Raw genomic sequence first — 56,143 nt, 5'->3', positions numbered from 1 at the left:
GCGCTGGCCTTTGGCGTTCCGCCCATGCTGCTGGGGATCCCCGGGGATGCGACCTATGCAAACTATGCCGAGGCGCACCGGGCCTTCTATCGGCTGACCGTTCTGCCGCTGGCGACGCGGGTGTCCGCGTCAGTGGCCTGGTGGCTCTCTGAGCATATGGGCACCGAGGTCGATCTGCGTCCCGATCCCGACCGAATTCCGGCCCTGGCAGAAGAGCGGGATCAGCAATGGGCCCGGATCGGCGGGGCGAGTTTTCTCAGCGATGCCGAAAAGCGGGCGCTGCTGGGGCTGCCTCCGCTGACCGATGGGTGAGCCGATGGAAGGATCGCGTTTCATCGAGGCGGGCTTGTGGCGCGACCAGCGATTTGAGGCGCAGGAGCGGATCATGGCGCTGCAATTCGGCACCGTCGAGAAGCGGCTGGAGCGCATCGAGGCGCTGATGGAGGGCCTGGAGCGGCGGCTGTGGATGACGGTTTACGGCGTCGTCGCCGTCATCCTGACCCAGGCCATTCAGGGAATAATCGACTACGTGCCCAAAGGAGGCTGAGGGATGGTTCCGGGACTTGAGGTGAAATTCGCGGGCGGGGCTCCGGTCCTGAGCGAAGGCCATGTAATCGAAGGCTATGCCAGCCTGTTCGGGATGACGGATCAGGGCGGCGACGCGGTTCTTCCGGGCGCCTTCGCAGCCTCGCTGAAGAAGCTGGCGGGCAAGGGCGACAAGGTTCGGATGCTGTGGCAGCACGATCCGACACGGCCCATCGGTGTCTGGGACGAGATCCGCGAGGATCAGACAGGGCTGTGGGTCAAGGGTCGCCTGCTGCGCGAGGTCGCGCAGGCCCGCGAAGCGGCGGCGCTGATTCAGGCCGGTGCGATCGATGGCCTGTCCATCGGCTATCGCACGATCCGCGCCGAGCGCGATCAGAAAGGGCGCCGCGCCCTGGCCGAGGTCGAATTGTGGGAAGTGTCGCTGGTGACCTTTCCGATGCTGCCCGAGGCCAAGGTCGGCCGCAAGGAAACGGACGATCTGCGCGAGATCGCGGCGCTGTTTTCGGCGGCCGTCGAGGCGCTGCGGGCAGACTGAAATCCGGGGTCGCGCCGCATCGGCGCGGCCGCGGCAAGATGCGCCGGGACGCATCATTCGGGTTCGGGTCGTTCCTGACCCGGCAGCAGGGGCGGATCGGCCCCGATCATCGCGATGAGGAGAAGATTATGACCGAGGTGAAGGCCGCGGGCGGCGGTGACGCGTCCGCCGATCTGAAAGGGGCCATGACAGGGTTCGTGAGCGAACTCAGAGGGTTCCGAGACGACATTCAGAAGAAGCTCAATGCACAGGAAGAGCGTATGAACATGCTTGATCGCAAGACCGCCATTCGGGGCCGCGCGCCTCTTTCGACCGTGGCCGAGACCGAGGTTCCGCATCAGAAGGCATTCAACGCCTATCTGCGCAGCGGCGATGACGACGGTCTGCGCGGCCTTGCGGTCGAGGAAAAGGGGCTGAGCGTGGCCAGCGACGGTGGTTTCCTGGCGGCCCCCCAGGTCGCCGACAGCGTGCAATCGGTGCTCTCCACCGGTGCGTCGCTGCGCAAGCTGGCCAATGTCGTGACCGTCGAATCCTCGGCCTACGAGGTTCTGGTGGACAAGGGTGACATGGGTGCGGGCTGGGCCGACGAGGCCGAGCCGGTCGAGTCCGGCGCCGGCGGTGTCGAACGGATCTCGATCCCGGTTCACGAATTGTCGGCGATGCCGAAGGCCAGTCAGCGCCTGCTGGACGATGCCGCCTTCGACGTCGAGGCATGGCTGGCCGAGCGGATCGCCGACAAGTTCGCGCGTTCGGAAGCAGCAGCCTTCATTTCGGGCGATGGTGTATCGAAGCCGAAGGGCATTCTGGCCTATCCGACGGCGCCGAACGACAGCGCCGGCGCGGGCGAGATCGGCGTTATCGGCACGGGCGCGATCGGCGAGTTCAACTCGGCCGCGCCGGCCGATCCGCTGATCGACCTGATCTATGCCCTGCCTGCGGAATATCGCGCCAATGCCAGCTTCGTGATGAATTCGAAGACGGCAGCGCAGGTTCGCAAGATGAAGGATGCCGATGGGCGCTTTCTGTGGAGCGACGCCCTGGCTGCCGGTCAGGTGCCGCAGCTTCTGGGCTATCCGGTTCTGATCAGCGAGGACATGCCGGATATCGGTTTTGACGCCCTGGCCATCGCCTTCGGCGATTTCCATGCCGCCTACACCATTGTCGAGCGTCCCGACCTGCGCGTGTTGCGCGATCCGTTCAGCGCCAAGCCGCATGTTCTGTTCTATGCGACCAAGCGCGTCGGCGGCGGCGTCACCGACTTCCGCGCGGTCAAGTTCCTGCAGTTCGCCTGATCCTTCGGGGTCGGGCGAGGGAAGGGGCCGCGCGCGGGTCGCGCGCCGGTCATGCTGGCTTTGCAACTGTCCGCGCGTGCTGATGGCTGGCGCGCGGGCGCGGTCCTTTCCCGCCTGAAGCAATGGCGGGGCCCATGGTCGGGCCCCGCCTCGGTGGAACGAATGGCGGACGGCAGGACGGGAGGTTCGCAAGATGATGCTGATTGAGGAAACGGCGCCCGCGGCGGAGGCGCTGCCTGTCGCCTCCTTGCGCGAGCATTTGCGCCTCGGCTCGGGTTTCGAGATTGCCGAGGATAATGCGGAAACGGCGGCGCTGACGGGCTATCTGCGCGCCGCGATCGCCGCGATCGAGGCGCGCACGGGCAAGGTCCTGCTGACGCGGCGTTTTCGGATGCAACTGGACGATTGGCGCGACCGGCTGGGACAGACGCTGCCGCTGGCGCCCGTGGTCACGGTCGACAGGATCGAGATCGATGACGGGGCCGGCACGGTAACGACGCTGCAACCCGACGGCTGGCGGCTGCTGCCCGACATGCAGCGCCCGACCATTCTGCCGGCGGGTGTCATTCTGCCCAACGTGCCGCGCCGGGGCTTTCTGACGATTACCTTCACGGCAGGGTTCGGCGATACCTGGGCTTCGGTGCCGGCCGATCTGTCGCAGGCGGTTCTGATGCTGGCCACGCGATATTACGAGGATCGCAGCTTCGAGGGATCGGCGAATGCGATGCCCTTCGGGGTCAGCGCACTGATCGAACGCTGGCGCCAGATCCGCACCCTGGCGGGGCGCGGTCAGCGCGAGGTGCGTTGATGGGCGCGCCGAGGCTGAACGTGCGCCTGGCGCTGGAAGCGCCAGAGCGTCAGAGCGACGGGCTGGGCGGTTATCGCGTGGTCTGGCGGCAACTGGGATTTCTGTGGGCCGAACTGGATTCGGGTTCGGGGCGGCGGCGGTCGGCAGAGGTGGGCGCGGAAAGCGTCGTATCCTGGAAGATCACGGTGCGGTCTGCGGCGACGGGCGATCCAAGGCGGCCGGCACCCGGACAGAGGTTGCGGCTGGATCGCCGGTTCTTCCGGATCGATGCGGTCGCCGAGCGGGACCGTGACGGCCTGTGGCTGACATGTTTTGCGCGCGAGGAGGATCAGGCATGAGTTATGCGGCTTCCGTCGCCCTTCAGGGCGCGGTCTATCAGCGACTGCGGGCCGACGCAGTGTTGTCCGAACTGGTCGGAGACGCGATTTATGACGCGATGCCGGTCGATGCGCCCAGCGGGGTCTTCGTCTCGCTGGGTCCCGAAGAGGTGCGCGATGCCGGCGATTTCGATCGCGCCGGATCCCAGCACGATTTCATCGTCTCGGTTCTGTCGGGCACGGATGAAAGCGCGGGATTCGCCGCCGTGAAAACGGCTGCCGTTGCTGTCGCGGAGGCTTTGGAACGTGCCGAACTGACGCTGGATCGCGGCGATCTGGCCGGAATGTGGTTCCTGCGCGCCAAGGCGCGGCGGGTGGAAAATGGTGCGGCGCGGCGGGTCGATCTGACCTTCCGTGCCCGCATCGATCTGGACTGAGGAGAAAACCCATGGCGGTACAGAACGGACGCGACCTGCTGATCAAGATGGACATGACGGGCGATGGCTCTTTCGAGACGGTGGCCGGACTGCGGGCCTCGCGCCTGTCGTTCAACGCCGAGACGGTGGATGTGACCACGATCGAAAGCGAAGGCGGCTGGCGCGAATTGCTGGGTGGGGCGGGAATGCGCAGCGCCTCGATCTCGGGGTCGGGAGTGTTTCGCGATGCCGATACGGACGGTCGTGCGCGGCAGATCTTTTTCGACGGCGAGGTTCCGCGCTTTCAGGTCGTCATCCCGGATTTCGGCACGGTCGAGGGGCCTTTCCAGATCTCCGCGTTGGAATACGCGGGTAGCTACAACGGGGAGGCGACCTACGAGATGACGATGGCGTCGGCGGGCGCGCTGAGCTTCGTGGCCCTGTGATGGTGAACCCGATGCGGGGCGAGGTCGAGGTGGTTCTGGACGGCCGCGCGCATGTCGCACGGCTGACCCTGGGAGCCTTGGCAGAGCTGGAACATCAGTTGGGCGCGGCCTCGTTGATGGATCTTGCCGGGCGGTTCGAGGCCGGGCGCTTCAGCAGCCGCGATGTGTTGGCCGTGCTTGTCGCCGGCCTGCGCGGCGGAGGTTGGCAGGGTCGCGCCGAAGACCTGCTGTCGGTCGAGATCGATGGCGGCCCGGTGGGGGCCGGCCGCGCGGCGGCAGAATTGCTGGCGCGGGCTTTTCGGATCGCGGCATGAGCGAGGCCGACAAGGGACTGGATTGGCCGGGACTGATGCGCGCCGGCCTGCATGGGCTGGGCCTGAGGCCGGACCAGTTCTGGACGCTGACCCCGGCGGAGCTGGCGCTGATGCTGGGCATCGAAGCAGGCCGCCCTGCAATGACGCGGGGCAGACTGGCCGAACTGGCGGCGCGATATCCCGACCGGGACGCGGCGCCTGATGACGGGAATGCATGATCGGGGATCAGAGGATGGCGAACAAGGATGGTTTCGGGTCCGGTCTGGACCAGCTTGACGAGAATATGGGACAGACGAGCCGGATGACGGCCGAGTTCGAGGCGGAATTGGCGCGGCTGCGTCAGTCGATGTCGTTCACGTCGCGCGAGGTCGGAACGCTGAGTTCCGGGATCGAAAGCGGATTGCGCCGCGCCTTCGACGGGTTGATCTTTGACGGCGACAAGTTGTCCGAGGCACTGAAGGGGATCGGGCGGACGATCGCAGATACCGTCTTCTCGATCGCGATGAAGCCGGTCGAGAGCGCATTGGCCGGATCGGTGGCGAACGGCATGGCCGGAATGGTATCGGGCGCAATGCCATTCGCCCAGGGCGGTGCATTCGTGCAGGGCAGGGTGATGCCCTTCGCCAAGGGCGGGGTCGTCTCGGAACCGACCCGGTTCCCGATGCGTGGCGCGACGGGACTGATGGGCGAAGCCGGCCCCGAGGCGATCATGCCGCTGCGACGCGGTGCCGATGGCAGACTGGGTGTCGCCGCAGGCGGAAGCGGCGGCAGGGCAGTGAACGTCACGGTCAATGTCACGACGCCGGATGTCGCCGGCTTCAAGCGCAGCCAATCGCAGATCGCGGCACAGCTTGGCCGCGCCCTGGCGCGCGGCGAACGAAATTCCTGAGCAGGAGGCGAGGATGGCATTTCACGAGGTGAGGTTTCCTGCAAGCCTGTCCTTCGGCTCGATCGGTGGACCAGAGCGCAGGACGGAAATCGTCGCGTTGTCCAGCGGATTTGAGGAACGCAATACACCTTGGGCCGACGCGCGCAGGCGCTATGATGCCGGAATGGGTTTGCGTTCGCTGGACGATCTGTCGGCGCTGGTCGCGTTCTTCGAGGCGAGGGCGGGGCAATTGCACGGCTTCCGCTGGAAGGATTGGTCGGACTACAAAAGCTGTCTGCCGTCACGCGATCCGGCCTTCGACGATCAGGAAATCGCCGTGGGTGACGGCGTCAGCGTGACCTTTCAACTGACCAAGGCCTATGCATCAGGGCCGGCCCGCTATCAGCGTCCCATCAACAAGCCGGTGAAAGACAGCGTCCGCGCCGGTGTGGGGGGAAGTGAACTGTTTCCGGACACGCATTTCACAGTAGATCATCAGACGGGCCAGATCACCTTCAGCGCCGCACCCGAACCCGGCGCGACGATCTCGGCGGGATATGAATTCGACGTCCCTGTCCGGTTTGATACCGATCGGATCGCGGTATCGGTTTCTTCCTTTCAGGCGGGCGAGATGCCGCAGATTCCGGTCGTGGAGGTTCGCGTATGACCAGCACCACCATCGCGCGTGCGTGGTTGATCCGACGCCGAGACGGCCTGCGAGTGGGCTTTACCGATCACGACCGCGATTTGTCATTCGATGGCCTGCGCTTTCGTCCCGACCATGGAATGACTGCACGCGCTTTGGTTCAGGCTTCGGGACTGTCGGTGGACAATTCCGAAGCAGAAGGAGCCCTGTCGGATGAGGCGATCACCGAAGGGGACATTCTGGCCGGACGCTGGGATGAAGCCGGTCTCAGCATGTGGGAGGTCGATTGGCGCGATGTCTCGAAGCGACGGCTGGTCTTTGCCGGCAGTCTGGGCGAGGTGTCGCGTTCGGGCGGGGCCTTCCGCGCCGAGTTGCGCGGCTTGGCAGAGCCGCTGAACCAGGCGCGGGGCCGTGTGTTTCATCCGCGCTGCTCCGCCCGGCTGGGAGACAAGTTCTGCAAGATCGACCTGACTGACGATACCTTGTGGACCGAGCGCGCGATCGAGGCGCTAGACGACGACCACATCCTTCGTTTCGCGGCGTTTCCGGCATTTGACGCGGGATGGTTCGAGCGCGGCAGGATCGAGGTTCTCACGGGGCGGGCGGAAGGGCTTTCGGCTGCGATCAAGAACGATCTGGCACTGCCCGGAGCGCGTCGCGAGATCGGGTTGTGGAAGGCATTCGGAATGACCCCTGCCGTCGGGGATCGCGTTCGGCTGGTCGCCGGGTGTGACAAACGCGCCCAGACCTGCCGACTGAAGTTCCGCAATTTTGTCAATTTCCGTGGTTTTCCGCATCTGCCGACCGAGGACTGGCTGATTGCGCCCGGGACGGCAGGGCGGTCATGACCGATAGAGCCGTTTCCGTCGCACGCGACTGGCTGGGAACACCCTATATCCATCAGGCCAGCCAGAAGGGCGTCGCGTCGGACTGCCTTGGCCTGATCCGCGGCATCTGGCGTGAACTCTACGGCGAAGAGCCAGAGGCCGCACCCGATTATACGCCCGACTGGGGCGAGTTCGGCAGCCATGAACTGCTGATGGATGGTGCCATGAGGCACATGCTGGCGGTTGAACGGGCAGCGGCGCTGGCGCCAGGTCAGGTGCTGCTGTTCCGCATGCGGGCGGGCGCTGTCGCCAAACATCTAGGCATCGTCTCGGCTGCCGGCGACGCGCCGCGATTTATTCATGCCTATACCCATCATGGGGTGATCGACAGTCCGTTGACCGCCCCTTGGCGAAACCGGATCGCAGCCCGGTTCCGCTTTCCCTGATCTTTGACTTAAGGAGGCCGCGATGGCCACGATTGTGCTGTCCGCAGTGGGTGCATCCATCGGCGGCGGGTTCGGCGGCGCGTTTCTGGGCATGTCGGGCGCCGTGGTCGGCCGGGCGATCGGAGCGACGGTTGGCCGCGCCCTGGACCAGCGCCTGCTGGGCGGTGGCTCGAAAGCAGTTGAAACGGGTCGGATCGACCGGCTGCGATTGCAGACTGCGGGCGAGGGCGCACCGATCCCGCGGATCTGGGGCCAGATGCGGGTGCCTGGTCATGTCATATGGGCGTCGCCGCTGGATGAGATCAGCACGACGGAAAGCGCAGGCGGGGGCAAAGGCGCGCCGCAGGCAAAGGTCACGCAGATCAGCTATCGGCTTTCTGTCGCTCTGGCCCTGTGCGAGGGGCGGATCCTGGGCGTCGGCCGGGTCTGGGCCGATGGAGAAGAAATTGCGGCTTCGGATCTGAACATGCGGGTCTATCGCGGCAGCGAAACGCAGATGCCCGATCCGGCGATCGAGGCACATGAAGGCGCGGACACGCCGGCCTATCGCGGCGTGGCCTATGTGGTTCTGGAAGATCTGGTCCTGGAACGCTGGGGCAACAGAATGCCGCAGCTGAGCTTCGAGGTGACCTGCGCGGCGCAGGACGGCTCGGGTCTTTGCCGCGACGTCCGGGCTGTCGCCCTGATACCGGGAACCGGCGAATATTCTTTGGCGACAAGTCACGTTACGCAGGATCTGGGGCTGGGCGAGGTTCGTTCGGTCAATACGAACACGCCCATGGGGGGCACTGATTTCAGTGTCTCGATGGATATTCTGGGCCGGGAATTGCCGAAGGTCGGTTCGGTCTCGCTTGTTGTTTCATGGTTCGGAAACGACCTGCGGATCGACCGCTGCAAGATTCAGCCTAAGGTCGAGCAGCGCGAGATTGACGGGTCCGAGATGCCTTGGCGTGCCGGCGGAATCGACAGGACATCGGCAGCCGAGGTCGCGCAAGTCGACGGTCGGCCGATCTATGGCGGCACTCCGTCGGATCAATCTGTGACCGAGGCGCTGGTGGCCATAGAGAATTCCGGAAGAAAGGCGGTCTTCTATCCGTTCATCCTGATGGAGCAGCTTGGCGGAAACGAACTGCCCGACCCCCATGGCGCGGTTGAGCAACCGGTCATGCCGTGGCGCGGGCGGATCACCACATCGATCGCACCGGGACGGGCCGACACGACGGATTCGACCGAAGCGGCAGTCGATGAAGTCGCGACCTTCTTTGGTCAAGCCGACGGGGCCGATTTTACCGCAGACGGGCAGAAGATTACCTACCACGGTCCGGCCGAATGGTCCTACCGCCGGTTCATACTGCATTACGCGCATCTCTGTGCGGCTGCCGGCGGGATCGACGCCTTTCTGATCGGTTCCGAAATGATCGGAATGACTCAGATCCGGGGACCGCAGAACATCTATCCCGCGGTCGCGCAATTGCGACGTCTCGCGGCTGATGTGCGTCAAATCTTGGGGCCCGATGTGAAGATCGGTTATGCTGCGGATTGGTCGGAATATTTTGGCCATCATCCCGGCAACGGCGAGCTGTTCTTCCATCTCGATCCGCTGTGGGCCGATGACAATATCGACTTTATCGGTATCGACAACTACATGCCCCTCAGTGATTGGCGCGACGGCGAGGATCATCTGGACGCGCATTGGGGCCGCATCGGCAACCCTGAGTATCTGGAAGCAAATGTTTGCGGCGGCGAGGGATATGACTGGTATTACGCCAGTGAGGCCGATCGCGATGCACAAATCCGCACGCCGATTACCGACGGACAATATGACGAAGCCTGGGTCTGGCGCTACAAGGATCTGCGTAGCTGGTGGCAGAATTTGCATTTCGATCGGCCGGACGGTGTGCGTTCAAGGCAGGCGACGAACTGGGTTCCGGGATCGAAGCCGATCTGGTTCACCGAATACGGCTGCGCTGCATTGGACAAAGCGACGAACCAGCCGAACAAGTTTCTTGATGCGATGAGTTCTGAGAGCACGTTGCCTTATTATTCCGACGGGCGGCGCGATGATGCGATCCAGGCGGCTTATCTGGCGGCGGTAAGGTCTTATTGGTCAAAGCCTGGCAACAATCCTGAACGGCAGGATGGGGGCATAATGCTGGATCTGGATCGGGCGCATGTCTGGTGCTGGGACGCCCGGCCCTATCCAGCCTTTCCGGGCCGGGACGATCTTTGGTCGGACGGGCCGGCCTGGGAACGTGGACACTGGCTGAACGGCCGCGCGGGAGCGGTGGCGCTGGAAGCCGTTGTGGGCGACATTTGCCGCGAGGCTGGCGTGGAAGCCTTCGATACAAGCGGGCTGTTTGGTGTGGTGCGCGGCTTTTCGGTCTTGGGCGGCGAAACCGGCCGGGCCGCATTGCAGCCGCTGATGCTTGCGCACGGCTTTGACGCGCTGGAGCGTGACGGTATGCTGGGCTTTCGACGTCGAGACGGGCTGGCCCGGGCCGCGCTCGGGCCAGAGGACCTGGCAGTGGCGGAGGATGTCGCGGATTTCGAGACGACGCGGGCAGCGGCACCTCAGGTTGCCGGGCGGCTTCGCCTGACGCATGTCGAGGCCGGAACCGACTACGCCACGGCGACTGCCGAGACGAGTCTGCCCGACGGCGACGCCGAAACCGTGACCGACAGCGAATTCACCATGGCGATGACCCGCGGCGAGGGTCGCGCCATTGCCGAGCGATGGCTGGCCGAGGCGGAAATCGGGCGAGATACGGCGCGCTTCGCGCTGGCGCCGTCGAAGGCGGATCTGGGGCCCGGTGATGTGATCCTGATGAGATCGAATGTGGCAGAGATGCGGCGTTGGCGGATTGACCGGGTCGAGAGGGCAGGGGCGATTACCTTTGATGCCGTGAGGGTCGAGCCCAGCGTATATCGGCCTGCCCTTTCCAGCGAAGATGACCATGCCATACGGCGCTATGTGCCGCCGATTCCGGTCTTTCCGGTTTTCTTGGATCTGCCGCTCTTGCGTGGTGACGAGACGCCCCATGCACCGTATCTGGCCGCGTCCGCGCGACCTTGGCCAGGCACGGTTGCGGCCTACATGTCGGTCGAAGAGGAGGGCGGGTTCGACCTGAACCTGACCTTGCCGCGCAAGGCGGTCATCGGGCGGACGCTTGGTACATTGCAACGAGCCCGGCCCGGTGTGATCGACCGGGGCGCGCCGCTACGCTTGCGATTGAAGGCGGACACGCTGCGTTCCGTGACCGAGAAAGCCCTTCTGTCGGGAGCCAACGTTCTTGCGATCGGCGATGGCTCGACCGACAGGTGGGAGGTCTTGCAATTTCGCAAGGCCGCGCCCGTTGGCGATGGGATCTGGGAAATCAGCGAACGGTTGCGCGGCCAAGCCGGAACAGATGCGATCATGCCGGCAAGCTGGCCCGAGGGCAGTCTTGTCGTGATCATGGATGGGGCGCCGCGTCAGGTCGCGCTTCCGCCCTCGGCGCGCGGACAAGAGAGGTTTTGGCGTATCGGTCCAGCATTGCGGGCACCCGATGATGCCAGCTACCGGCTTCTGACCACGGAGGTCAAGGGTGTCGGACTGCGGCCCTATGCACCTTGCCACATGCGAGCCGAGGGTCGCCAACTGTCATGGGTGCGGCGCACGCGGGTCGATGGCGATAGCTGGGACGGAACGGATGTCCCGTTGGGCGAAAGCCTCGAATCGTATCGTCTGCGCATCACGAAGGACGATATCGTGATCCACCAGATCGATCTCGACCGGCCCGAATACCTGATCCCCGAAGCGGTCTTTTCCGAAGCCGCGCAGAACGGCGGTTTCACGGTCGCCGTAGCGCAATTGTCGGACCTTTTTGGTGCCGGCCCCTATCTCAGGAGAACTTTCGATGGTGACCAGTGAAACGATGCGACTGGCGATGCCCTTGCTGCAACCCTCCCAGGCGCAGAAGCATGTGACCGTCAACGAGGCACTGATGCGACTCGACGGTCTGGTGAACCTGGTTTTGCAAAGTGTCAGCACCTTGTTGCCTCCGGCTACCGTGATCGACGGGCAGTGCTGGGGTGTGCCTCTCGCGGCGCAGGGCGCCTGGGCCGGCAAGGATGGATTGATCGCGCTTGGCTCGAACGGCGGGTGGATGTTCGTCGCGCCGTCGGCAGGGATGCGGGCTTTCGTCGCGGATCGGGGCTGCGAGGCGATCCATGATGGTCGGGGTTGGGCCCTTGGAGCCCTGTCGCTGGGAGTTTTCGGGTCCGGGCTGGTCGCCGGCTTCGCCGAGGCCGAGGTGATGGTCGGTACGGGCGCGGATTTCGACACCGGCCTTGCGATCCCCGCGAATGTATCGGTCATCGGAGCGGTCGCGCGGGTCACGGAGACCCTGACAGGTGGCCTGACTTCCTGGCGTCTGGGCCATGGCGGCGCGACGAATCGCTTTGGGCAGGGGCTTGGCACATCGGCCGGGTCATGGGCACGCGGTCTGCTGGGCACGCCCACGGCATATTACAGCCCCGAGACGATGGTGATGACGGCCGAGGGCGGTAATTTCAGCGGGGGTGCGGTCAGGCTGTCGGTTCACTGGCTGGAACTGCGGCTGCCGTTTTGACGTGATGGAGGTCCCGCGCGCTTTTCCCGCGTTTCCATCTGGGCTAAGAAGGTGAGGAACAGCAAGCGCGGACCGAGCCGATGAATGTGCAAAACAAATCCAGCAACACGCTGGTCATGGATCGCGACGCCGTCTGGGCGCAGCTTCGCGACGAAGCCTCGGCGGCCATTCGCAACGAGCCGCTCTTGGGTGCCCTGATCCATGCCGGATTGTTGCACCATTCCAGTCTGGAGGCAGCGCTGGCCTACCGGCTATCGCTCAAGCTGGCCTCGGGTGAAATGAGCGAACAGATCCTGCGCGAACTGGCGGACGAGGCCTATCACGCGGGAGCCGAACTGGGCGACGCCGCGCGCGCCGATCTGCTGGCTGTCTACGATCGGGATCCTGCGACGCACCGCCTTTTGCAGCCGGTGCTGTTCTTCAAGGGTTTTCAGGCCTTGCAGGCCTATCGTCTGGCGCATTGGCTGTGGCGGCGCGATCGGCGCGACATGGCCTATTTCGTGCAGATGCGTTGCTCGGAATATTTTGGTGTCGATATTCACCCAGCAGCCAGGATCGGCACCGGGGTGATGATCGACCATGCCCATTCCATAGTCATCGGCGAGACGGCGACCGTCGGAAACGACGTTTCCATGCTGCATTCAGTCACCTTGGGTGGGACCGGCAAGGAGGACGGTGACCGGCATCCCAAGATCGGCGATGGCGTGATGATCGGAGCGGGTGCGAAGGTGCTGGGCAACATCAAGGTCGGGCATCATTCGCGGATCGCGGCGGGATCGGTCGTGCTGCACGATGTCCCATCGTGCAAAACCGTGGCGGGCGTTCCCGCACGCGTGGTGGGCGATGCGGGTTGTTCTGAACCGTCGCACAGCATGAACCAGCTTTTGGGAATTGACGATTATTTCTAGATGCCGCTGCCGGTCAGTTCCGGCAGTGTCATCTTCTCGCGCCGCAGGCGCAGGTCAAGCTCTTCTGCCATCCGTCCTGCCAGAGAAAATCCCTGAAAGATCAAAGCGGAATAGAGTTGCACCGCCGTTGCACCTGCGCGCAGCTTGGCCCATGCGTCGTCGGCGGAAAATATGCCGCCGACGCCGATCAGCGGCAACTCTCGGTGAGTTTCCCGATAGAGCTGTGCCAGGACTTCGGTCGATCGCGCGAGAAGGGGCTTTCCCGACAAACCGCCGGCCTCCCCGGCCTGGCGGCTGCGCAAACCTTCGCGAGACAGAGTCGTGTTGGTGGCGATGATCGCATCGACCCGCAGGTTCCGTGCCACGTGGGCGATGTCCGAAAGCGCCGTTCGATCCAGATCCGGCGCGATCTTGACGAAGACGGGCCGTCGCACGGTCAGGGCATCGCGGGCCCGCATCACTCCGTCCAGCAACGCCTCCAGCGCCCTGGGGCCTTGCAATTCGCGAAGACGTTCCGTGTTTGGCGATGAGACATTGACGGTCAGGAAGTCGGCGGTCCCGCCCGCGATGCGGACCACTTCTGCGAAATCCGCAGCGCGATCGGTGCTGTCCTTGTTCGCTCCGATATTCAATCCCGCTGGAATGCCCCGTGGTCTGGCTTCCAGTCGCGCGGCGATGGCCGCTGCGCCGTCGTTGTTGAACCCGAACCGGTTGATGATCGCGCGATCTTCGGCAAGGCGAAACAGCCGCGGCCTGCGATTCCCGGGTTGCGCGCGCGGCGTGGCGGCGCCAAGTTCAATGAAGCCGAAACCAGCTTTCATCAGCGCTGACACTGCGCGGGCATTCTTGTCGAAACCTGCCGCCAGACCGATCGGATTGGCAAGATCCAGACCCGCCATTTCAAGCCTCAACCTGTCCGACGTGACAGGCCGGCCGGGCAGGGGCGCCAATCCGGTCGCCAGCGCCCGGATCGAAAGGTCATGTGCGCGTTCCGGATCCAGCCGGTGCAGGAAGGCAAGACCCAGCTTCTCGACCATGCTCATTCCAGAATTCCGACGTCATGACCATCCGTGCCCGGCAGGATCAGACGTGTCCAGATCACGTCCGACAACAACAGGTCCCGGTAGAGATGCGGGAACATGTCGCCGCCGCGTGCAGGCTCCCACCGCAGGCAATCGCCCATCGCATCCGATTCACATGCCAGAAGCATCAGCTCGCTATCTTTGCGGAAATGTTTATTCAGCGTCGCCTTGACCTGGTCCGAAGCGGAAAAATGCACGAAGCCATCCAACACATCAACGGAAGCGCCGGCGCTGCGTCCGGACGTTCTAAGCGTGGCCCATTCTTCCAGCCTCAGTATCTTGTAGATCCGCATGGCGGCATTTGCGGCACCTCTCCGCACAAGGTCAAGCCCGGCCGCGTTCTGCAACCTGCTTGACAACTTTTCCTGCGATGGCAGCGTCGGGAAGATTTGACCCCGCGCGGACGCTGCGCCACTCTGGCGCAGTCAGACCAACAGGGCCGGAAGGGGAATCACATGGCGCTTCGTTTGTTTACCGCCGCATCGATCGCCGCGCTGATGGCGGGATCGGCGCAGGCTGAAATGGTGCTGCATGTGCTGCATACCAACGATCTGCACAATCGGATCGAACCGATCAACAAATATGACAGCACCTGTGACCAAGAGACGCAAGATGCGGGCGAGTGTTTCGGCGGGGTCGCGCGCGTGGCGGCAAAAGTCAGGGAACTGCGTGACAAGATCACCTCGGAGGGTGGCAATGTGGTCGTGCTGGATGCGGGCGATCAGTATCAGGGCAGCCTGTTTTACACGACCTACAAGGGCACGGACGTGGCAGAGTTCATGACCGATATCGGCTATGACGCGATGTCCGTCGGCAATCATGAATTCGATGACGGTCCCGAAGGGCTGGCAGTCCTGGCCGATGGCGTGGAATTTCCGATTTCCTCCGGCAACCTGGACCTTTCGCAGTCAAATGTGTTGAAAAGCAGGATCGACGACACGGTGACGCTGGATGTGGGTGGCCAGAAGATCGGTATTGTCTCGGCGCTGGCGACCGATACGCCAGAAATTTCGTCGCCCGGTCCCGATGTTATCGTCACTGACGATATCGAGGCGTTGAAAGCCGATGTGAAGACGCTGACCGACCAGGGTGTGAACAAGATCATCGCGCTGACCCATGTCGGTTATCTGCGCGATCAGGAAATTGCCAGAGAGGTGCCGGGCATCGATGCCATCATCGGCGGTCATTCCCACACCCTACTGGGCGAGGGGGAGGACGCAGCCGGACCCTATCCGACCATGGTCTCGGGCCCCGATGGCGTCGAGGTTCCTGTTGCGACTGCCGCCTCGTATTCCAGATATCTTGGCCATCTTATTCTGACGTTCGATGACGAAGGCAAGTTGATCAAGGCCGAGGGCAAGCCGATCCTTCTGGATAGTTCCGTTCCCGAGGACGAGACGATCGTCGCTCGCGTCAAGGAAATGGCCGCGCCGATCGAGGAACTGCGCCAGAAGGTCGTCGCCGAGACCGCGGCGCCCATCGACGGAGACCGCATCAATTGTCGGGCGCGGGAATGCGAAATGGGCGATCTGGTGGCTGATGCGATGCTGGATCGGGTCAAGAATCAGGGCATGAGCATCGCGATCGCCAATGGCGGCGGCCTGCGTGCCTCGATCGCCCAAGGGCAGGTGACGATGGGCGACGTCTATTCCGTACTGCCTTTCCAGAATACGCTGGCAACATTTCGTCTGAAGGGTGCCGACGTGGTCTCTGCCTTGGAAAACGGCGCCAGCAAATATGAGGAAGGCGCCGGTCGCTTTGCACAGGTCGCCGGTCTCAAATATACTGTTGATCCATCGGCCGAGGCGGGTAGTCGGATCAGCGAAGTGATGGTCCGCAAAGATGGCGGATGGAGCCCAATCGATCCCGCCGCGACCTATGGCGTGGTATCGAACAACTACATGCGCGCAGGCGGGGATGGGTATTCGGTCTTCGCGGCGAACGCGACCGATGCCTATGATTTCGGTCCTGATCTGGCACAGGTCCTGGCTGACTATCTTGCGGCCCAAGGTGCGGAATACAAGCCCGCCATGGACGGCCGCATCACCGTCAAGGGGGAATGAGCGGTGCGAAACGCAAACGACCTCAAACGAGGGCCATTCTCGGCACGAGGACGAGATGGTTGGAAAATTCCGTGACTCCAACAACCGGAGCACACTTCGTCCCGATAATCGGTATTATGGAACAATTTGGTATTGATACCGGACACTGCGGATGGTCGCTGGCAGTTTGAACCGGCTTGCTTGCCGGTCGCCGATCCGCGACATTCGCCATAAAAAAGCAAGGAGACTTCAATGGCGGTTTCCCCTCCGGTTTGCGATTTCGGTGCGCCGTGGCATGATTTCACGCTACCCGATCCCGATGGCAAGGCTGTTTCCCTGGCTGATATCGAGGGCTCGAAGGGCACGCTGGTCATGTTCATCTGCAACCATTGCCCCTATGTGCAGGCGGTTCTCGATCGCATCGTGCGCGACGCGAAAGAGATGCAGGCGGCCGGTATTGGCGTTGTCGCGATCTCGGCCAATGATGTGGTCGAGTATCCCGGCGACGGTCCCAAGCAGATGAAGGCAGAGGCCGAAAAACACGGTTTCAGCTTTCCCTATCTTTACGACAAGAGCCAGGATACGGCCCGCGCCTATGGTGCGGAATGCACTCCGGATTTCTTCGGCTACAACGCGGATGGCAGGTTGCAGTATCGGGGCCGGCTGGATTCCTCGACACGGCAGGCTGGTCCCGCGGATGCGAAACGCGAATTGCGGGACGCGATGATGATGATTGCCAAGACAGGAAAAGGACCGGTAAATCAGGTGCCTTCGATGGGATGTTCGATCAAGTGGAAATCCGCATGAACGTCTGCATGGCGCCATGCCCGATCGTTTTCGACCTTGACGGCACGCTGATCGACAGCGCTCCGGACATCCATGCATGCGTCAATGCGGTCCTGCGTCAAAATCGGTTGGCGCCGCTGGGCCAGGATCGGGTGCGCAGTTTCATCGGCGGTGGTGTGGACCTTCTTTGGACCAGGATCATCGCCGCGCTGAGGATCGATCCGGCGTACAGATCAGATCTGATCGCATCCTTCATGACCCGCTATCACGACGCGACCGCGCTGACGCGGCTGTTTCCCGGGGTGGTTGAGGCGCTTGGCACGCTGGCCGACCGCGGGCATCCTCTGGGGATCTGCACCAACAAGCCGATGGGGCCGACGCGCGCGATTCTTGATCATTTTGGAATTGCGGGGTCCTTCGCCCATGTCACCAGCGGCGATTGCCTGCCCCAGAAGAAGCCCGATCCCGCGCCGCTGCGGGCCGCGCTTGCCGCGCTTGGGGCCGATCCGGCTCAGCCGCGCGCAATCTATGTCGGTGACAGCGAATTCGACGCCAGATGCGCCGCGGCGATACAGGTGCCGTTCCTGATCTACACCAAAGGTTATCGCCTGAAGCCGGTCGCAGATTTGCCCCACGATGCTGCCTTCGACGATTTCGCTGCCCTCCCCGCCCTGATCGAGACGCGCGTGATGGTCTGAGCCGGCACGAGCCGGGCGCTTGACAAAAGCCGTTCCGTCGCGCCATGTCTCGGCATTCCCAGCAAGAGGCAGTTCATGGACCTGCGCCAACTCAGCCACAGCATCGCGGTCTCGCCGCAGATCACGCCCGAGGATGTGCCGCAACTGGCCGAGGCCGGATTTCGCGTGCTGATCAACAATCGGCCCGACGCCGAGGTGGACTCGTCCCTTGACCACGAGGTCATGGCAGCGGCAGCAGAGAAGGAGGGAATGGAATACCACTACCTTCCCTTCTCACCCGGCCAGATCACACCGGAACTGATCACCGATTTCGCGCAGGCAACCGCAGGCCGCGGCCCGATCATCGCCTATTGCCGGTCCGGCCACAGATGCACCGTGCTATGGGCGCTGAGCCAGGCCGGAAAGCGCCCTCGGGCTGAAATCATCGATGTGGCCCGCGACGCGGGCTATGACCTGACGCCGGTTCTTCCGCTGATCGATTCGCTGGCAAGCAGGCGCGGCTGATCCGCGATCCTGGCTCAGGCGGGCACGTCCAGCGCGCGCTTGACGTTCGCCGTCCAGCCCAGTAGCCGCTTGTCGCCCGCAAGGATGGCCGGACGCTTCATCACGGCGGGTCTGGCTTCCATCATCGCAACCGGATCGGCGGCGCGTTCTTCCTCGGACATGCCGCGCCATGTCAGGCTGGCGCGATTCACGATCCGATCGCCGAAATCCTTGACCAGACCGGCCCTTTCAGCTTCGGATAAAGGTTCTTTCTGCACGTCGCGGAAGTTTACTCGCCAGCCATGATCTTCCAGTGCGGCAATTGCTTTCTGGCAGGTCGAACAATGGCCCAGCCCATACATTTGCAGTGTTTTCGACATGGCGGAAACCTCGGCTCAGGGAACGAACGGATAGTCGCAGGCCGAAAGCATCGTGATCACGGCGGCAAGACGCATGAAAACCTTCGGAAAACGACGGTCCGATTATCGTCACGCCCTGCCCTGTCGGCAAGTCACAAATCCTCTTCCGGCGGGTGCTGGTGCAAGCTGCGGCGGACCCGCCGCATCGCCCACCAGACGAACAGCACCGCAAGCGGCGTCAGTCCGGCGATCAGATAGGCCTTGTCGATGCCTGTCGCGTTGGCCAGTGGATACAATGCATAGGACAGAAGTCCGACCGCGTAATAGCTGATGGCGACGACGGACAGGCCCTCGACGGTATGTTGCAGGCGCAATTGCAGATCGGCGCGGCGATCCATCCGTTTCATCAGCGCCTGGTTCTGGGCCGAACGTTCCACATCGACCCGCGTCCGCAGCAGATCCCCGGCCCGTCTGGCGCGTTCCACCATGGTCTTCAACCGTTCTTCATTCGACACCACGGTGCGCATCGCGGGCTGATAGCGGCGGCGCATGAATTCGGTCAGCATCTGCCGGCTCATGAAGCGCGTCTCGCGCAGGGCGCTGACGCGGTCCATCACGATCGCCTCATAGGCCTTTGTTGCGCCGAAGCGAAAGGAATGCTGCACCGCCTGAGCCTCGAGCTCGGCCGAGACGGCCAGAAGATCGTGCAGCACCGCGTCGGCTGCGCGGTCGTCATCGGTCATCCCCTCGACAATGGCCGACAGGCGCGGTTCCAACTCGTTCAGGCGGCGCGACAGGCCGCGGGCGCGCCCCAGGCCCAGCATGGACATGGCGCGATAGGTTTCCAGCTCGACCAGGCGGTGCACGATGCGCCCGATCCTGCCCTCGCCCACGTCAGGACGCACGAAAATGGCAAAGCGCATCCAGCCATCCGCGTCGATACGGAAATCGCCCGCGATCATCGCGGCTTCCTCGAGCACCCAGACGGCGGTCAGGCTGTCACGCGCGAACCAGTCCGAAATCCTGTCCAGCGCCTCTTGCGGATGCGCGGGCAGCGTGTCGATCTGAACCATCACCGCCGCGACCCGCCTGCCCGGCGCGCCCTTCTGCCATTCCTCGGAAAAGATGGCGGCGGCCGACGGATCGAAGGGACGGATCGGCAGGCCCGGCGTCGTGGCCATGTAGGTCACGAATTCGGTGTGGCTTTCCCATTTCAGGTCATGCCGGCCCAACCGGCCCTGATAGTGACTCTCGTCGGGATCGGGTCGCGGACCGCCATGGCGATCCACCAGTTCCGACAGATGCGCCATGTCGCGCGCGAGATCGCGATTGGCGGCGTCGCGCGGCTCCTTGAAGGCCACGAAGACACAGGTGGACGGCGCCTTCAGACGAGGCGAGGGACGGGCATGAAGTTCGTTCACCAGCGCATAGCGCAACGGATGTTCGGTTGCCGGGCCCACGCCGTTCTCCTTTAGCTGCGGCTGCCGCAGAACAGGATATACAACACCCCGCCGACGCCGGCGCCGATCAGCCAGCCAAACCCCGACAGCGATTGCAAGGCAGGCAGCCACACTGTCCCGATCGAGAACAGCGCCGCCAGGCCGACCGCCATGATCGCGCGCATGTTCCAACCGCGATCATAATAGTAGCGGCCGGTGGGATCCTCGGTGAACAGATCCTGCACGACCAGATGCCGCTTCTGCACGACATAATAATCCGCGATCAGGATTCCGTAGAGCGGAGCCAGGATCGCGCCCAGCGTATCGACAAAGCCCGCGATGCCGATGGTCGAGATCAGCGACAGCCACAGCGCGCCGATAACAAAGGCGATCAGCGCCGCGATGACGCCGCCGGTCTTTGCGCTGATGCTGGCAGGGGCCATGTTGGCGATGTCATAGGCGGCCGGGATGAAGTTCGCTACAAGGTTGATGCCGACAGTCGCCGCGAAGAAGGTGACCGCCGCGATCAGCGTCAGCGCCAGGCTGTCCACCCGCTCGACGATGGCGGTCGGATCGGTCAGCCTTTCACCAAACAGCACGACCGATCCCGCGGTGATGAAAAGCGCGATGAAACTGAAGAAGGCCATCGAGACAGGCAGGCCCCAGAAATTGCCGCGGCGCATCTGTCCCTCTGTCTTCACGAAGCGCGAGAAATCGCCGAAATTGATCACCACGGCGGCGAAATAGGCAACCATCGTGCCGACCACCGCGATGAAACCCACGACCGGACTGCGCGTGCTTTCGGCATCGGCCTGGAAAATGACGCCGATTTCCGAAAAGATTCCGTTGCCGGCCTTCCACCAGATCATCAGCGCCAGCGCGATCATGACAAGATAGACGAACGGCCCGGCCCAGTTCAGAAACTTGCCAACCCATTCGATTCCCATCAGGAACAATCCGATCTGGAATCCGGCGACGATGACATAGGCGATCCAGTCGATGCCGCTCAGGCCCAGAAACCCGCCACCTACGCCGTCGACCGCGAACACTGCGCTGATCGCCAGAGCCACCGCCGTCGAGGCGAAATAGGTCTGCACCCCATACCAGAAGATCGCGACGATTCCGCGCACCAGCGCCGGAAACCGTGCGCCCCTGACCCCCATCGCGGCACGCGCCATCACCGCATAGGGAATGCCGTAGCGCACGGAGGGCCGGCCCGACAGGTTCACCAGCCACATCACCAGAAGCCCGGCCACGACGATGGCCGCGAAGGTCAGCCAGCCGTTCAGCCCGTATGACAGGAACAGCGACGCCGCCAGCGTGTAGCCGAACAGGCTCTGGATGTCGTTGTTCCAGACGTTGAAGATCTCGAACGCGCCCCAGTTGCGCCGCTGATGCGGAACCGGTGCGAGGTCCTCGTTATAAAGCGACGGATCGCCGCCGCCGACATGGATATAGTCCGGGTGATCCGTCATCACTGTCCCTCATCTTCTCTGGGCGCCATCACAGCCCGGTGAGGCTCCGCCGCGCAAGTGGCTGTGTCGCACGGAAAGGGTTTCAGGGCGCCTTGTCACGGATTTCGGGATCGGATCCCGGCGCAGGCTGCCCGAAAAACAGGCATCCAGCGCGGCCGGGAGGCTCTGGGGCGACGCCGTCCTTCGGGTCGCCCCCTACGGCCCTGACCGATCACTCCAGCAGCGGCAGCAGCTTGTTCACCGAATCCTTGGCATCGCCATAGAACATGCGCGTGTTTTCCTTGTAGAACAGCGGATTCTCGATGCCGGAATAGCCGGTGCCCTGCCCGCGCTTGCTGACGAAGACCTGTTTCGCCTTCCAGACCTCCAGAACCGGCATCCCGGCGATGGGGCTGTTGGGATCCTCTTCGGCGGCCGGGTTCACGATGTCGTTCGAGCCGATGACGATCGCCACGTCCGTGGACGGGAAATCCTCGTTGATCTCGTCCATCTCCATCACGATGTCATAGGGCACCCTGGCCTCGGCCAGCAGCACGTTCATGTGGCCCGGCAGACGGCCCGCAACGGGGTGGATGGCAAAGCGCACCTCCTTGCCGGCCGCGCGCAGCTTGCGGGTCAGTTCGCTGACCGCGCCCTGCGCCTGTGCCACCGCCATGCCATAGCCGGGCACGATGATGACGCTGTCGGCATCGTTCAGCGCCGCCGCCACACCATCGGCGTCGATCGGGATCTGCTCGCCCTCGATCTCGGCCGCGGGGCCGGTCTGACCGCCAAAGCCGCCCAGGATCACGCTGACGAAGTTCCGGTTCATCGCCTTGCACATGATATAGCTGAGGATCGCGCCCGACGATCCGACCAGAGCGCCGGTCACGATCAGCAGATCGTTGGACAGCGTGAAGCCGATCATCGCCGCGGCCCAGCCCGAATAGCTGTTCAGCATCGACACGACGACCGGCATGTCCGCGCCGCCGATGCCCATGATCAGGTGGTAGCCGATGAAGAAGGCCAGAGCCGCGACCAGGATCAGCCAGAACATCCCCGGTCCGACCCCGGTGAAATACAGCAGACCCAGGATCAGCGCCAGAATCAGGGCGCCGGCGTTCAGCATATGGCCGCCCGGCAGCTTCTTGGGCTTGCCGTCGACCTTACCGGCCAGCTTGCCGAAGGCGACGACCGATCCGGTAAAGGTCACCGCGCCGATGAAGACGCCAAGGAAAACCTCGATCTTCAGCATCGCGATCTCGGCCGGGCTCTTGTCCGCCAGAACGGCGGCAAAACCCTGGAATTCGTAGGCAAGGCCCTCGGCCTTGAGGCGCAGAACGCGCGCCATCTCGATCTGGGCGTTGAAGCCGACGAAGACGGCCGCCAGACCGACCAGTGAATGCATCGCCGCGACAAGCTGGGGCATTTCGGTCATCTGCACGCGCTTGGCGACGACCCAGCCGACGCCGCCGCCGATGGCGATCATGATCAGCGACAGGAACCAGTTGCCGGCGCCGGGACCGAACAGGGTCGCCAGGACCGCAAGGGCCATGCCGACGATGCCATACCAGATCGCGCGCTTGGCGCTTTCCTGTCCCGAAAGCCCCCCCAGCGACAGGATGAAGAGGATGGCGGCGACGACGTAGGCCGCGGTGGTGAATCCGTAATCCATGCCTGCGCCCCCTTACGATTTCTGGAACATGGCCAGCATCCGGCGCGTGACCAGAAAGCCGCCGACGATATTGACCGAGGCCATCAGCACGGCCAGGGTCGCGAGGATCAGCACCCAGGCCGAGCCCGATCCGATCTGCAGCAGCGCGCCCAGGATGATGATCGAGGAAATCGCGTTGGTGATCGCCATCAGCGGCGTATGCAGCGAATGGGCCACGTTCCAGATGACCCGGAAACCGACGAAACAGGCCAGCACGAAGACGATGAAGTGCGACATGAAGCTGGCAGGCGCGACAAGGCCGATCAGCAGCAGCAGGATCGCGCCGCCCGCAAGCAGCGTGACCTGGGACCGGGTTTCGGCCTTGAAGGCGGCGACCTCTGTTGCGCGACGCTCTTCCGGGGTCAGTTCCTTTTTCTTTTCCTTGGGCTTCTGGACCGCGATCGCGGCCACCTTGGGCTTGGGCGGCGGATAGGTGATGTCGTGGTCATGGACCACCGTCGCGCCGCGGATCACATCATCTTCCATGTTGTGGACGACAACGCCGTCTTTTCCGGGGGTCAGATCGGTCATGAAGTGACGGATGTTGTTTCCGTAAAGTTCCGAGGACTGGGTCGCCATTCGGCTGGCGAAATCGGTATAGCCGATGATCACCACGCCATTCTCGGTCACGATGCGTTCGTCCGCGACGGTCAGTTCGCAATTGCCGCCCTTTTCGGCCGCGAGATCCACGATGACGCTGCCGGGCTTCATCGCCTCGACCATGTCGCGGGTCCACAGGACCGGCGCATCCCGGCCCGGAATCAGCGCCGTGGTGATGACCACGTCCATGTCGGGGGCCAGTTCGCGGAATTTCTTCAGCTGCGCCTCGCGGAATTCGGGGCTGGAGGGCGCGGCATAGCCGCCGGTCTCGGCGCCGTCCCTGGTCTGCTCCTCGAAATCCAGATAGACGAATTCCGCGCCCATCGATTCGATCTGCTCGGCCACTTCGGGACGCACGTCGAAGGCATAGACGCGCGCGCCAAGGCTGGTCGCGGTCCCGATGGCGGCCAGTCCGGCGACGCCCGCGCCCACGATCAGGACCTTCGCCGGCGGCACCTTGCCCGCGGCCGTCACCTGGCCCGTGAAGAAGCGGCCGAAATTGTTCGCCGCCTCGATGACCGAACGATAGCCGGCGATATTGGCCATCGAGGACAGCGCATCCATCTTCTGCGCGCGGCTGATGCGCGGCACCATGTCCATGGCGATGGCGGTGATGCCCTGTTGCCTGGCCTTGTCCAGCAGATCGGCGTTCTGCGCGGGATAGAGGAACGAGATCAGCGTCTGCCCCTCGCGCATCTGCCCGATCTCGGATTCCGAGGGGGGGCGCACCTTGGCCACGATATCGACCGCGCCGATCAGCGCCGCGGCGTCCGGTTCCACGCCGACGCCGGCAGCGCGGTAATCGTCATCGGAAAACCCGGCTGCCGCACCTGCACCGCTTTCGACAAATGCCTCGTGCCCCAGCTTGCGAAGATGCGTCGCCGAAGACGGCGTGATCGCAACTCGCGCCTCCCCGGCGAAGCCTTCCTTCAAAGCGCCAATCTTCATGGCCTCGATGCCCCCTCGCTGAATTCCAAATTCTGTCGCTGAACCCATAGCATTGCGCAACAATCTTTCACAAGACCGTGGTTGCGGCCCAGCCATTCCGCGGCACCTCTCGCCTGACGCGGACAAACTGCGGGTCGGTCGCCACGAAAAATGCCGCGCGGCACCCGTCCGCGCGGCATTCCATCGCTTTTCCTTGAACTGCCCGCGAGGGTCAGTTCGCCGGCGCGGTCTGGGTCGTGCTGTCCGCTCCGGCGCTGCCCTGCGTGCCCGAGGTGCCGGCCGACCCGTCCGTGGCGGTGCCGGTCTCGGGGGCGGGAGTGGTCGTGGTCGAAGGCTGGGTCGTGGCCGGTTGATCGGTGACCGCCTCATCGACTGCATTGGCCGCATCCGACGCCGCCTCGGCCGCCGAATCGGCTGCGTTCTGGGCCGCATCGGCGGCGGACTGGACCGCCTGCCCCACGCTGTCGCCGGTCGCCTGGGCCGCGTTCTCGGCCGCAGTGGCCGCATCGCTTGCTGCATTTTCAGCCGCGGTCGCAGCGTCGCTGGCAGCGTTCTCGGCGGCAGTGGCGGCCTCGTTCGCAGCCGCCTCGGCATCGGCGGCGGCGTTGTCGGCTGCCGATTGCGTCTCGGTGCCCGCCGTCTGGTCTGCCGGCGCCGCGACCGGATCGGTCGCCGTGGTGGTATCGGCCGCGGGAACATCGGTTGTCGTGGTCACGGTCGTGGTGTCGCCTTCGACCGCCACGGTGTCATCGGTCATGAACCGTTGCAGCACGAAATAGGCCAAGGCCAGCGCCAGAAGAACACCGATGATCAGCGGCAGTGCCGAGGACCGGCGCTCGACCGGCTCGACATAGGTTTCCTTGGGCGCGGCAGGGTCGCGATCGACGGGATCGGTGCGCTTCGGGTCATTCGGGTCATAGGTCATGTGCTGCCCTCCAATTTGTGCTGACAAGACGCGCGCTTAGCGCCCCTTTCTCTGTCTTCTGCCCGCGACGCTGTCAATCGGGCCCCAGCGGGATGCCGGCTTGCGACCGGGCCCTCAGGCGAATAACACCAGTGGAAAGATCAGGTTCCCCCTGAACCGACAGGTTTTTTTGACCGGAGCACGCGATGACACGGCAGCCTCAGCAGACGACGCAATTTCTTGCCGACTACCGGCCGTTTCCCTTCCTGCTGTCCGAAACCCGGCTGGATTTCGAACTCGGCCCGCACGCGACGCTGGTGCGCGCCGATCTTTCGCTGACCCCGCGCGATGTCTCGAAGGTCGAGGATCTGGTGCTGGACGGTGGCAAGGAGGTTGCGCTTCGCTCGCTCAGAATCGACGGGACCGAACCCGACCCCGTCCATGTCAGCCGCGACGATGAGACCCTGCGCATCGCCGCCGCCGCCCTGCCCCGGACCGCCTTCACGCTGAGCACCGAGGTCAGCATCGATCCTGCCGCCAATACCGCGTTCGAGGGATTGTACATGTCGGGCGGCATGTATTGCACCCAGTGCGAGGCCGAAGGATTCCGCCACATCACCTTCTATCCCGACCGGCCCGACGTGATGGCGACATTTCGGGTCAGCATCCGTTCGGACATGCCGGTGCTTCTGTCGAACGGCAATCCTGTCGAAAACCGTGACGGAATGGCCGAATGGCACGATCCCTGGCCCAAGCCCAGCTATCTGTTCGCGCTGGTCGCGGGCAAACTGGTCGCGGTCTCCGACCGTTTCACGACGTGTTCGGGCCGCGAGGTGGCGCTGAATGTCTGGGTCCGTCCGGGCGACCAGGACCGCGCGGGCTTTGCCATGGAATCGCTTATCAAATCAATGAGATGGGACGAACAGGTCTATGGCCGCGAATACGATCTGGACGTGTTCAACATCGTCGCCGTCGATGATTTCAACATGGGCGCGATGGAAAACAAGGGCCTGAACATCTTCAACTCGAAGCTGGTCCTGGCCAGCCCGGAGACCGCGACCGACGCCGATTACGAACGTATCGAGGCGGTGATCGCGCATGAATATTTCCACAACTGGACCGGCAACCGCATCACTTGCCGCGACTGGTTCCAGCTTTGCCTCAAGGAGGGTCTGACGGTCTTTCGCGACCAGCAGTTCACCAGCGACATGCGCAGCGCGCCGGTCAAGCGGATCGAGGACGTGCGCGCCCTGCGCGCCCGCCAGTTCCGCGAGGATCAGGGTCCGCTGGCCCATCCGCCGCGGCCCGATCACTATGAGGAAATCAACAATTTCTACACCGCGACCGTCTATGAAAAGGGCGCCGAGGTGATCGGCATGTTGAAGCGTCTGGTCGGCGACGACGGCTATGCCAGGGCGCTGGATCTGTATTTCGACCGCCATGACGGCCAGGCGGCGACGATCGAGGACTGGCTGAAGGTCTTCGAGGATGCGACGGGCCGCGACCTGGCGCAGTTCAAGCATTGGTATACCGATGCCGGCACGCCGCGCCTGACCATGGCCGAGGATTGGGACGCCGATGCCAATCGTCTGACCCTGACCTTCACGCAGGACACGCCGCCCACGCCCGGCCAGGCCGACAAGCCCGCCCGTGTCATTCCCATCGCGGTCGGGCTGATCGGTCGCAATGGCGACGAGGTTCTGCCGACCCGGATGCTGGAGATGACCGAGGCGCGGCAAAGTTTCGATTTCGACGGGCTGGGCGCGCGGCCGGTCGTCTCGGCGCTGCGCGGCTTCTCGGCGCCGGTGATGCTGGATCGACCGCTGGACGACGCCACCCGCGCCTTCCTGCTGGCCCACGACACCGATCCCTTCGCCCGCTGGGAGGCCGGTCGCGATCTGGCCCTGTCGGCGCTGACCGCCCTGTCGCAGGGGCGCGAGGCGGGGGCCGATTTCGTCGATGCGATCGGCCGGCTGGCGGGCGACGACAGCGCCGATCCGGCCTTTCGCGCCCTGTGCCTGACCCTGCCCGGAGACGAGGATGTCGCCACCCGCCTGACAGCCCAGGGCGTGACGCCGGACCCGGATGCGATCCATGCCGCACGCGAGGGTCTTGCCCGCCGCGTGGCCGAGGCCCATGGCGATCTGCTGGCGGCGATCCATGACCGGATGCGGGTCGATGGCCCCTACTCGCCCGATGCGGCGGCGGCCAGGCGCCGCTCGCTCAGGATCGCGGCGCTCGGGCTGCTGAACCGCATCGACGGCGGCGACCGGGCCAGCGTGCTGTTCGGCAGCGCCGGCAACATGACCGAGCGGATGGCAGCGCTGATCTGTCTGATCCGGCGCGGCCGGGCGGCATCCGCGCTTTCGGCGCTGGAGGACGAATTCGGCGACAACCGGCTGGTGATGGACAAGTGGTTCTCGGTCCAGGTCATGGCCGCGCCGCCCGCCGAGGCGGTCGCGACCGCCCGCAGCCTGTCCGAACGCCAGGATTTCGACTGGAAGAACCCCAACCGCTTTCGTGCGCTGCTGGGCGGGCTTGCGGGCAACCACGCGGGTTTCCACGCGGCGGACGGATCGGGCTATGATTTCACCGCCGACTGGCTGATGCGGATGGATCGCGCCAATCCCCAGATCGCCGCCCGGATGTCCACCGCGTTCGAGACCTGGCCCCGGTATGACGCCACCCGCCGCGCCCGGGCGCTGGCGGCATTGCAGCGGATCGCCGCGATGGAAGGGATCAGCCGCAACCTGCGCGAGATGGTTTCGCGGATGATCGCCGCCGGAGCCTGAGGGCGCTTGTGGCGGCTCTTGTGGCGGGGCAGAATGGTGCAAATGAATGAATCGTCCGCCGATGCCAGGGCCGATATGCAGGCCCGACTCGATCCGCTGATTGCCGAGCGGGCACCGTGGCTCTATTCGGGAAAGGCGCACCACCGCATCGCCCGGCGGGTGATGATGCGGCTTCTGCGCTATCCGCGCACGATCCGGCTGGCGGCCGAACTGCGCGATCTGCCCACGCCCGAGATCATGCGCCGGATGACCGACCTGATCGTCCGCGACGTTCGTGTCTCGGGGATGGAAAATCTGCCGGCCAGCGGTCCCGCGCTGATCGTGTCGAACCATCCCACCGGCATCGCCGACGGAATTGTCATGCACGCGGTCCTGCAATCGCTGCGAGACGATCTTTTCATCTATGCCAATCACGACATGATCCGGGTCATGCCCCAGGTCGAGGATCTGATCGCGGGGGTGGAATGGCGCCAGGAAAAGCGCAGCCACGCCAAGACCAAGGCCACGATGGATTACACGCGCGATGCGCTTGGCGCGGGCCGGATCGGGCTGATCTTCCCTTCGGGCCGACTGGCCAAGCGGCAGGGCCTGACCCTGCACGAACGCCCCTGGATGGCCAGCGCCGCGATGATCGCGCGCAAGTTCGGCGTTCCGGTCATCCCGCTTCGCATCCGCGCCCGCAATTCGGTCCTGTTCTACCTGCTGGACGCGATCCATCCGACGCTGCGCGACGTGACCCTGTTCAACGAGGTGCTGAACAAGGCGCGCCAGAGCTATCGCATCACCGTCGGCGCGCCGATCGATCCGGCCACGCTGCCCAGGGGCAGCGACGAGGCCATCGCGATCCTGCGCGACGCGGCGCTGTCGCTGCCGCCGCCGGGCGAGGATGCGGCACGGCTGGCGCGGGGCGGCGGGGCGGTCGTGCGCCCGCGCCGGGCGAAAAGCCGCATCGCCTGAGCCCGGCCCCGGCCGGCACCCGGCTCAGGTCGGCCGGTCCAGGTGTCCCAATGCGCGGCCGGGGTCGATCCGGTCGCGGATCGCCTGTTTCAGGGTCCGGATGTCGGGAAATCCGCCATCGCGCCTACGCTCCCAGATGTCGCCGCCGTCCAGCGTGATGCGGAAGACACCACCACTGTCGTCGGGAATGATCGTGACCTGCAAATCAGGGCCGAAGGTCGACAGACATTCCTGCGCGTACCAGCCCGCCCGAAGCAGCCAGTTGCAGCCGGTGCAATAGGTGATCTCCAGATGCGCGCGTCGGGCGGCGGTCGGGTCCGTCATCACAGGGCCATGTCGTCGCGATGAATCAGGGCGGCACGGCCGGGATAGCCCAGCAGCGATTCGATCTCGGCCGAGCGGTGGCCGGCGATCCGGCGGGCCTCGTCGGCGGTATAGCGGGCAAGGCCGGTGCCCAGCGTCTGGCCCTGCGGACCCGCGATCGCGACCGGATCGCCGCGCCCGAAATCGCCCGCGACGGCGCGCACGCCGGCGGGCAACAGGGATTTGCCGCGGCGCAACGCCTCGGCGGCGCCCTGATCGACGGTCAGAACGCCCTTGGGTTTCATCGCCGCGATCCAGCGTTTGCGCGCGGCCTGGGGATCGCCCTCGGGCAGGAACCAGCTGCACCGCGCGCCGCCCGCCACCGCCGAAAGCGGCCGCATGACCGACCCTTCGGCGATCACCATCGCGCAGCCCCCGGCCACGGCGGTGCGCGCCGCCATCAGCTTGGTTTTCATGCCGCCCCTGGACAGGCCGGAGACCGGATCGCCGCCCATTGCCTCGATCGCGGGTGTCAGCTGCGCGATGATCGGCAGATGGCGCGCCTGCGGATCGGTCTTGGGATTGGCGGTATACAGCCCGTCCACATCCGACAGCAGCAGCAGCTGGTCGGCCCCGCAGGTCACGGCGATCTGCGCGGCAAGGCGGTCATTGTCGCCATAGCGGATCTCGTCCGTGGCCACGGTGTCATTCTCGTTCACGATCGGCACCACGCCCAAGCCCAGCAAGGTCTGCATCGTCGCGCGGCTGTTCAGGTATCGGCGGCGCTCGGCGCTGTCTTCCAGCGTCAGCAGGACCTGCGCGGTCTTGACCCCGTGCGGGGCCAGCGCCTCCTCATAGGCGCGGGCCAGCCGGATCTGGCCCACCGCCGCCGCTGCCTGCGCCTGTTCCAGCGGCAGCGCGCCGGAAGGCAGTTCCAGCACCCGCCGGCCAAGCGCGATCGACCCGGACGAGACCAGAACCACATCGGTGCCGCGCGCGCGCCATCGCGCCACGTCGTCGCACAGCCCGCGCAGCCAATCGCCGCGCAGCCCCTCGGGGCCGACCAGCAAGGCCGAGCCGATCTTGACGACCAGCCGGCGCGCCTGTTGCAGCGACGGGGCTAGGGCCGCCATGGCGCCTCGGGTTGATCTTCCGCCCCGGTCCCGCGCGATGGCGCGATCTCGGACCACAGGGCGCGCAGCACCTGCGGCACGCCCTGTTTCGAGACGCCCGACATCAGGTGGACCGGGCCGCCGGTCAGCGATTCCAGCACCGCCTGGCGTTCGGCGATGGTGTCATCGTCCAGCGCATCGATCTTGTTCAGCGCGGTGACGCGGGGCTTGGCCATCAGCACCGGCGAATAGGCGGCCAGTTCGTCAAGGATGGTGCGCGCATCCGCGCCCACATCCCCGGACGTGCCATCGATCAGATGCAGCAGCACGTTGCTGCGTTCGACATGGCCCAGGAACTGATCGCCCAGACCCCGGCCCTCGCTGGCCCCTTCGATCAGGCCCGGAATGTCGGCCATGACGAATTCGCGCCCGTCGATGCCGACCACGCCGAGGTTGGGATGCAGCGTCGTGAAGGGGTAGTCCGCGATCTTCGGCCGCGCGTTCGACACCGCGGCCAGAAAGGTCGATTTGCCGGCATTGGGCAGGCCGACCAGACCCGCATCCGCGATCAGCTTCAGGCGCAGCCAGATAGTGCGTTCCACCCCCGGCTGGCCGGGATTGGCGGTGCGCGGCGCGCGGTTGGTCGAGGTCTTGAAATGCAGGTTGCCCCAGCCGCCATTGCCGCCGCGCGCCAGCAGCACGCGGCTGCCCGGTTCCGTCAGATCCGCGATCACCGTTTCCCCGTCCTCGTCCAGGATCTCGGTGCCGGCCGGCACCCTCAGCACGATATCCTCGCCCGACCGGCCGGTCATCTGGCTGCCCATGCCGTGCTGACCGGACCGGGCGAAGAAATGTTGCTGATAGCGAAAGTCGATCAGCGTGTTCAGCCCGGGCGCGGCCTCGGCCCAGACATCGCCGCCCCTGCCGCCATCGCCGCCGTCGGGACCGCCATATTCGATGAATTTCTCGCGCCGGAACGACACGCAGCCCGCGCCCCCCCCGCCCGAGCGGATATGAACCTTGGCGAGATCGAGAAACTTCATGGCTCGGGCTCCTTTGCGCCCACGCGATACGCGGATGCGGACCGGCGCGCAAGGGATGGCAAAAGGCCCCGCGCTGCCTATGTAGAGGTCGAAGGAGCCAGCCATGATCCACTTCGACAACAGCTATGCCCGCCTGCCCGATGGGTTCTTCGCGCGTGTCGATCCGACCCCGGTGCCCGCGCCGCGCCTGCTGGCGCTGAACCAGCCGCTGGCGGATCGGCTGGGCCTGGACGCGGATTGGCTGCGCGGGCCGGAGGGCGTGGCGATGCTGTCGGGCAATGCCATGCCGGAGGGGGCCGAGCCCATCGCCCAGGCCTATGCGGGCCATCAGTTCGGCGGCTTCGTGCCCCAGTTGGGCGACGGCCGGGCGGTGCTGCTGGGCGAGGTGGTCGGGCCGGACGGCGCGCGGTTCGACATCCAGCTGAAAGGCTCGGGCCGGACGCCGTTCTCGCGTCAGGGCGACGGGCGGGCCTGGATCGGGCCGGTCCTGCGCGAATATGCGGTCAGCGAATTCATGGCGGCGATGGGCGTGCCGACGACGCGGGCGCTGGCGGCCGTGGCGACCGGCGAAACGGTCTGGCGCGAGAACGGCTTTCCGGGTGGTGTGCTGACCCGCGTCGCGGCCAGCCATATCCGTGTCGGCACCTTCCAGTTCTTCGCCGTCAGGGGTGATGAGGCGCGGCTGGCGGCGCTGACCGACCACGTCATCGCGCGGCATTATCCGCAGGCGACCGGTCCCCTGTCGCTGCTGGATCACATCGTGGCCCGGCAGGCCGAAACCATCGCCGCCTGGATGGCCCTGGGCTTCATCCACGGCGTGATGAACACCGACAACATGGCGGTGTCGGGCGAGACCATCGATTACGGTCCCTGCGCCTTCATGGACGGCTATCATCCCGACACGGTCTTTTCCTCGATCGATCACGCAGGCCGCTATGCCTGGGCGCAGCAGCCCCAGATCGCGGTCTGGAATCTGGCGCAGCTGGCCAGTTGCCTGATCCCGCTGATGGGCGAACGCGATGCCGCGATCGAGGCCGCGACCCGATCGGTCCATGCCTTCGCGCCGCTCTACGAGGCGGCGTGGCTGCGGCGTTTCGGAGAAAAGCTGGGACTGACGGGCGTCGCGCCGGTCAAGGACCTGGCCGAAGGGCTGCTGACGCTGATGGCGCGGGAACGGGCGGATTTCACGCGCGTCTTCGCCGGGCTGGCCGATGGCGGCGCCCGCGACGAATTCACCGATCCGACGGCCTTCGATGCCTGGGCAGAGGGCTGGCGAAGGAGCGATCCCGACCCGGCGCTGATGGCCCATGCCAATCCGCGGCGCATTCCGCGCAACCACCGGATCGAGGCGGCCATCGCCTCGGCCGTGGCCGGCGACATGGCGCCCTTCGAACATCTCTTCCTGGCCGTGACCCACCCCCGCGAGGATCGCGCCGACTGGGCCGACCTGGCCCGGGCGCCGCTGCCGGAACAGGCAGTCAGACAGACTTTTTGCGGAACCTGATGGCGGCGGGGGGGCGTTGCCCCCCATCCTCTTGCAGAGGATTCCCCCCAAGGTATTTTGAAAGAGTGCGAGGGGACGGGCCGGGTGCTGAAACTGGCAAGCTACAATCTTCACAAGTGCCGGGGCGTGACCGGACCCCACGCGCCCGAGCGCAATCTGGCGGTCATCGCCGCGCTGCGGCCCGACATCATCGCCCTGCAGGAGGTGGATTTCCGCTTCGGTGCCCGCCCCGAGGCGCTGCCGCGCGGATTGATCCGCGACGCCACGGGGCTGGTCGCGGTCGAGATCACCGGTCGGACCGGCGAGCAGTCGCTGGGCTGGCATGGGCAGACCATCCTCATGCGCCCGGATCTTGCCGCGGCCGCGACCGTCCGGCGTCTGCCCCTGCCGGGGCTGGAGCCGCGCGGCGCCGTGGCGGTGCGGCTGCCGGGGTTGACGGTGATCGGAATGCATCTGGGTCTGGCGCGATCCTCGCGCCGGGCCCAGTTGCAGCGCATCACCGCGCAGGCGGCGCGGATCGCGGGTGATCATGTGGTGATGATGGGCGATTTCAACGAATGGCGCGACGATCGCGGCCTGGAATCGCTGGCCGGATTCCGGGTGATCGCGCCGGGCCCCTCGTATCCCGCCCCCCTGCCCCGGCTGGCTCTGGACCGGATCGCCATGTCACGGCACCTGCACCTGCTGGACAGCGGCGTCTTCGCGGGCGCACGGGCGCGCGACGCCTCGGACCACCTTCCGATCTGGGCCGAGATCGCCCTGCCCTGACGAAAGCGGCTTTCGGCCTGCCGCCTTCGCGGGTATGCAGGCGCCGACACAGCAACGGAGGGGCTTCATGTCTGCCATCATCGATATCTTCGCCCGCGAGATCCTGGACAGCCGCGGCAATCCGACCGTCGAGGTCGATGTGACGCTGGAGGACGGCACCATGGGCCGCGCCGCCGTGCCCTCGGGCGCATCGACCGGGGCGCATGAGGCGGTCGAGAAGCGCGACGGCGACAAGGCGCGCTACATGGGCAAGGGCGTGCTGGAGGCCGTGGCCGCCGTCAATGGCGAGATTGCCGAAAACCTGATCGGCGAGGACGCATCCGAACAACGCGCCATCGACGCGATGATGTGCGACCTGGACGGCACCCCCAACAAGGGCCGGCTGGGCGCGAATGCGATCCTGGGCGTCAGCCTGGCAGTGGCCAAGGTCGCGGCCGAGGATTCCATGCAGCCGCTGTATCGCTATGTCGGCGGCACCTCGGCGCGGATCCTGCCGGTGCCGATGATGAACATCATCAATGGCGGCGAACATGCCGATAACCCGATCGACATCCAGGAATTCATGATCATGCCGGTCAGCGCAAGCTCGATCCGGGATGCCGTGCGCATGGGATCAGAGATTTTTCACACGCTGAAGAAGGAATTGTCCGCGGCGGGCCTGTCCACGGGGATCGGCGACGAGGGCGGCTTTGCGCCGAACCTTTCCAGCACCCGCGATGCGCTGGATTTCATCCTGAAAGCGGTCGAGAAGGCCGGCTACAAGCCCGGCGACGACATCATGCTGGCGCTGGACTGCGCCTCGACCGAATATTTCAAGGGCGGCAAATACGAGATGAAGGGCGAGGGCAAGTCGCTGTCGCCGCAGGAAAACGTCGATTACCTCGCCGCCCTGTGCGACGCCTATCCGATCCTCTCGATCGAGGATGGCTGTTCCGAGGATGATTGGGACGGCTGGAAGCTGCTGACCGATCGCCTGGGCGAACGCGTGCAACTGGTCGGCGACGACCTGTTCGTGACCAATCCCGAACGGCTGGCCGAGGGCATCGAAAAGGGCTGCGCCAATTCGCTGCTGGTCAAGGTCAACCAGATCGGCACGCTGTCGGAAACGCTGGACGCCGTGCGCATGGCCGACCGCGCAGGCTATACCAGCGTCATGTCGCACCGTTCCGGCGAGACCGAGGACGCGACCATCGCCGATCTGGCCGTGGCCACCAATTGCGGCCAGATCAAGACCGGCAGCCTCGCCCGATCCGACCGGCTGGCGAAATACAACCAGTTGATCCGGATCGAAGAAATGCTGGGGGCGACGGCGGAATATGCCGGCCGCTCGATCCTGCGCTGACAGGCGCGGCACGGCCGCCCCGCCGCCCGTTTTCCGATGTCGCGGGCGGCGGCAGCAGCCTTGACGCAAGGGCAGTCGAAAATACCGGAAACATCATCCTCCTGCCCCCTCGACAGACGCCGATCCAGGGCTAAACTGCGGCGCCATGCAGGGCGGGAAAATCCCGGGGCGCAAGGCTCCACCCGTCCCAGCGGAGGAGAATGCATGAAAGAATCCAAGTCACTGGACCGCCGTTCCTTTCTGACGCGGGCCTCGGTCGGCGGGGCTGCGGCCGCCGCGGGCACTGCGCTGGCGGCACCCGCCATCGCGCAGGAAATGCCGACGATCAACTGGCGCCTCGCCTCGTCCTTTCCGAAGTCGCTGGACACGATCTATGGCGGCGCGGAAGAATTGTCGACACGGCTGAAAGAAGCCACGGACGGCAAGTTCACCATCCAGGTCTTTGCGGCCGGCGAGATCGTTCCCGGCCTTGACGCGATCAATGCAGCGACCGACGGCACCGTCGAATCCGCCCATTCGGTCGGCTATTACAACTGGGGCAAGGATCCGGCCTTCGCTTGCGGCGCCGAGTTGCCCTTCACCTTTTCCGCCCGGGCCAAGACGGCCTACCAGTATCAGGGCGGCGGGATCGAAAACTACAATGAGTTCCTTCAGAAATACGGGCTGATCGGCTTCCCGGGCGGCAATACCGGCGTCCAGTTCGGCGGCTGGTATCGAAAGGAAATCAAGACCCTGGCCGATCTTCAGGGGCTGAAGATGCGCATCGCCGGCCTGGCCGGGCGCGTGGTCGAGAAACTGGGCGTGGTGCCGCAGCAGATCGCCGGCGGCGACATCTATCCGTCGCTGGAGAAGGGCACGATCGACGCGGCCGAATGGGTCGGTCCCTATGACGACAGCAAGCTGGGTTTCCAGAAGGTCGCGCCGTATTATTACTATCCGGGCTACTGGGAGGGCGGGCCCACCGTCAGCTTCTTCTTCAACAAGGCCAAATGGGATGAATTGCCGGACGGCTACAAGTCTCTGGTGCGGACCTGCGCGCAGGCCACCGACCAGAACATGCTGGCGAAATACGACATGAAGAACCCGACCGCGCTGAAGGAACTGGTCGGTTCGGGCGCGCAGTTGCGGTCTTTCAGCGAGGAGATCCTGACGGCGGCGTTCGAGGCCGCGGGCGAGGTCTATGCCGAGATTTCGGCCGAGAACGAGTCCTTCAAGAAACAGTATGAGGCCATGCTGCAATTCCGCGATGACTGGTATCTCTATGCCCAGACCGCCGAATATACCTTTGACACCTTCATGATGATCCAGCAGCGCAACGGCAAGCTGGCCCCGCAGCAGGGCGGCTGATCCCGCCCTCGGATCGCGACTGAACGGCGCCGCCGCGGGGAAACCCGCGGCGGTTCTTCCGGCTCTGCCGCGCGCCTGCCCGCGACCATCGGCCGGGGCCGAAGCCGAAGCATCCCGCAAGGTGAACCCTTCGGTCCCGCCTCAGGCCTTGTCTCAGGCTTGCGGATCGCCCAGTCCCGTTTCGCGCAGATAGAGCCGAACCGCATCCGCGACATGGCGAAACCTGTCGCCGCCCAGTTGCTTGCCGCCATACCAGCGCGTAACCACCACGACATGGTTTTCCAGCCCGGCCCGGTCCAGCATCTGCAGGATCAGCGCCCCCGCGCCCGCCTCGCCATCGTCGTCCTTTACCGGTTCGCCATCCAGGATCGCGGCCCAGGTGTTATGGGTGGCCTTCGCAAATTTCTTCTGCCGTTTCAGACCGGCCAGCAGCGCCCGGACCTCGGCCCGGCTGGCCGCCCGCCCCCCCGAGACCGCGTATCGCGACCCGCGATCGACGATGATCCTGTCGAAAACCTGCATCCTCGTTTTCTTTCCGGTTGTCCCGCCCGGTCGCGGCGCACGCGCGCCTGCCCGACTAGACCGCACCCCTGCGCCGCACATAGAGTTCCAGCCGGTGATGCACGATGTCATATCCCATCTCGGCCGCGATCTCGGCCTGCAACCGCTCGATCCGGTCGCTGGTGAATTCGGTCACGGCCCCGGTCTCGACATCGATCATGTGATGGTGGTGGCGCAGGTCGGCGGCCTCCCACCGCGCCGGCTGATCTTGGAATTCCAGCTTCTCGATCACGCCCTGCGCCTGCAAACCGTTCAGCGTCCGATAGACCGTCGCCAGCGACACCGAAACCCCGGCCGCCGCGGCGCGCCGGTGCAATTCGGCCGCGTCCGGATGATCCTGGCTGGCCGCCAGCACGCGCAGCAGGGCGGCGCGCTGCCGTGTCACCCTGATGCCCGCGTCGCGCAAAGCGGCTTCCAGTTGTCTCGCGCGCCGATCGCCCATCTTCCGTTGATGCCGCATCGCGGATTCAGGTGCAACCGGTTCTCATCTTCCGGGGCCGCAGGACCGCCTGCACGCAATCGGGCCGCCTGACCCCTCTTTTCGCCGGCGCCGCGACATGGCAAAGCCGGGATCAGGAAGGAGACATCCGATGCTGCCCAAGCGATCCGACTTTCCGCCCGGTTTCCTTTTCGGGGCCGCCACCGCCGCCTATCAGATCGAGGGTTCGGCCTTCGGCGGGGCCGGACCGTCGCATTGGGACACCTTCGCGGCGACGCCGGGCAACGTCATCGACGGCAGCTGCGGTGCGCGGGCCTGCGATCACTACCACCTGTGGCAAACCGATCTCGACCTGATGCGGGATGCCGGCTTCGGGGCCTATCGCTTTTCCACATCCTGGGCGCGGGTGATGCCCGATGGCCGCGCGCCCAACCCGGAGGCGCTGGATTTCTATGATCGCCTGGTGGACGGGATGCTGGAACGCGGCCTGCAGCCCTTCGCGACGCTCTATCACTGGGATCTGCCCGCCGCGCTGGCCGACAAGGGCGGCTGGCGCAATCGCGACGTCGCCGGCTGGTTCACAGACTATGCGCGGCTGGTCCATGCCCGGCTGGGTGACCGGCTTGCCGCGACCGCCACCCTGAACGAGCCCTGGTGCATCGCCTGGCTGTCGCATTTCCTGGGCCACCACGCTCCGGGCCTGCGCGACATCCGCGCCGCCAGCCGCGCCATGCATCACGTTCTTCTGGCCCATGGCACGGCGTCCCGCGCGCTGCGGGCCGACGGCGCGGGCAATCTGGGCATCGTGCTGAACTTCGAGACCGCGCAGCCGCGCGACGACAGCGCCCAGGCCGCAGCCTCGGCCGCGACGCAGGACGCGATTTATAACCAATGGTTCATCCGCGCCGTCACCGGCCAGCCCTATCCCGAGGCTGCGATGGCCGGAATCGGCCCTCATCTGCCCGAGGGCTGGCAGCAGGACATGGATCTCGTCGCAGCGCCGCTGGACTGGCTGGGCGTCAATTACTACACCCGCAAGTTGCATGGTCACGCCCCGGGCCACTGGCCCAACAACGCGGACAGCGACGGGCCCCTGCCCAAGACGCAGATGGGCTGGGAAATCCGTCCCGAGGGATTGACCGAATTCCTGATCCGCCTGTCGCGCGACCATGTGGGGGATCTGCCGGTCTACGTCACCGAAAACGGCATGTCGCTGGCGGCCGGGCCGGACGTGACCGACGACATGCCGCGCGTGGCCTTTATCGGCGATCATCTGCGCGCCGCCCGCGCGGCGATGGATCAGGGCGTCAACCTGCGCGGTTTCTTCTACTGGTCGCTGCTGGACAATTATGAATGGGCCTTCGGCTATGGTCCCCGTTTCGGCCTTGTCCATGTCGACTACACGACCATGGCGCGCACGCCCAAGGCAAGCTGGCACGCCTTTCGCCGAATGCTGGGACCGGACCGCTAGGCCAGCCGCCGCCAGACAGGATGGTCGCCATGGAACCGCGCCAGCCGCGCCTTTTGCAGGCCGTCGCGATCCAGGCCCAGCCAGCGTCGTGCATTGTCGCCCATGATCGCGCGGGCGGGCGCACCGCCGCCGGTCAATTCCTCCGCGAAACTGCCGAGCCCGGCCAGATAGGCCGGATGGGCCGGCATCCGGGCGATCATCGACCAGTCGCTGCCGTATAGCATCCGTTCGCCCGCCAGCGGCTCGGCCTCGAACAGGTGCCGGGTCGTGGCCAGCGCGGCCGGCCGTGTGGCGGCGCCGGCCATTGCCTCGGTCCAGAAGCCAGTATCGAAGAACAGGTTCGGGAAATCGTCCAGCATCCCGATCAGTTCGGTCTCCCATTGCGGATTGCCGTGACCGCCGAAGCCGCCGAAATGCGCCAGGCTGACCCTCAGATCGGGGAATTCGCGCAAGGCAGGTGCCCAGAGCCAGGGTGCGGAATAGGCTGCGGTGCCCGGCCCGGCGCCCATACTGGCCGAGGCATGGGCCGCGATCGAGACATCATTGGCCTGGCACCAGCCATAAAGCCGGCGCAGTTCGCGATCGAGGGCCGCGCCGCCGCCGGCGGGCCGGGCGCGGGCATGGCCGAAACCGATGCCGGCATTCTCCAGCGGCTTGAAGCCCATCGGCGGATACAGTTTCACGCCGGCAAAGCCGTGTTCGGCGACGGCGCGACGAACCCGTTCATGGGCGACATCGCCCTCGATCGCGGCGCGAAGCGGGCAGAAGCCCACGAAATTCAGGATCAGCACATCGCTGCGGCGGGCCGAGATTTCCGCGAACAGCCGGATCAGCGCATCGGGATCGGATTGCTTCACCTCGCGTGCCTTCAGCCAGTAAGCCAGATCCAGCAGCTGATTGGCAAAGACCTGCACCTCGCCCGGACGGCCATAGAGATTGATCGCCTGCGCCACGATCCGTGCGCGGTCGCGCGTCATCAGTTCGGCCCATTGCATCATTCCCGCAAGCGTCTGTTTCAGCGGATCGCCAGCCTGATTGCGCGGATCATAAAGCCCTTCCGCGATCTGGCGTGCCTGACGGCGCGCGAGACCCGGCAGGGCCGTGCCGCCGGCGACGGGCGGGGCCGCCGCGGGACGGCTGGTCCGGGCCGCTGCCGGGGGCGCCTGCTCGATCACCGGCTGCGGCGGGATTGCGGGCTCGTCAAGACCGGCGGCGGCGGCGAGGTCGGCGAACAGCGCCTCGTCCTGGGCAAGCCTTTCGCGATCCGTCGCCGGCAGCAGTGCCATCGCCGCCGATGGCCCGGCCACGGCGGCCGTTTCGGCGCGATAGGCAGCCAGAAACCCGGCCAGCCGATCCACGCCCTCGTCGCGCATCCTGTCGGTCGAGGGCGTGGGCAGCCGGGCGGGCAGATCGGCCAGTTCATCTTCGGCGGTGCGGGTGGTGCTGGCCAGGAAGCTGACGATCAGCCGGATCAGCGGCGATTTCGTGACATCGGGCAGGCTGCCTCCGGATTCGGCGGTGAAATCGACCTGATCCAGCCAGCCCAGAACCGGAACATCCGCGCCGTTGAACAGATGCAGATGGGCGTCGATCGGGATCCCCGGCAGCGTCGTGACCGGCCCCGGCCGGATCACGCCCGAAATGCCGCAACCGGCCAGCGCGGTCGTGGACAGGACAAGGCGCAAAAGCTGTCGGCGGCTGGGCACGGGCATCTCGGCAAAGGCTGCTGGAGCCAGATTAGCATGGATCACAAGCGCGTGATACCGTGCATCATGGGGAAGGCAGGATCATCCGGGCGGCCTTTTCGGCGATCATCGTCACCGGGGCATGGGTATTGCCCGAGACGATCGTCGGCATGATCCCCGCATCGACCACCCGCAGACCGCCGATCCCGTGGACGCGCAGTTCCGGATCGACCACGGCCATCGGATCGGTGCCCATCTTCGTCGTACCGACCGGATGGAAGATGGTCGTTCCGACATCGCCGGCCGCGCGGATCAGGTCGGCATCGCTGGTCAGGTCCGGACCGGGCTTCAGTTCCTGCGGCTGGAAGGCGGACATGCGGGCGGTGGCCATCAGCCGCCGGGCATGGCGCAAGCTGTCGACGGCCACCTGCCGGTCGGCCGGGGCGGAAAGATAGCGCGGCGCGATGGCGGGCGCCGCCCCCGGATCGTTGCTGGTGACGTGAACCGCGCCCGCGCTTTCGGGCCTGAGATTGCAGACCGAGACGGTCAGCCCCGGAAAATCGTGCAGCGGCTCGCCAAAACGGTCCAGCGACAGCGGCTGCACATGATATTCGATATTCGCGGTCTCGAACGCCTCGGAGGATTTCGCGAAGATGCCCAACTGGCTGGGCGCCATCGACATCGGCCCGCTTCGCCGCAAGGCGTATTCCAACGCGATCCCGGCCTTGCCCAGCAGACCGCGCGCGCGGTCGTTCAGCGTCTTCGCGCCGCTGATCCGGAACACCATCCGCAATTGCAGATGGTCCTGAAGGTTCTCGCCCACGCCGGGCAGATCGTGGATCGGCGCGATTCCCAGACCCGCCAGCCGTCCGGCCTGACCGATGCCGCTGAGTTCCAGCAGCGCGGGCGAATTGATCGCGCCTGCCGCCAGCACGATCTCGGACCTGACCCGGGCAAGGCGCTGCCGGCCGCCCTGGGTGAAGATCACGCCCGCCGCGCGGCGGCCCGCGAAGGTCAGGCGCCGCACCTGGGCGTCGGTCTCGATCCGCAGGTTGGGCCGGCCCCGCACAGGGTCCAGAAACGCCTTGCGTGCGTTCCATCGCAGGCCGCGCCTCTGGGTGACGGGGAAATAACCCACGCCTTCGTTGTCGCCACGATTGAAATCCGCGCAGGCGGGCAGCCCCATCTCTTGCGCGGCCTCGGCCACGGCTTCCAGGATCGGCCATCGCAGCCGCTGCTGCGCGACCCGCATCTCGCCCCGGTCGCCGTGATGGTCGTCGGCGGGGCCGTAGTGACGTTCGCTGCGGCGAAAACAGGGCAACACGTCGTCCCAGCCCCAGCCGGGGTTGCCCGCCTGCCGCCAGCGGTCGTAATCGGTGGCCTGCCCGCGCATGTAGATCATGCCGTTGATCGAGGAACAGCCGCCCAGAACCCGACCGCGCGGATAGTTCAGGCGGCGGCCGTTCAGTCCCGGCTCGGGTTCGGTCCGGTAGCACCAGTCGAGACCCGGATTGCCCATCGCATGAAGATAGCCCATCGGCACATGGACCCAGAAGCGGTTGTCATGACCGCCCGCCTCCAGCAGCAGGACGCGGTTTCGCGGATTGGCGGACAGGCGGTTGGCCAGCACGCAGCCCGCAGATCCCGCGCCGATGACGATGAAATCGTAGTCGCCGAAATCCTGCATCCCCTCCTCCTTCCGCCGCAACGCTAGCGGCCGGCCGGCCAGCCGGCAAGCAAACCGCGAGGCCCGCGCGCGCAGCGGCGATTGCCCCCTTCACATCCCGGCCGGCCTGCGCTATAGGCCCGGCTCTGTCGCCATGCACCCTTGGAGGATGGCGGCGTCAACAACTGTTACAGGAATGGATATCATGGCCAAAGAGATCCCGGATCTGGTGGCCGAGGCACGCGCGGGGACAGGCAAGGGGGCCGCCCGCCAAGCTCGCCGCGAAGGCAAGGTGCCCGGCATCGTGTATGGAGACCACAAGGAACCGGTCGCCGTCGCGTTCGAATTCAACAATCTGCTGACCAAGCTGCGTGCCGGTCGCTTCATGTCCACGCTGTGGAACCTGAAGGTCGATGGTCAGGACGACGTGCGCGTCATCTGCCGCGCCGTGCAGAAGGACATCGTGAAGGATCTGCCGATCCATATCGACTTCATGCGCCTGCGCCGCACCTCGAAGGTGAACCTGTTCATCCCGGTCGAATTCGTCGGCCACGAGAACTGCCCCGGCCTGCGCAAGGGCGGCACGCTGGTGACGGTGCGCCCCGAGGTCGAACTGGTCGTGACCGCGGGTGATATCCCCGATCACATCACCGTCGATCTGTCGGGTCTGGAAGTCGGTGACGGCATCCATATCCACGATGTCACGCTGCCGGCCGGCGCGACGCCGACGATCGAACGCAACTTCGCCATCGCCAACATCGCCGCGCCGTCGGCACTGCGTTCCAGCGATGATGCGGACGAGAAAGCCGACGAGGCCGAAAGCACTGAAGAGACGGCCGAAGCCGAAGAATGATCGCCCGGCCTCTTTCGGGGCCCGGTTGATGCAGGGGGGCGGTGCCGCTGGCGCCGCCCTTTTCTTTTCGGCCATCCGCTGCTAGCAGATGCGCCATTCCGCCCGACCCAGAGGTGCCTCATGCAGCCCGTTCACATCATCGGCGCCGGCCTGGCCGGATCCGAGGCCGCCTGGCAGGCGGCCCGCGCCGGCGTGCCGGTGATCCTGCACGAGATGCGCCCCCGCGTCGCCACCTTCGCCCACAAGACCGGCGATTGCGCCGAGATGGTCTGTTCGAACAGCTTCCGGTCCGATGACGACGTGATGAATGCGGTGGGTCAGCTGCATTGGGAAATGCGCGCGGCCGGCGGGCTGATCATGGCCATGGCCGACCGCCACCGCCTGCCCGCCGGCGGCGCGCTGGCCGTGGACCGCGAGGCGTTCTCGCAAGCCGTCACCGCCGCGCTGCGCGCCGATCCGCTGATCGAGATCCGCGAGGACGAGATCACCGAACTGCCCCGGGACGGCAACTGGATCGTGGCAACCGGCCCGCTGACCTCGGAGGCGCTGGCGGGCGCCATCCGGGCCGTCACCGGGACCGAGGCGCTGGCCTTTTTCGACGCCATCGCCCCGATCGTGCACGCCGACACGATCGACATGTCCGTGGCCTGGGAACAGAGCCGCTATGACAAGGGCGAAACCGAGGCCGAGCGTCGCGCCTATATCAATTGCCCGATGACCCGGCCGGAATACGAAGCCTTCATCGACGCGCTGCTGGCCGCCGAGAAGACCGAATTCCACGAGGGTGAAACCGCCGGCTATTTCGACGGCTGCCTGCCGATCGAGGTGATGGCCGAACGCGGACGCGAAACCCTGCGCCATGGCCCGATGAAGCCCGTGGGACTGACGAATGCGCACAAGCCGCAGGAAAAGGCTTATGCGGTCGTCCAGCTTCGTCGTGATAACGCATTGGGAACGCTTTATAATATCGTCGGCTTTCAGACCAAGATGAAATACGGCGAACAGACCCGGGTCTTGCGCATGATCCCCGGCCTCGAAAATGCCGGTTTCGCGAGGCTGGGCGGAATCCACCGCAATTCCTTTCTCAATTCGCCCACGCTGCTGGACGACCGGATGCGCCTGCGGACACGCCCGAACCTGCGTTTTGCCGGACAGGTCACCGGCGTCGAAGGGTATGTCGAAAGTGCCGCGATGGGCCTGCTGGCCGGCCGCATGGCCGCCGCCCGCGCGCGGGAGGCGGATCTGGCGCCGCCGCCCTTCACCACCGCGATGGGCGCGCTGGTCAACCACATCACCGGCGGCGCCGAGGCCAGGACCTTCCAGCCGATGAACGTCAATTTCGGCCTGTTCCCGCCGCTGGACGAGGCACGCGGAGGCCGCAAGGGGCGCAAGGACCGCTATCCGGCCTATACGCAGCGCGCCAAGGATGATTTCCGGGCATGGCTGGCGACGCAGTAACCCGCTTTGCCCCCTCGCCCACCGGCCTGCTGCATCTGGGCCACGCCTATGCGGCCCTGATCGCCGCCCGCGAGGCGGGAACCGGCCGCTTCCTTTTGCGGATCGAGGATATCGACCGCGACCGCTGCAAGACGGAATACGAAACCGCGATCTTCGACGATCTGGCCTGGCTGGGCCTGGACTGGCCGCGACCGGTGATGCGTCAATCCGACCGGATGCCGGCCTACCGGGCCGCCTTGATCCGCCTTGCGCCGTTCTGCTATCCCTGCCGCTGCCGGCGCGGCGACATCCGCGCGGCCCTGTCGGCCCCACAGGAAGGCGCGCTGCCCGCGGGCCCCGACGGGCTGATCTATCCCGGCACCTGCCGGCACCGCGCGATGGCCGGGGCCGGGTCCGGCGACGTCATCCGCCTGGACGCGGCGCGCGCCTTCGAGGCATTGGCGACCGACCGGATCGCCTTTCGTGACGAGGTGGTCCTTCCCGGCACGGACCACGATTTGTCGAAAGAGGACTTCGCGGCCCGGATCGGCGACGTGATCCTGTCCCGGCGCGGCATGGGCACATCGTATCACCTGGCCGTGGTGCTGGATGATGCGGCGCAGGGCATCACCAAGGTTACGCGCGGCAAGGATCTGTTCGAATCGACATGGATCCACGTGCTGCTGCAACGCCTGCTGGATCTGCCGACGCCGCTCTATCATCACCACCGGCTGATCCGCGACGACGGGGGCAGACGCCTGGCCAAGCGCGACGATGCCCGCGCCATCCGCCATTACCGCGACGAGGGCGCCACCCCCGATGACATCCGCCGCCTGCTGGACCTTTGAACGGTCCCGGTCGTGACGCGGGACAAGGATTTCGCTGCAATGACGGGGCGGCGGCGTGCGCCGCTAGACCTTCAGCGGCGCCATGATCTCGACCTCATCGCCCTCGCGCAGCGCCGTGTAGAAACAACTGCGCCGGTCGGTGTGACAGGCCGGTCCGGTCTGTTCGACAAGCGCCAGCAGGCAATCGCGGTCGCAATCCACCCGCAGCTCGACCAGCATCTGCACATGACCCGACGTGTCGCCCTTGGCCCAGAACGCGGCGCGCGAGCGCGACCAGTAGGTCATGCGCCCCGTGTCCAGCGTCCGCGCAAGGGATCGGGCGTTCATCCAGGCCATCATCAGCACCTCGCCATTGGCGTGATCCTGCGCGATGCAGGGGATCAGCCCATCGGCATCGTATTTTAGGCTGGCCGGATCGAACATCGGGTTTCCTTTCGCGACAACGCTTCCTATCTAGGTCGGACACCCGCCGGGGGGAAGGACGAATGGCCGACAGCGACCTGATGCAGCTTTATTCGCGCCGTATTCTGGCGCTGACCACCGCGATTCCGCATCAGGGCAAGCTGCGTCAGCCGGATGCCAGCGCCATGCGCCGTTCGCCGCAATGCGGATCCTCGGTGACGGTTCACGTGGTGGTCAGCGACGGCCGCATCGCCGATTTCGCGCAGGAGGTGCGGGCCTGCGCGCTTGGCCAGGCCTCGGCCTCGGTGCTGGGTCAGGCGGTGATCGGTCGCGACCGGGCCGAGATCGCGGCCACGCGCGACCAGCTTCGCGCCATGCTGAAAGAGGATGCGCCGCCCCCCTCGGCGCCTTTCGCGGATCTCGAGGCATTGCTGCCCGCGCGCGATTTTCCCAACCGCCACGCCTCGATCCTGCTGGCATGGGAGGCGACACTGGACGCCATGGATCAGGCGCTGGCCGACGCCTGAACGGACCCCGCCGGGGGACGCGCCCCTCGCGGAACCGTTCCGGCTTTTTTCGACGGCGAGTCCGATCGCGATTTCAGCGCGGACCGGTGCGTCGTCAGTTCCGGTCCACGCCGTAATAGTCGCGATACCATTCGACATAGCGGGCGGTGCCCTCGGCAATGTCGGTTCGTGGCGCGTCCCCTGTCAGCGCGCGCAACAATTCGGCGTCGGCCCAGGTGGCGGGCACGTCGCCCTGTTGCATCGGCTGCATGTCCAGCCGGGCCTTTCGTCCGGCGGCATCTTCCAGCGCGGCGATGAAGTCCATCAGCTCGACAGGCTGGCCATTGCCGATATTGACCACCCGCCATGGCGCGACCGGCGACAGGCTGTCGCCCTCGCAGACCGGATCGTCGCCGCGTCCCGGCGGACAATCCATCAGCCGCCGAATCCCGCGGACCAGATCCGCGACGTAGGTAAAGTCGCGCCGCATCCGGCCATGATTGAAGACCCGGATCGGCCGATCCTCGAACAGCGCCGAGGTGAACAGATGCGGGGCCATGTCGGGCCGGCCCCAGGGGCCGTAGACCGTGAAGAAGCGGAACATCGTGATCGCCAGCCCGTGAATATGGGCGTGCGAGTGGGCCATCGTCTCGTTCGCCTTCTTGGTCGCGGCATAGAAGGACAGCGGATGGTCCACCTGGTCGGTTTCTCGATAGGGCATCCTCTGGTTCGCACCATAGACCGAACTGCTGGAGGCCATCAGCAGATGCACCGGCGGCTGCAGCCGCGCCGCCTCCAGGACCTCGAAGGTGCCGGCCAGATTGGCCTCGGCATAGGCGCGGGGATTGTCGATGGAATGGCGAACGCCCGCCTGGGCCGCAAGATGGACGACGATATCGGGCCGATGGGTGCGGAACAGATCGGCCAGCAGGCCCGGCTGCTCGACCTTGCCGCGCACCGCGACGTAGCCGGGCCGTTCGCTCAGCACCGCTTCGCGCGCGGCTTTCAGGCGCGGATCGTAATAATCGTTGTGGCTGTCGAGGCCGACGACCTCGGCGCCTTCGTCCAGAAGCAGGCAGGCGAGGTGAAAGCCGATGAAACCTGCCGCGCCGGTAACGAGAACTTTCACCGCATGGCCTCCGTCATCAGGGGGGAAACAGGGTCCGCCGCCGCCTCGGGCCCCGGATCGGCGATTCCCGGAGACCCGGCTTGCAGGCGATGCGCCACCGGCAGCTTGCGGCGGCGAATCAGCCATGCCGCCCCCAGCAGATCGACCGCCCCGACCAGGGCGCGCTGAAGATTGCCGTATTTCGACCGGCCGCTGCGTCGTTCGGCATGGGTGACGGGCACCACCACGACCTCCCATCCCTCGCGGCGGACCATGGCGGGCATGAAGCGGTGGATGTGGTCGAAAAAGGGCAGGTCCATATAGACCTTGCGCGGAAAGGCCTTCAGGCCGCAGCCGCTGTCGCTGACCCCGTCTCGCAGCAGGCCGCCCCGGATCCGGTTCGCCGCATGCGAGGCCCATCGTTTCGACCAGGTGTCGCGCCGGTCCACCCGCTGGCCCTGGACCAGACCGATGCGCCCCCGCGCCGGATCCGTCAGCAGCGGCGCCAGCAGGCCCGGCAGGTTCGCGGGCGGGTTCTGACCATCCGCGTCCAGCGTTGCGACAAGGCTGCCGCTGGCGGCCAGGACGCCGGTCCGGATCGCCGCGGACTGGCCGCAGGGGCGATCATGGCACATCACCAGCAATTGCGGCATGCGACCGGCCAGTTCCCGCAGCACCGCCCGCGTGTTGTCGGTCGAGGCATCATCCACCACCACGACCTCGTGGGGGGTGCCGGCCATCACCTCGGCGATCCCGGTCACGACCTGGGTGATGCTGCCCGCCTCGTCCCGGGCGGGCAGGATGATGGATACCAGTGCGCTCATCGAACAGCCTTGTCGGGCCGGAACAGCGTATAGGTATCGCTGCGATAGGGGAAGCGCGCGACCGGCCGGGTTCCCGGCGGCGGCACCGGATCGAGGCTCAGAAGAATGCCGTCGGGATGGCCGGCAATCCAGTCGGCCGCGGCCTGCGGATCGGTGACCTGCGCGACGGGTTGGCGCAGTCTGGCGGCAAAGTTGAACTGGGCGTGATAGCGCCCGTCGGTAATCGCGATACCGGTCGCGTCATAGGGCTGGATCGCGCGGGCGATGGCGTTGACGTCATACCGCGCGAACAGCAGCGGCTGGGCCGCGAAATGCAGCCCCAGCATGGCCGATAGCGGCAGGGCCGCCAGCGCCACCAGCCCGGCCCGCAGGCGCAGGAACCCCGCGATGCCGATGGCGGCGACGACCAGCCCCAGCCCCGCCGCCCAAAGCGGAATCCGGAAGGGCAAGGCCCGCAGCGCGGGCAACTGACCCGACGCCGCCACGACGATCAGCAGCATCAGCGCGAAGACCGGCAGCGCCTGCCACAGATCGCGCGGCCGACGTGGCGCGAAAGACCCCGCCCCCGACAGAAGCAGCGCCAGCGCGGGCAGTTCCGGCAGCAGATAATGCGTCTGCTTGCCGCTGATCAGGGAAAACGCCAGCAGCGTGCCAATGAACCAGATCGACAGGAATCGACCCGGCGCGCTTCCGGCCAGCGCCGATGGACGCAGCGCCCGCAATCCCGGCAGCGTCCAGCCGAAGGGCCACAGGAACAGGGGCAGCATGGCCAGGAAGAACCAGAACGGCCGCTGGTGCGCAAAGGACGACACCACCCGCCCCGCGCTCTGCCGCCACAGGACCTCGGTTCGGTATTCCTCGCCGCCCAGGATCAGCGCCGGCACCAACCACAGCGCCACAAGCGCAAGCGCCGTCAGGATCGACAGCCCGACACCGCGATACCAGCGCCAGGCCGGCAGTTCCCGCCCGGCCCAGAGCGGCGCGGTCAGCGCGACCGGCAGGACATGGATCAGGATCACCGGTCCCTTGGCATAGACCCCAAGCGCAATGGCCGCGCCGAGCGCGAGGAACGGGGTCCAGCGGTCCGGCCTTCGCCATGCCCAAAGCATCGCCAGCATCGCCCACAGCGTCGCCACCGTCAGAATCGAATCGAACATCGTGGTCGAGCCGAACAGCAGAAACACCGGCGAGACCGCCAGGATCAGCGCCGCCCGGGCCGCCCGCGCCGGATCTCCGGGCCACAGGCGCCGTGCCAGCAGCCCGGTCAGCGCCACCGCCGCCACCGCGAAGGCCGGCGCGACCAGCCGCGCGCCCAGCGTCGAGACACCGCCCATCAGCCAGACCAGATCGATCAGCCAGAACAGCAGCGGCGGCTTCTGCGCATAGAGCGCCCCGTTCAGATGCGGCACCAGCGCCGATCCGCCCTGATACATCTCCCAGGCGGCGGCGACGTAGCGCGTCTCGTCGATCGGCGTCAGCGGGCGCAGCAGGATCAGCGTCAGCACCGTCAGCGCGAACAGCAGCGTCGCGGACCAGATGGAAGGTCTCATGCACCGGCCTCGGCGAGGCTGCGGACATGGCGGCGGATCAGGATCAGGTTGCGGGTATAGACGAACAGCCCCATGCCCTGCCCGAGAATGAAGACAGGATCGCGCCGCCACAGCGCATAGGCCAGCAGCGTGGCACCGCCGCACAGCGACAGCCACCAGAAGGCCACGGGGATGATGCTTTGCCGCTTGCGCTCGCTGGCCAGCCACTGGACCAGGAAGCGTGCCGAAAACAGCGCCTGCCCCAGCAGCCCCACGGCAAGCCAGATCATGTTGACGTTCAGTTGCAAAATGAATTCCTGCCTTTTTGGCGTTCGCGGTAGGTAGGCAACCTTGCTCCTTCCTTACAGCCGCGCGCTTTTCTTCTGACCCCTCGATTGATATTGGACCGGAATGCCCGCCATATCAATCCGGCCGGGCAATGAATGAAACGAGGGGCTCATGCGGATTCTGCTGGTCGAGGACGGGCCGGATCTTGCCGATGCGGTGGTGCGGTTCCTGCGCGGCGGCGCCCATGCCGTCGATCACGCCGCCTCCCTGTCCGAGGCCCGCGATGCGCTGGACGTGGCCGTATATGACGCGATCGTGCTGGATCTGGCCCTGCCGGACGGATCCGGATTGCGGCTTCTGCGCGACATCAGGGCGTCGGGCAACCGGGTGCCGGTGATCATCGCCAGCGCCCATGACCAGATCAGCGACCGGATCGAGGGGCTGGATTCGGGCGCCGACGATTATGTCGTCAAGCCCTTCGATCTGGGCGAGCTGGACGCCCGCCTGCGCGCACATGCCCGCCGCGCCGACGGCGATCCGGCGGTGCAGCTGCGCCTGGGCGATCTGCGCATCGACCGCGGCGCCGCCCGGCTGTTCCGCGACGAGGGCGAAATTCGCCTGACCTCGCGGGAATGGGCGCTGTTCGATGCGCTTCTGGCCTCGCGCGGGCGGGTCATGTCGCGGCGGGCGCTGGAGGAACGGCTGTATTCCTTTGGCGACGAGATCGAGGGCAACGCCGTTGAGGTCTATGTTTCGCGCCTGCGCGCCAAGCTGGGTGCGCGGCTGATCGAGACCCGGCGCGGCCTGGGCTATCTGATCCCGTGAGGCGCGGCTGGTCCCTGCGCGGGCGTCTGGTCCGCCGGCTGGTTCTGGGCGTCAGCCTGGGATGGCTGTGCGGGATGGCGCTGACGATGCTGTTCCTGTCCCGCGAGATGACCGAGTTCATGGACGATATCCTGCGCGATTCCGCCCGGGTCGTTCTGGCGACGGGCGGCGATTTCACCGCCGCGGACAGAACGGTTTTCCCGGCCTACCGCATCGTGACGCCGGCCGGCGAACAGGGCGATGCGCCATGGCCGCGGCAGCAGGCGGACGGGCCCCGCAGCAGCGGCGGCTGGCGCATCTATCGCCTGTCGCGCCCCGCGGACGGGATCGCGGTCGAACTGGGTCAAAGCAACGAATGGCGGCGCGACGAATTGCTGGAAAGCATCGGAGGATTGGTGCTTCTGATGTTGCCGGTGCTGGGGCTCGTGCTGTGGATCGTGAGGATGACGGTGACGGGCGCGTTGACGCCCGCACTGCGCTTTGCCCGTTCGCTGGGCGGCAGACGGGCGGATGACCTGTCGCCTGTCGCCGCCGCCGACCTGCCCGAGGAGCTGATCCCGATCCCCGACGCGCTGAACGGCTATCTGGGCCGCATCGGTCAGTATGTCGAGGCGGAACGGCAATTCGCGACCCATGCCGCACATGAATTGCGCACGCCGCTGGCGGCGGCCTCGGCGCAGGCGCAGTTGATGGTCGCGGGGCGCGCGGATGCCGAAGCGCCCAGGCAGATCGACCGCGCCATCGGCCGGCTTGGGCGGATCGTGGAACGGCTTCTGGAATTGTCCCGCGCCGAGGCCGGGATCGCGAACGAGGCGGGCTGCGATCTGGTTGTCGTCCTGCGCATGATGATCGCCGAGCAAAGGCCCGCGCCGGCCTTCGATGACGGCGATCTGGAGGTCGCACAGGTGGCGATGCATCCCGATGCGGCGGCGCTGATGATCGGCAACGTCATCCGCAACGCCGCCGATCACGGAACCGGCCCGGTCCGCGCCAGGCTGCGCCCCGGCCCGGTGCTGGAGATCCGCAACCCCGTCGCCGCCTCGGCCGGATTCCGGCAGGGCACGTTCCGCAAATCGCCCGATTCCGAGGGTGTCGGCCTGGGCATGACGATCATCCGGAAGATCGCCGAACGCAGCGGCGTGGCGCTGTCCTTTTCGATCCAGGAGGGCGAGGCGCGGGTGCGGATGGATTTCACGGCCATCGCGCGCCCGGCCTGAGTTTCCGGTCCGCCCTAACCGGCCAGCAGCGCGGCATTGCCGCCCGCCGCCGTGGTGTCCACGCAAAGATGGCGCTCATGGGCGATATGGGCCAGATCCGGCATCGCGGTGATCAGCGGCACCAGCGCGCCCTCGCGTCCGGCCAGTTCCGTGGAATAGGCCCGCCCGGTATCCTCGTCACCCCACCACAACACGCCGGAAAAGCCGTTCAGCCGCGCCAGAGCCTCAGCCGGGACCGCGCCATCCGCGCCAATGGCCCGGCCGCCCAGGGATTCGACCGCCGCGACCTGCGCGGCGACCGCCTCGGGGCCCGGACCCAGGCATAGCAGCGGCGGCCGCTGGTGGGTGGTCATGCGGTTCAGCTCTCCGGTCGGGCCGGGCATCAGCCGTTCGCCGATCATCCTGTCAGCGCCGGCCGCCAGCGCCCTGGCCAGCCTTGCCTCGTCGGCATCGCCACCCCAGGCCCCGGCCGCCCGGCCCGGCTCTGGCGCGAAGAAGCGCGGCACGTAGTTCGGCCCGCCCGCCTTGGGCCCGGTGCCCGACAGACCCTCGCCCCCGAAAGGCTGGCTGCCAACGACCGCGCCGATCTGGTTGCGGTTGACATAGAGATTGCCGGCATGGACCGCGTCGGTCACCTCCTGCACGCGGCTGTCGATGCGGGTATGCAGGCCGAAGGTCAGGCCGAAACCGCGGGCATTTATGTCGCCGATCACCTTGTCCAGATCGCGTGCCCTGAAGGTCGCCACATGCAGCACCGGACCAAAGATTTCGCGGTGCAGATCGTCGATTCCGGCGACCTTCAGCATCGTGGGTGCGATGAAATGCCCCTCGGACGGTGTCTCGAGGCGGTGCAGCACGCGATTGCGGTTCCGATCCAGATATTCGGCGATCCCGGCCTCGGCATCGGCGTCGATGACGGGGCCTACGTCGGTGGACAGGTGCCACGGGTCGCCCATCCGCAATTCGTCCATGGCGCCCGCGATCATCGCGGTCACATGCGGGGCGACATCCTCTTGCAGATAGAGACAGCGCAGCGCCGAACAGCGTTGCCCGGCCGAACGGAAGGACGAGGCGACGATATCGCGCACCGCCTGTTCGGGCAGCGCGGTCGAATCGACGATCATCGCGTTCAATCCGCCCGTCTCGGCGATCAGGGGCGTTCCGGGGGCCATGTGCCGGGCCATGGCGCGGGCGATGATCCGCGCGGTCTCGGTCGAGCCGGTGAAGACCACGCCACCGATGCGCGGATCGCGGGTCAGCGCGGCGCCCAAACTGGACCCGTCGCCTGGCAGGAATTGCAGGCTGGCGCGGGGCACGCCCGCCTGATGCAGCAGCGTCACGGCCAGATGCGCGATCAGCGGCGTCTGTTCGGCCGGTTTCGCCAGCACCGCATTGCCCGCCATCAGCGCCGCCGCGATCTGGCCGGTGAAGATCGCCAGGGGGAAGTTCCACGGGCTGATCGCGGTGACGATGCCGCGGGGCGCCCGAGCCTGATCCTGGCCCTGCGCCGCGTAGTAGCGCAGGAAATCCACCGCCTCACGCAATTCGCCCACGGCGTCGGGCAGCGCCTTGCCGCCCTCGCGGCCCAGAATGGCGAAGATCGGGCCGAAATGGTCTTCGTAAAGATCGGCCGCGCGACGCAGGATCGCCGCGCGTTCGGCCGGTGCGGCATCCCAGACCTGCGCATCCTCGATCGCGCGTGCCGCGCAATCGGCGTCGGCCTCGGTCACCTGGGCGATGGTCGCGCCGGTGGCGGGGTTGACGACCGGCCGGGCGGATCCCGAAGGCGCGCGCAGGGTCAGCGGCCCCGCATCGGCGATGGACACATCGCGCGCGGTCTCGATCCGCGCCAGCGTGCCTTCGTCGCTGAGGTCGAAACCCTTCGAATTCTTCCGGTCCTCGCCGAAAATCCGGTCCGGATGGACCAGCAGCGCCGGCGGCTTCGCTTGCGCCAGCATGTCGAACGGGTCGCGCGCGATGTCTTCGGGGCTGACATCTTCATCGACGATCTGGTGGACAAAGGACGAGTTGGCGCCGTTTTCCAGCAGCCGGCGGACCAGATAGGCCAGCAGATCGCGATGTGCCCCGACCGGGGCATAGATGCGGCATCGGCCGCCGGTATCGCGGATCACGATGTCGTGCAGCCGTTCGCCCATGCCGTGCAGACGCTGGAATTCATAGTCGATGCCGCCGGCCATCTCCAGGATCGCGGCGACGGTCTGGGCGTTGTGGGTGGCGAATTGCGGATAGATGCGGTCGGCATGGCCGATCAGCTTGCGGGCATGGGCGATGAAGCTGACATCGGTCGCGGTCTTGGTGGTGAACAGCGCGAAGTCGGGAAAACCCTCGACCTGGGCGCGCTTGATCTCGGTGTCCCAATAGGCGCCCTTGACCAGCCGCACCATGATCCGCCGGTCCAGCCGCGTGGCCAGCGCGTGCAGCCAGTCGATGACCAGCCCGGCCCGCTTGCCATAGGCCTGCACGACGACGCCGAACCCGTTCCAGCCGGCCAGCGAGGGATCGGACAGCACCGCCTCGATCACCTTCAGCGAGATGACCAGCCGGTCCTGTTCCTCGGCATCGATGTTCATGCCCATGTTGGCGGCCTTGGCCTGTCGCGCCAGATCCAGGACGACCGGGACCAGCTCGGCCATGACCCGATCTTCCTGCGCCACTTCATATCGGGGATGCAGCGCCGACAGCTTGATCGAGATGCCCGGATTCTTCTCGACCGAGCCCTTGCCGCAGGCGCCCGCGATGGCGCGGATCGCGGCCGAATATTCGCTGGCATAGCGGGCTGCGTCATCGCCGGTCATCGCGGCCTCGCCCAGCATGTCATAGCTGTAGGTATAGCCCTGCGCCTCGCGCGTCTTCGCCCGGTCCAGCGCCGCCTCGATGGTCTGGCCCAGCACGAACTGGCGGCCCATCTCGCGCATGGCGCGGGTGACGGCGGTGCGGATCACCGGCTCGCCCAGGCGGCGAACGGCGCCGCGCAGCGTGCCGGCGATGCCCGGATGGTCATCATCCAGCACCTTGCCGGTCAGCATCAGCGCCCAGGTCGAGGCATTGACCAGGCTGGACGATGCCTCGCCCAGGTGCAGCCCCCAGTCCGACGGCGCGATCTTGTCCTCGATCAGCGCGTCGATGGTCATGCGGTCGGGCACGCGCAGCATCGCCTCGGCCAGGCACATCAGGGCGACGCCCTCGCGCGTGGACAGGCCATATTCCGACAGGAAATGCTCCATCAGGCTGGGCTTCGCCTCGCGGCGGATGCGGCGCACCAGTTCGGCGGCACGGTCGGTGATGCGGCCGCGCATGGCACAGGACATGTCGGCCTGTGCGACCAGATCGGACAGCAGGTCGGCTTCGGGACGGAACTTGGCGTCGGTGGTGAAGGCGGAAAAATCGGGCATGGCAGGCTCCTGTCGGTCGTCTTGCCGATCAGGTTACACGATCATCGCTGGACGAAGGGCCCAAAGCGGGCCAGATTGGCAGGCGAAACGCCCATAGAGGACGGCCGGGACAGATCATGGATATTCTTGACGCGACGAATCGCAAGATCATCGCCGAACTGGTGGCCAATGCCCGCATCCCGGTCAGCGACCTGGCGCGCAAGGTCGGGCTGTCCAAGACCCCGGTCGCGGCCCGCATCCGCCAGTTGGAGGAGGCCGGCCTGATCACCGGCTATCGCGCGATGCTGTCGCCGCTGAAACTGGGCCTGACCCATGTCACCTACATGGAGGTGCGGCTGACCGATACCCGCCAGAAGGCCCTGCAAGCGTTCAACATGGCCATACGGCAGATTCCCGAAGTCGAGGAATGCTACAT

The 56,143-nt window shown here is 65.9% G+C and carries 56 protein-coding genes (2 of these 56 running past the window's edge); 35 read left to right on the top strand and 21 right to left on the bottom strand.

The window, feature by feature from the left end; all coding sequences use genetic code 11:
* The 17 genes from B4L36_RS08555 to cysE form a co-directional block, all read left to right on the top strand.
* Window positions 1–312: the 3' end of a phage portal protein gene (locus B4L36_RS08555; RefSeq protein ID WP_292955400.1), read on the top strand. 873 nt of this gene lie to the left of the window's left edge; only the last 312 of its 1,185 coding nucleotides appear in the window; its start codon lies off the left edge, out of view; its stop codon occupies window positions 310–312.
* 4 nt (window positions 313–316) lie between these two features.
* On the top strand, window positions 317–547 hold the full coding sequence (locus B4L36_RS08550; RefSeq protein WP_292955397.1) for a GTA head formation protein, RCAP_rcc01685 family: 231 nt from the start codon (window positions 317–319) through the stop codon (window positions 545–547).
* A gap of 3 nt (window positions 548–550) precedes the next feature.
* On the top strand, window positions 551–1,081 hold the full coding sequence (locus B4L36_RS08545) for an HK97 family phage prohead protease (RefSeq protein WP_292955394.1): 531 nt from the start codon (window positions 551–553) through the stop codon (window positions 1,079–1,081).
* Window positions 1,082–1,209: 128 nt separating this feature from the next.
* Window positions 1,210–2,373: a phage major capsid protein gene (locus tag B4L36_RS08540; protein ID WP_292955391.1), complete on the top strand. Its 1,164-nt coding sequence runs from the start codon at window positions 1,210–1,212 to the stop codon at window positions 2,371–2,373.
* 193 nt (window positions 2,374–2,566) lie between these two features.
* A complete protein-coding gene (locus B4L36_RS08535) occupies window positions 2,567–3,181 on the top strand; it encodes a head-tail connector protein (RefSeq protein ID WP_292955388.1) in 615 nt (204 codons plus the stop codon).
* Complete coding sequence (locus B4L36_RS08530) at window positions 3,181–3,519, top strand: head-tail adaptor protein (RefSeq protein ID WP_292955385.1); 339 nt, start codon at window positions 3,181–3,183, stop codon at window positions 3,517–3,519. The genes B4L36_RS08535 and B4L36_RS08530 overlap by 1 nt, the downstream gene beginning before the upstream one ends.
* Window positions 3,516–3,935, top strand: coding sequence for a DUF3168 domain-containing protein (locus B4L36_RS08525; RefSeq protein ID WP_292955382.1), 420 nt, complete (start codon window positions 3,516–3,518; stop codon window positions 3,933–3,935). The genes B4L36_RS08530 and B4L36_RS08525 overlap by 4 nt, the downstream gene beginning before the upstream one ends.
* Before the next feature lie 11 nt (window positions 3,936–3,946).
* On the top strand, window positions 3,947–4,360 hold the full coding sequence (locus tag B4L36_RS08520; RefSeq protein WP_292955379.1) for a phage major tail protein, TP901-1 family: 414 nt from the start codon (window positions 3,947–3,949) through the stop codon (window positions 4,358–4,360).
* Window positions 4,360–4,674 (top strand): gene transfer agent family protein, encoded by a 315-nt coding sequence (locus tag B4L36_RS08515; RefSeq protein ID WP_292955376.1) that lies wholly within the window; start codon window positions 4,360–4,362, stop codon window positions 4,672–4,674. The genes B4L36_RS08520 and B4L36_RS08515 overlap by 1 nt, the downstream gene beginning before the upstream one ends.
* Entirely contained in the window at window positions 4,671–4,892 is a 222-nt protein-coding gene (locus tag B4L36_RS08510; RefSeq protein ID WP_292955373.1) for a rcc01693 family protein, read from the top strand. The genes B4L36_RS08515 and B4L36_RS08510 overlap by 4 nt, the downstream gene beginning before the upstream one ends.
* 14 nt (window positions 4,893–4,906) lie before the next feature.
* Window positions 4,907–5,563: a phage tail tape measure protein gene (locus B4L36_RS08505; RefSeq protein WP_292955370.1), complete on the top strand. Its 657-nt coding sequence runs from the start codon at window positions 4,907–4,909 to the stop codon at window positions 5,561–5,563.
* Window positions 5,564–5,576: 13 nt separating this feature from the next.
* Entirely contained in the window at window positions 5,577–6,209 is a 633-nt protein-coding gene (locus tag B4L36_RS08500) for a DUF2460 domain-containing protein (protein ID WP_292955367.1), read from the top strand.
* On the top strand, window positions 6,206–7,036 hold the full coding sequence (locus B4L36_RS08495) for a DUF2163 domain-containing protein (protein WP_292955364.1): 831 nt from the start codon (window positions 6,206–6,208) through the stop codon (window positions 7,034–7,036). The genes B4L36_RS08500 and B4L36_RS08495 overlap by 4 nt, the downstream gene beginning before the upstream one ends.
* A complete protein-coding gene (locus B4L36_RS08490) occupies window positions 7,033–7,461 on the top strand; it encodes a peptidase (protein WP_292955361.1) in 429 nt (142 codons plus the stop codon). The genes B4L36_RS08495 and B4L36_RS08490 overlap by 4 nt, the downstream gene beginning before the upstream one ends.
* 22 nt (window positions 7,462–7,483) lie before the next feature.
* Window positions 7,484–11,371, top strand: coding sequence for a baseplate multidomain protein megatron (locus B4L36_RS08485; RefSeq protein WP_292955358.1), 3,888 nt, complete (start codon window positions 7,484–7,486; stop codon window positions 11,369–11,371).
* A complete protein-coding gene (locus B4L36_RS08480; RefSeq protein ID WP_292955355.1) occupies window positions 11,358–12,071 on the top strand; it encodes a DUF2793 domain-containing protein in 714 nt (237 codons plus the stop codon). The genes B4L36_RS08485 and B4L36_RS08480 overlap by 14 nt, the downstream gene beginning before the upstream one ends.
* 80 nt (window positions 12,072–12,151) lie before the next feature.
* On the top strand, window positions 12,152–12,979 hold the full coding sequence (cysE, locus tag B4L36_RS08475) for a serine O-acetyltransferase (RefSeq protein ID WP_292955352.1): 828 nt from the start codon (window positions 12,152–12,154) through the stop codon (window positions 12,977–12,979).
* On the opposite strand, the gene B4L36_RS08470 is transcribed toward cysE, so the two are convergent.
* Complete coding sequence (locus B4L36_RS08470; RefSeq protein WP_292955349.1) at window positions 12,976–14,022, bottom strand: quinone-dependent dihydroorotate dehydrogenase; 1,047 nt, start codon at window positions 14,020–14,022, stop codon at window positions 12,976–12,978. The two genes, cysE and B4L36_RS08470, sit on opposite strands and share 4 nt — an antisense overlap.
* Complete coding sequence (locus B4L36_RS08465) at window positions 14,019–14,354, bottom strand: DUF952 domain-containing protein (protein WP_292955346.1); 336 nt, start codon at window positions 14,352–14,354, stop codon at window positions 14,019–14,021. The genes B4L36_RS08470 and B4L36_RS08465 overlap by 4 nt, the downstream gene beginning before the upstream one ends.
* Before the next feature lie 162 nt (window positions 14,355–14,516).
* On the opposite strand from B4L36_RS08465, the gene B4L36_RS08460 reads away from it, so the two are divergent.
* From B4L36_RS08460 to B4L36_RS08445, 4 genes are all read left to right on the top strand, one after another.
* Entirely contained in the window at window positions 14,517–16,124 is a 1,608-nt protein-coding gene (locus B4L36_RS08460; protein ID WP_292955343.1) for a bifunctional metallophosphatase/5'-nucleotidase, read from the top strand.
* A 231-nt stretch (window positions 16,125–16,355) separates the two neighbouring features.
* Window positions 16,356–16,910, top strand: coding sequence for a thioredoxin family protein (locus B4L36_RS08455; protein WP_292955340.1), 555 nt, complete (start codon window positions 16,356–16,358; stop codon window positions 16,908–16,910).
* A complete protein-coding gene (gene gph, locus B4L36_RS08450; protein ID WP_292955337.1) occupies window positions 16,883–17,587 on the top strand; it encodes a phosphoglycolate phosphatase in 705 nt (234 codons plus the stop codon). Before B4L36_RS08455 ends, gph begins: the two co-directional genes overlap by 28 nt.
* A gap of 75 nt (window positions 17,588–17,662) precedes the next feature.
* Entirely contained in the window at window positions 17,663–18,091 is a 429-nt protein-coding gene (locus B4L36_RS08445; RefSeq protein ID WP_292955334.1) for a TIGR01244 family sulfur transferase, read from the top strand.
* Between the two features lie 14 nt (window positions 18,092–18,105).
* On the opposite strand, the gene B4L36_RS08440 is transcribed toward B4L36_RS08445, so the two are convergent.
* The 6 genes from B4L36_RS08440 to B4L36_RS08415 form a co-directional block, all read right to left on the bottom strand.
* Complete coding sequence (locus B4L36_RS08440; protein WP_292955331.1) at window positions 18,106–18,450, bottom strand: arsenate reductase family protein; 345 nt, start codon at window positions 18,448–18,450, stop codon at window positions 18,106–18,108.
* 131 nt (window positions 18,451–18,581) lie between these two features.
* Window positions 18,582–19,889, bottom strand: a complete 1,308-nt coding sequence (locus tag B4L36_RS08435) for a DUF3422 family protein (protein WP_292955328.1) — start codon at window positions 19,887–19,889, stop codon at window positions 18,582–18,584.
* Window positions 19,890–19,900: 11 nt separating this feature from the next.
* The gene (locus tag B4L36_RS08430) at window positions 19,901–21,343 is read right to left on the bottom strand and encodes an NCS1 family nucleobase:cation symporter-1 (RefSeq protein ID WP_292955325.1); all 1,443 of its coding nucleotides are present in this window, start codon (window positions 21,341–21,343) and stop codon (window positions 19,901–19,903) included.
* A gap of 211 nt (window positions 21,344–21,554) precedes the next feature.
* Window positions 21,555–22,997, bottom strand: a complete 1,443-nt coding sequence (locus tag B4L36_RS08425; RefSeq protein ID WP_292955322.1) for an NAD(P)(+) transhydrogenase (Re/Si-specific) subunit beta — start codon at window positions 22,995–22,997, stop codon at window positions 21,555–21,557.
* A 12-nt stretch (window positions 22,998–23,009) separates the two neighbouring features.
* Window positions 23,010–24,584 (bottom strand): Re/Si-specific NAD(P)(+) transhydrogenase subunit alpha, encoded by a 1,575-nt coding sequence (locus B4L36_RS08420; protein WP_292955319.1) that lies wholly within the window; start codon window positions 24,582–24,584, stop codon window positions 23,010–23,012.
* A 211-nt stretch (window positions 24,585–24,795) separates the two neighbouring features.
* A complete protein-coding gene (locus tag B4L36_RS08415; RefSeq protein ID WP_292955316.1) occupies window positions 24,796–25,509 on the bottom strand; it encodes a hypothetical protein in 714 nt (237 codons plus the stop codon).
* Window positions 25,510–25,694: 185 nt separating this feature from the next.
* On the opposite strand from B4L36_RS08415, the gene pepN reads away from it, so the two are divergent.
* Together pepN and B4L36_RS08405 are read left to right on the top strand one after the other, a co-directional pair.
* A complete protein-coding gene (pepN, locus tag B4L36_RS08410; RefSeq protein WP_292955313.1) occupies window positions 25,695–28,280 on the top strand; it encodes an aminopeptidase N in 2,586 nt (861 codons plus the stop codon).
* A 42-nt stretch (window positions 28,281–28,322) separates the two neighbouring features.
* A complete protein-coding gene (locus B4L36_RS08405; protein ID WP_292955310.1) occupies window positions 28,323–29,237 on the top strand; it encodes a 1-acyl-sn-glycerol-3-phosphate acyltransferase in 915 nt (304 codons plus the stop codon).
* A 24-nt stretch (window positions 29,238–29,261) separates the two neighbouring features.
* Here the strand turns inward: B4L36_RS08405 and B4L36_RS08400 are convergent, their stop codons facing one another.
* From B4L36_RS08400 to obgE, 3 genes are read right to left on the bottom strand one after another with little or no spacing between them, the layout of a single operon-like run.
* Entirely contained in the window at window positions 29,262–29,561 is a 300-nt protein-coding gene (locus B4L36_RS08400) for a SelT/SelW/SelH family protein (protein WP_292955307.1), read from the bottom strand.
* Entirely contained in the window at window positions 29,561–30,673 is a 1,113-nt protein-coding gene (gene proB, locus B4L36_RS08395; protein ID WP_292955304.1) for a glutamate 5-kinase, read from the bottom strand. Before proB ends, B4L36_RS08400 begins: the two co-directional genes overlap by 1 nt.
* Complete coding sequence (gene obgE / locus B4L36_RS08390) at window positions 30,661–31,695, bottom strand: GTPase ObgE (RefSeq protein WP_292955301.1); 1,035 nt, start codon at window positions 31,693–31,695, stop codon at window positions 30,661–30,663. The genes proB and obgE overlap by 13 nt, the downstream gene beginning before the upstream one ends.
* Before the next feature lie 103 nt (window positions 31,696–31,798).
* On the opposite strand from obgE, the gene B4L36_RS08385 reads away from it, so the two are divergent.
* From B4L36_RS08385 to B4L36_RS08370, 4 genes are all read left to right on the top strand, one after another.
* Complete coding sequence (locus B4L36_RS08385) at window positions 31,799–33,199, top strand: protein adenylyltransferase SelO (RefSeq protein ID WP_292955298.1); 1,401 nt, start codon at window positions 31,799–31,801, stop codon at window positions 33,197–33,199.
* 84 nt (window positions 33,200–33,283) lie between these two features.
* On the top strand, window positions 33,284–33,967 hold the full coding sequence (locus tag B4L36_RS08380; RefSeq protein WP_348670548.1) for an endonuclease/exonuclease/phosphatase family protein: 684 nt from the start codon (window positions 33,284–33,286) through the stop codon (window positions 33,965–33,967).
* Window positions 33,968–34,034: 67 nt separating this feature from the next.
* Window positions 34,035–35,309, top strand: coding sequence for a phosphopyruvate hydratase (gene eno / locus B4L36_RS08375; protein ID WP_292955295.1), 1,275 nt, complete (start codon window positions 34,035–34,037; stop codon window positions 35,307–35,309).
* Window positions 35,310–35,531: 222 nt separating this feature from the next.
* Entirely contained in the window at window positions 35,532–36,656 is a 1,125-nt protein-coding gene (locus tag B4L36_RS08370; RefSeq protein ID WP_292955611.1) for a TRAP transporter substrate-binding protein, read from the top strand.
* 153 nt (window positions 36,657–36,809) lie between these two features.
* On the opposite strand, the gene B4L36_RS08365 is transcribed toward B4L36_RS08370, so the two are convergent.
* Both B4L36_RS08365 and B4L36_RS08360 read right to left on the bottom strand, forming a co-directional pair.
* Window positions 36,810–37,178 carry a YigZ family protein gene (locus B4L36_RS08365; RefSeq protein ID WP_292955292.1) on the bottom strand — a complete coding sequence of 123 codons (369 nt, stop codon included), beginning with the start codon at window positions 37,176–37,178 and terminating at the stop codon, window positions 36,810–36,812.
* 55 nt (window positions 37,179–37,233) lie between these two features.
* Complete coding sequence (locus B4L36_RS08360) at window positions 37,234–37,659, bottom strand: Fur family transcriptional regulator (protein WP_292955289.1); 426 nt, start codon at window positions 37,657–37,659, stop codon at window positions 37,234–37,236.
* A 148-nt stretch (window positions 37,660–37,807) separates the two neighbouring features.
* Between B4L36_RS08360 and B4L36_RS08355 the strand changes: the two genes are divergently transcribed.
* Entirely contained in the window at window positions 37,808–39,127 is a 1,320-nt protein-coding gene (locus B4L36_RS08355) for a GH1 family beta-glucosidase (protein WP_292955286.1), read from the top strand.
* Here the strand turns inward: B4L36_RS08355 and B4L36_RS08350 are convergent.
* Both B4L36_RS08350 and B4L36_RS08345 read right to left on the bottom strand, forming a co-directional pair.
* Complete coding sequence (locus B4L36_RS08350) at window positions 39,124–40,878, bottom strand: amidohydrolase family protein (RefSeq protein WP_292955283.1); 1,755 nt, start codon at window positions 40,876–40,878, stop codon at window positions 39,124–39,126. The genes B4L36_RS08355 and B4L36_RS08350 overlap by 4 nt on opposite strands.
* 19 nt (window positions 40,879–40,897) lie before the next feature.
* Window positions 40,898–42,499: a GMC family oxidoreductase gene (locus tag B4L36_RS08345; RefSeq protein ID WP_292955280.1), complete on the bottom strand. Its 1,602-nt coding sequence runs from the start codon at window positions 42,497–42,499 to the stop codon at window positions 40,898–40,900.
* A 184-nt stretch (window positions 42,500–42,683) separates the two neighbouring features.
* On the opposite strand from B4L36_RS08345, the gene B4L36_RS08340 reads away from it, so the two are divergent.
* From B4L36_RS08340 to gluQRS, 3 genes are all read left to right on the top strand, one after another.
* A complete protein-coding gene (locus B4L36_RS08340; protein ID WP_292955277.1) occupies window positions 42,684–43,331 on the top strand; it encodes a 50S ribosomal protein L25/general stress protein Ctc in 648 nt (215 codons plus the stop codon).
* 120 nt (window positions 43,332–43,451) lie between these two features.
* On the top strand, window positions 43,452–44,789 hold the full coding sequence (gene trmFO / locus B4L36_RS08335) for a methylenetetrahydrofolate--tRNA-(uracil(54)-C(5))-methyltransferase (FADH(2)-oxidizing) TrmFO (RefSeq protein ID WP_292955274.1): 1,338 nt from the start codon (window positions 43,452–43,454) through the stop codon (window positions 44,787–44,789).
* Window positions 44,771–45,616 (top strand): tRNA glutamyl-Q(34) synthetase GluQRS, encoded by an 846-nt coding sequence (gene gluQRS, locus B4L36_RS08330; RefSeq protein WP_292955271.1) that lies wholly within the window; start codon window positions 44,771–44,773, stop codon window positions 45,614–45,616. The genes trmFO and gluQRS overlap by 19 nt, the downstream gene beginning before the upstream one ends.
* A gap of 63 nt (window positions 45,617–45,679) precedes the next feature.
* On the opposite strand, the gene hisI is transcribed toward gluQRS, so the two are convergent.
* The gene (hisI, locus tag B4L36_RS08325; protein ID WP_292955268.1) at window positions 45,680–46,039 is read right to left on the bottom strand and encodes a phosphoribosyl-AMP cyclohydrolase; all 360 of its coding nucleotides are present in this window, start codon (window positions 46,037–46,039) and stop codon (window positions 45,680–45,682) included.
* Between the two features lie 62 nt (window positions 46,040–46,101).
* On the opposite strand from hisI, the gene B4L36_RS08320 reads away from it, so the two are divergent.
* Window positions 46,102–46,545, top strand: coding sequence for an iron-sulfur cluster assembly scaffold protein (locus B4L36_RS08320; RefSeq protein WP_292955265.1), 444 nt, complete (start codon window positions 46,102–46,104; stop codon window positions 46,543–46,545).
* A 94-nt stretch (window positions 46,546–46,639) separates the two neighbouring features.
* On the opposite strand, the gene B4L36_RS08315 is transcribed toward B4L36_RS08320, so the two are convergent.
* From B4L36_RS08315 to B4L36_RS08300, 4 genes are read right to left on the bottom strand one after another with little or no spacing between them, the layout of a single operon-like run.
* Window positions 46,640–47,653 carry an NAD-dependent epimerase/dehydratase family protein gene (locus tag B4L36_RS08315; RefSeq protein ID WP_292955262.1) on the bottom strand — a complete coding sequence of 338 codons (1,014 nt, stop codon included), beginning with the start codon at window positions 47,651–47,653 and terminating at the stop codon, window positions 46,640–46,642.
* Entirely contained in the window at window positions 47,650–48,456 is an 807-nt protein-coding gene (locus B4L36_RS08310; protein WP_292955259.1) for a glycosyltransferase family 2 protein, read from the bottom strand. The genes B4L36_RS08315 and B4L36_RS08310 overlap by 4 nt, the downstream gene beginning before the upstream one ends.
* Window positions 48,453–50,006, bottom strand: a complete 1,554-nt coding sequence (locus B4L36_RS08305) for a glycosyltransferase family 39 protein (protein WP_292955256.1) — start codon at window positions 50,004–50,006, stop codon at window positions 48,453–48,455. Before B4L36_RS08305 ends, B4L36_RS08310 begins: the two co-directional genes overlap by 4 nt.
* Complete coding sequence (locus tag B4L36_RS08300) at window positions 50,003–50,293, bottom strand: lipid-A-disaccharide synthase N-terminal domain-containing protein (protein WP_414692158.1); 291 nt, start codon at window positions 50,291–50,293, stop codon at window positions 50,003–50,005. Before B4L36_RS08300 ends, B4L36_RS08305 begins: the two co-directional genes overlap by 4 nt.
* A gap of 151 nt (window positions 50,294–50,444) precedes the next feature.
* Between B4L36_RS08300 and B4L36_RS08295 the strand changes: the two genes are divergently transcribed.
* Both B4L36_RS08295 and B4L36_RS08290 read left to right on the top strand, forming a co-directional pair.
* Window positions 50,445–51,098: a response regulator transcription factor gene (locus B4L36_RS08295; RefSeq protein WP_292955253.1), complete on the top strand. Its 654-nt coding sequence runs from the start codon at window positions 50,445–50,447 to the stop codon at window positions 51,096–51,098.
* Window positions 51,095–52,315, top strand: coding sequence for a histidine kinase dimerization/phospho-acceptor domain-containing protein (locus tag B4L36_RS08290; protein ID WP_292955250.1), 1,221 nt, complete (start codon window positions 51,095–51,097; stop codon window positions 52,313–52,315). Before B4L36_RS08295 ends, B4L36_RS08290 begins: the two co-directional genes overlap by 4 nt.
* 14 nt (window positions 52,316–52,329) lie before the next feature.
* Here the strand turns inward: B4L36_RS08290 and putA are convergent, their stop codons facing one another.
* Complete coding sequence (gene putA / locus B4L36_RS08285) at window positions 52,330–55,728, bottom strand: bifunctional proline dehydrogenase/L-glutamate gamma-semialdehyde dehydrogenase PutA (protein ID WP_292955247.1); 3,399 nt, start codon at window positions 55,726–55,728, stop codon at window positions 52,330–52,332.
* 116 nt (window positions 55,729–55,844) lie between these two features.
* Between putA and B4L36_RS08280 the strand changes: the two genes are divergently transcribed.
* Window positions 55,845–56,143: the 5' portion of an Lrp/AsnC family transcriptional regulator gene (locus tag B4L36_RS08280; protein ID WP_292955245.1), read on the top strand. The gene runs 163 nt beyond the window's last position; 299 of the gene's 462 nt are visible here — the first part of the coding sequence; its start codon is at window positions 55,845–55,847; its stop codon lies off the right edge, out of view.

The sequence above is a fragment of the Paracoccus sp. UBA889 genome (assembly GCA_002294185.1).
Classification (GTDB): domain Bacteria; phylum Pseudomonadota; class Alphaproteobacteria; order Rhodobacterales; family Rhodobacteraceae; genus Paracoccus.
This window is presented reverse-complemented; position numbering and strand designations above follow the sequence as displayed.

Excerpts from the sequence above, each read along its gene's own strand:
- B4L36_RS08320 (WP_292955265.1), top strand. The coding sequence starts at position 46,102 with ATGGCCGACAGCGACCTGATGCAGCTTTATTCGCGCCGTATTCTGGCG.
- B4L36_RS08340 (WP_292955277.1), top strand. The coding sequence starts at position 42,684 with ATGGCCAAAGAGATCCCGGATCTGGTGGCCGAGGCACGCGCGGGGACA.
- B4L36_RS08530 (WP_292955385.1), top strand. The coding sequence starts at position 3,181 with ATGGGCGCGCCGAGGCTGAACGTGCGCCTGGCGCTGGAAGCGCCAGAG.
- B4L36_RS08460 (WP_292955343.1), top strand. The coding sequence starts at position 14,517 with ATGGCGCTTCGTTTGTTTACCGCCGCATCGATCGCCGCGCTGATGGCG.
- gluQRS (WP_292955271.1), top strand. The coding sequence starts at position 44,771 with ATGGCTGGCGACGCAGTAACCCGCTTTGCCCCCTCGCCCACCGGCCTG.
- B4L36_RS08360 (WP_292955289.1), bottom strand. The coding sequence starts at position 37,659 with ATGGGCGATCGGCGCGCGAGACAACTGGAAGCCGCTTTGCGCGACGCG.
- B4L36_RS08545 (WP_292955394.1), top strand. The coding sequence starts at position 551 with ATGGTTCCGGGACTTGAGGTGAAATTCGCGGGCGGGGCTCCGGTCCTG.
- B4L36_RS08425 (WP_292955322.1), bottom strand. The coding sequence starts at position 22,997 with ATGGATTACGGATTCACCACCGCGGCCTACGTCGTCGCCGCCATCCTC.
- B4L36_RS08365 (WP_292955292.1), bottom strand. The coding sequence starts at position 37,178 with ATGCAGGTTTTCGACAGGATCATCGTCGATCGCGGGTCGCGATACGCG.
- obgE (WP_292955301.1), bottom strand. The coding sequence starts at position 31,695 with ATGAAGTTTCTCGATCTCGCCAAGGTTCATATCCGCTCGGGCGGGGGG.
- B4L36_RS08535 (WP_292955388.1), top strand. The coding sequence starts at position 2,567 with ATGATGCTGATTGAGGAAACGGCGCCCGCGGCGGAGGCGCTGCCTGTC.
- B4L36_RS08485 (WP_292955358.1), top strand. The coding sequence starts at position 7,484 with ATGGCCACGATTGTGCTGTCCGCAGTGGGTGCATCCATCGGCGGCGGG.
- B4L36_RS08440 (WP_292955331.1), bottom strand. The coding sequence starts at position 18,450 with ATGTCGAAAACACTGCAAATGTATGGGCTGGGCCATTGTTCGACCTGC.
- B4L36_RS08470 (WP_292955349.1), bottom strand. The coding sequence starts at position 14,022 with ATGAGCATGGTCGAGAAGCTGGGTCTTGCCTTCCTGCACCGGCTGGAT.
- B4L36_RS08405 (WP_292955310.1), top strand. The coding sequence starts at position 28,323 with ATGAATGAATCGTCCGCCGATGCCAGGGCCGATATGCAGGCCCGACTC.
- cysE (WP_292955352.1), top strand. The coding sequence starts at position 12,152 with ATGAATGTGCAAAACAAATCCAGCAACACGCTGGTCATGGATCGCGAC.
- B4L36_RS08455 (WP_292955340.1), top strand. The coding sequence starts at position 16,356 with ATGGCGGTTTCCCCTCCGGTTTGCGATTTCGGTGCGCCGTGGCATGAT.
- B4L36_RS08430 (WP_292955325.1), bottom strand. The coding sequence starts at position 21,343 with ATGACGGATCACCCGGACTATATCCATGTCGGCGGCGGCGATCCGTCG.
- B4L36_RS08420 (WP_292955319.1), bottom strand. The coding sequence starts at position 24,584 with ATGAAGATTGGCGCTTTGAAGGAAGGCTTCGCCGGGGAGGCGCGAGTT.
- proB (WP_292955304.1), bottom strand. The coding sequence starts at position 30,673 with ATGGCGGCCCTAGCCCCGTCGCTGCAACAGGCGCGCCGGCTGGTCGTC.
- B4L36_RS08400 (WP_292955307.1), bottom strand. The coding sequence starts at position 29,561 with ATGACGGACCCGACCGCCGCCCGACGCGCGCATCTGGAGATCACCTAT.
- B4L36_RS08465 (WP_292955346.1), bottom strand. The coding sequence starts at position 14,354 with ATGCGGATCTACAAGATACTGAGGCTGGAAGAATGGGCCACGCTTAGA.
- B4L36_RS08445 (WP_292955334.1), top strand. The coding sequence starts at position 17,663 with ATGGACCTGCGCCAACTCAGCCACAGCATCGCGGTCTCGCCGCAGATC.
- B4L36_RS08525 (WP_292955382.1), top strand. The coding sequence starts at position 3,516 with ATGAGTTATGCGGCTTCCGTCGCCCTTCAGGGCGCGGTCTATCAGCGA.
- B4L36_RS08480 (WP_292955355.1), top strand. The coding sequence starts at position 11,358 with ATGGTGACCAGTGAAACGATGCGACTGGCGATGCCCTTGCTGCAACCC.
- B4L36_RS08505 (WP_292955370.1), top strand. The coding sequence starts at position 4,907 with ATGGCGAACAAGGATGGTTTCGGGTCCGGTCTGGACCAGCTTGACGAG.
- B4L36_RS08295 (WP_292955253.1), top strand. The coding sequence starts at position 50,445 with ATGCGGATTCTGCTGGTCGAGGACGGGCCGGATCTTGCCGATGCGGTG.
- eno (WP_292955295.1), top strand. The coding sequence starts at position 34,035 with ATGTCTGCCATCATCGATATCTTCGCCCGCGAGATCCTGGACAGCCGC.
- B4L36_RS08490 (WP_292955361.1), top strand. The coding sequence starts at position 7,033 with ATGACCGATAGAGCCGTTTCCGTCGCACGCGACTGGCTGGGAACACCC.
- B4L36_RS08305 (WP_292955256.1), bottom strand. The coding sequence starts at position 50,006 with ATGAGACCTTCCATCTGGTCCGCGACGCTGCTGTTCGCGCTGACGGTG.
- hisI (WP_292955268.1), bottom strand. The coding sequence starts at position 46,039 with ATGTTCGATCCGGCCAGCCTAAAATACGATGCCGATGGGCTGATCCCC.
- B4L36_RS08520 (WP_292955379.1), top strand. The coding sequence starts at position 3,947 with ATGGCGGTACAGAACGGACGCGACCTGCTGATCAAGATGGACATGACG.
- B4L36_RS08510 (WP_292955373.1), top strand. The coding sequence starts at position 4,671 with ATGAGCGAGGCCGACAAGGGACTGGATTGGCCGGGACTGATGCGCGCC.
- B4L36_RS08415 (WP_292955316.1), bottom strand. The coding sequence starts at position 25,509 with ATGACCTATGACCCGAATGACCCGAAGCGCACCGATCCCGTCGATCGC.
- B4L36_RS08345 (WP_292955280.1), bottom strand. The coding sequence starts at position 42,499 with ATGCAGGATTTCGGCGACTACGATTTCATCGTCATCGGCGCGGGATCT.
- pepN (WP_292955313.1), top strand. The coding sequence starts at position 25,695 with ATGACACGGCAGCCTCAGCAGACGACGCAATTTCTTGCCGACTACCGG.
- trmFO (WP_292955274.1), top strand. The coding sequence starts at position 43,452 with ATGCAGCCCGTTCACATCATCGGCGCCGGCCTGGCCGGATCCGAGGCC.
- B4L36_RS08500 (WP_292955367.1), top strand. The coding sequence starts at position 5,577 with ATGGCATTTCACGAGGTGAGGTTTCCTGCAAGCCTGTCCTTCGGCTCG.
- gph (WP_292955337.1), top strand. The coding sequence starts at position 16,883 with ATGTTCGATCAAGTGGAAATCCGCATGAACGTCTGCATGGCGCCATGC.
- B4L36_RS08550 (WP_292955397.1), top strand. The coding sequence starts at position 317 with ATGGAAGGATCGCGTTTCATCGAGGCGGGCTTGTGGCGCGACCAGCGA.
- B4L36_RS08540 (WP_292955391.1), top strand. The coding sequence starts at position 1,210 with ATGACCGAGGTGAAGGCCGCGGGCGGCGGTGACGCGTCCGCCGATCTG.
- putA (WP_292955247.1), bottom strand. The coding sequence starts at position 55,728 with ATGCCCGATTTTTCCGCCTTCACCACCGACGCCAAGTTCCGTCCCGAA.
- B4L36_RS08310 (WP_292955259.1), bottom strand. The coding sequence starts at position 48,456 with ATGAGCGCACTGGTATCCATCATCCTGCCCGCCCGGGACGAGGCGGGC.
- B4L36_RS08495 (WP_292955364.1), top strand. The coding sequence starts at position 6,206 with ATGACCAGCACCACCATCGCGCGTGCGTGGTTGATCCGACGCCGAGAC.
- B4L36_RS08515 (WP_292955376.1), top strand. The coding sequence starts at position 4,360 with ATGGTGAACCCGATGCGGGGCGAGGTCGAGGTGGTTCTGGACGGCCGC.
- B4L36_RS08355 (WP_292955286.1), top strand. The coding sequence starts at position 37,808 with ATGCTGCCCAAGCGATCCGACTTTCCGCCCGGTTTCCTTTTCGGGGCC.
- B4L36_RS08385 (WP_292955298.1), top strand. The coding sequence starts at position 31,799 with ATGATCCACTTCGACAACAGCTATGCCCGCCTGCCCGATGGGTTCTTC.